The sequence below is a fragment of the Phyllobacterium sp. GQ127 genome, from assembly GCF_059758635.1.
The window spans coordinates 115,344-171,314 of the sequence record NZ_JCAXDZ010000006.1; the positions used below are offsets into that span (position 1 = coordinate 115,344).

Sequence of the window (55,971 nt, forward strand, 5' to 3'; positions counted from 1 at the left end):
AATATTCAATGTCAAAGGCTTCCTGTTCAGGCAGCCCCTGATATTCCGACACAGATGATGCGCCGCGCATCACATTGATCGCGTTAACATAAAACTCTCCCGCGATACGCGCGGTGGCCTTGTCTTTGGCAAATGAAAGCATGCCAACACCGGGAATGAGGAAAATGACCGGATTTGGATCACGCATCGCAGGTGAGTTGCCATGCTTGCAGTCATTATAGTATCGGGCATAGTCGGCTCGATATGCTTCCAGCGCACTATCCAGGGTGGCGACTATGGCATCCGCATCGGGTTGTGCCGGGTCAAAATCGAGCACAAGCGGCCGGATCTTTGTGCGCAGGAAATGATCGGGGCAACTTGTGCCTAGCGCGGCCAGTGGTTGCAGATCGTGCGAATTGACAAATTCCAGCACGGCAGGCTGATCGTCAAAATGCCCAAGCTTGCGTTCGGCAATACCGATTTTCCCGCGAATTTCAGGCATCAGCTTTGCTGCGATGGCACGGCGTTCTGATGCGCTCAGGCTTTTCGTTGCCGCACCTCCGAAGACATCCTTGCCAGATGTCTGTTGGTCGAACCAACTGATTGCCTTGTTGATGATTTCCAGCGTCAATTCATAGCAATCCTTGGCATCATCTGCCCAGGTGAAAAGCCCGTGACTTTCGAGCACGACACCCTTGGAGTTTGGATGGGCTGCAACATAGGCACCAAGGTCAAGGCCAAGTTGAAACCCGGGGCGGCGCCAAGGCAACCAGCCGATATCGTCACCGAAAATTTGACTTGTCAGTTCACGGGAGTTTTTCGACGCAGCGATGGCGATAATTGCATCGGGGTGCATGTGATCGACGTGCCTGAAAGGCACAAAGCCATGGAGGGGGGTGTCGATCGAGGCGGCACGGCTGTTCAGATTGAAGGTGCAATGGGGCAGGAATCCCACCATGCGATCTTCATCCTCAATCCCTTTATATATCGACTTCAAGGAGTTGAGCTTTTCCATGTAAAGAGTGGCAAAGCCATCAAGCTTTATGGTTCCGACATCGCCACCGGAACCCTTGACCCACAATACTTCCACAGGCTGGCCGGTGAGCGGGTCCGTCTGCGTTACCTTTGCGGAAGTATTGCCGCCACCATAATTGGTTATGCGCTTATCGGCACCAAGCAGGTTGGAACGATAGAGCAACTTGCCCGGCTCATCGAGACCAGCTGCTTTTTGATCATCCCAACGATTATCCAGAAGTTGGATGCTGCCTGCCATGATTGCCTCCCAAAAGTTATGCGGGGCCTATAAAACCCCCTCAGAATTTCGATTAGCTATGCGGCAGACGGCACTTTGATGTCAATCACAAACCATCAATTTCAGTCATAAACTTACATTGTGCAGTGCAATATGAAACTATTTGATTGAAGTTGATTGACACTGAGATTGAATTTGCGCAATAGATTAAAGCAGGAGGAGCCATCCATATGCACGAGCGTGAGCGTCACCGCATCATTCTGAGCGCTGTTCAGGAAAAACCGGTCATCACCATTCAGGACATTGCTGAGCTGACGGAAGCGTCAGAGGCAACGATCCGTCGTGACATTGCCGCGCTGCATGTGCAAGGTAAGCTGCGCAGGGTCCGCGGTGGTGCTGAAGCCGTTCATCCGGCACAATTGGCCCCGCTTGCCGGGCGGCATTTTCACGTTTCTGAATCCGAAAATGCCGACAAAAAACGTGCCATTGCCCGTGAGGCTGTTGCCCTGTGCGAAGAGGGTGATGCCATCATTATAAATGGTGGCACCACGACATTTCAGATGGTGCATTTCCTTGCGTCGCGCCGCTTGCAGGTGATGACCAATTCTTTTGCCATCGCCGAGCATCTTGTCAAGAATTCAAAGAGTTCGGTTACCGTTCCGGGCGGTGCGATTTATCGAGAGCAGAGCATTATTCTTTCGCCATTCGATAATGATGTGACCCGCAATTTTTACGGCAAGCGCATGTTCATGGGCTCCCAGGGTGTGGGGCCATTTGGCGTCATGGAATCCGACGCACTGATCATTCAAGGCGAACAGAAGCTCATCAATCAGGCCGACGAACTTGTTCTGCTGGTCGATTCGACAAAGTTTTCGCGCAGATCGAGCCTCATTCTGTGTCCGCTGGGTAGGGTAACGACGATTATCACTGATGATGGCATTTCCGATGCGGATCGGAGAATGGTTGAGGAGGCTGGCGTGCAGCTCATTGTTGCAAAGGTTCAGGACAAGCGACGGGATTCCGCTTCGGTCGCGTAAGCGCTGCAGCGGTCTTAAGGAATACAGTAATCAATCTCTGGGAGGACAGAAAATGAAATTACTAAAGAAAATCGCGTTGGGCTCGGCTCTGGCCGTTGCAATGTTCGCATCTCATGCTCAGGCAGCCGATACGATCAAAATCGGTCTTGTAGCGAAATCTCTCGGCAACGGCTTCTTTGAAGCGGCTAACAAGGGTGCGCAGGAAGCGGCCAAGGAACTGGGCGGTGTCGAAGTCATCTATACGGGGCCAACATCGACGACGGCGGAAGGGCAGATAGAGGTCATCAATTCGTTGATCGCCCAGAACGTCAACGCGATCGCCATCTCGGCCAATGATCCTGATGCGGTTGTTCCAGCCCTCAAAAAAGCAATGGCGCGTGGCATCAAGGTCATCTCGTGGGATTCAGCAGTGGGCAAGGATGGACGTATCGTTCACCTCAACCCATCGTCGAACGAGTTGATCGGCAAGATGTGCCTGCAGCTTGCTGCCGATCACCTCAAGGATGGCAAAGGCGATTTCGCAATTTTGTCCGCCACGACAACCTCGACCAATCAGAACACTTGGATTGAGGAAATGAAGAAGCAACTTCCGAATTTCCCGGGTCTCAATCTGGCAACAACGGTCTATGGTGATGATCTTGCCGACAAAAGCTACCGTGAAGCACAGGGCCTTTTGACCTCGCAGCCCAATGTAAAGGTTATCGTTGCGCCAACGACCGTCGGTGTTCTTGCGGCGTCTCAAGCCGTCGCAGATGCCAAGAAGATCGGTGAAGTCTATGTCACGGGCCTTGGTCTTCCGTCCGAAATGGCCGGCGCGATCAAGTCTGGCGCGACCAAGGAGTTTGCAATCTGGAACCCGATCGACCTTGGCTATTCCGCTACTCAAATCGCCTATCGCCTTGTGAAAGAGGAAACCGACGGTGCACCGGGCAGTGAAATCGAAGCTGGCCGCATGGGCAAGATCAAGATCGGTGACAATGGTGAAGCCGCCATGGCTGACCCGTTCGTCTATGACGCCAAGAATATAGACCAGTTTTCCAAAATATTCTGATCTCGATCAATATTCTCAAGCCCGGCAGGCAATCTGCCGGGCGTTCCTGTTCGGTAAAATCAATGAACCAGACTGCAGCGCTAATGCCAATTCCTGATATGCCGCTCCTGGAGATGCGCGGCATTTCCAAATCGTTTCCTGGCGTAAAGGCTTTGAACGACGTGAATATCGCCCTCTATGCCGGCAAGGTGACGGCATTGATTGGGGAAAATGGCGCCGGAAAGTCCACCCTCGTAAAAATCCTCACCGGTATCTATTCCTGCGACGAGGGAGAAATCCATGTCGACGGTGCGCCGGTCGCATTCGCCAATGCGCAAGATGCGATAGACGTCGGCGTAACAGCTATTCATCAAGAAACGGTCCTTTTCGATGAGCTGTCCGTTGCGGAGAATATCTTTATTGGCCATGCGCCGAAGTCCCGGCTCGGGCTGGTAAACTGGAAGGCGGTCAATGCGCGGGCGCTCGCCCTGCTGCATTCACTGGAAAGCAACATTGATCCGCGCATACGACTCAAGGATTTGTCCATTGCACAGCGTCATCTCGTTGCCATTGCCCGAGCCTTGTCGGTCGATGCGCGTATTGTCATCATGGATGAGCCCACAGCCGCATTGTCGCGCAAGGAGGTGGATGATCTTTTCCAAATTGTCAAAAGGCTGAAGGCGCAAGGCAAAGCCATTCTTTTCATCAGCCATAAATTTGATGAAGTGTATGAGATCGCTGATCACTATGCGGTGTTTCGTGATGGCAAGGCCGTGGGCAGCGGAGAGCTTGCCGGTGTCGAGCAAAATGAAATCGTAAAACTGATGGTGGGACGATCCGTCGAACATGCGTTTCCCAAGGTAGATATTGCCTTGGGAACAACCGTATTCGCCGTTGAGAACTATACGCATCCCACAGAATTTCGCGACATATCGTTCGAGCTGAGAAAAGGTGAGATATTTGGCATCTATGGTCTTGTCGGTGCAGGGCGTTCGGAAATCTGCCAGTCATTTTTCGGTATCACCCAGCCCTCCAGCGGCAAGCTGAAACTGGACGGGAAGGAAATTACCGTTCGTAGCCCCGGCGAAGCGATCAATGCCGGAATTGTATATGTCCCGGAAGAGCGGGGGCGGCATGGGGCGGTGCTGCAATTGCCAATCTATCAAAATGTCTCCCTCCCCTCGCTGGCACGCACATCGCGTTCCGGCTTCCTGAATGCGGCAGCAGAATTTGCTCTTGCGCGCAAATATGCAGAGCGTTTCGATCTGCGTGCTGCAGCGCTTTCCGTGCCGGTGGGAACATTGTCGGGCGGCAATCAGCAGAAGGTCGTCATTGGCAAATGGCTGGCAACGCAACCCAAAATCCTGATTCTTGATGAGCCGACGAAAGGCATTGATATCGGATCAAAAGCTGCAGTTCACGCCTTTATCAGTGAGCTTGCTGGCGAAGGCCTCAGCATCATCATGGTCTCGTCGGAACTGCCGGAAATAATGGGCATGTCAGACAGGGTGCTCGTTATGCGTGAAGGTCTTTCAGCAGGTATCTTTGAGCGTGACAGTTTGAGCCCCGAAACACTGGTTCGTGCGGCAACCGGCAATGCGAGTGTGTAATGATCAAACAAATCTTCAGATACCGCGAAATATTGCTGGTAATTATTATTGCCGTTCTGCTTGCGGTCTTTTCAACGCGCGCGCCGGGTTTTGCCAGACCCGGTAACTTATCCAACATATTCAACGACACGTCGATCCTTATCATTCTGGCCTTGGGGCAGATGACAGTAATCCTTACCAAGTCGATTGACCTGTCCGTGGCCGCCAATGTTGCCTTTACCGGCATGGCTGTGGGCATGTTAAATGCATCCTATCCGGATCTGCCCCTGCCCCTGATTGTTCTTGTGGCACTCTCAATCGGCGCGATACTCGGTGCGCTCAACGGGCTTTTTGTGTGGAAGCTCAATATCCCTTCGATTGTTGTTACTCTCGGCACTTTGACCATCTATCGGGGGATGGCTTTTGTGCTTTCCGGCGGCGCGTGGGTTAACGCCCATCAGATGAGCGAACCATTCCTTCAGACGCCGCGCCAATTGTTTCTTGGCCTGCCGGTTCTTGGTTGGATAGCCATTATCATTGTGGTTGTAATGTATCTCGTCATGTCACGCACATTCCTTGGCCGCGCAATCTACGCGTCGGGCGGGAATCCGACTGCCGCAGTTTACGCAGGCATCGACGTTGGGCGCACCCGCTTCTTTGCTTTCGTAATTTCCGGCACGCTCGCGGGTCTATGCGGCTATCTTTGGGTTTCGCGCTACGCGGTCGCGTATGTCGACATCGCTGCAGGCTTCGAGCTCGACAGTGTTGCGGCCTGCGTCATTGGCGGAATTTCAACCCTCGGCGGCATAGGTTCCGTCGCAGGCGCTGTTCTTGGTGCGCTGTTTCTTGGTGTTATCAAGAATGCGCTGCCAGTCATCAACATTTCGCCTTTCTCGCAAATGGCAATTTCAGGCGGGGTAATCATTGCTGCAGTTATCTTCAATGCGCGACAAGAGCGTCGACGCGGGCGGATCATCCTCCGAGATCGCGGTGCATCGGAACAAATCGAGGTAGCAGCATGAGCGCAGTCACGGAAAAACGGCATATTCCTGATCGGTTGGGTACATCTGCCTCGCGTCTTTTTGCAAGCTGGGAAGCGCTGCTTTTATGTGTGGCAGTGCTGATCTTCATTGCCAATAGCCTTGCCTCACCTTACTTCCTCAATGCTTGGAACTTGTCGGACGCCACATTCAATTTCACTGAAAAGGCATTGATAGCCTTTGCTATGGCGCTGTTGATTATAGCCGGCGAAATAGACCTATCCGTGGCTGCGATTATTGCGCTTGCTTCAACTGCCATGGGAACAGCGGCTCAAATGGGGGTGGGTACACCGGGTATCGTTTTGATCGGCATTGGTGTTGGTCTCGGATGCGGCGTAATCAATGGCGTACTCGTTGCCGGTCTGCGCCTGCCTTCAATCGTCGTCACTATCGGCACCATGAGCCTGTTTCGAGGCATCGCCTATATTGTGCTGGGCGACAAGGCTTATGGCGGCTATCCCCCATCCTTTGCGTACTTCGGCCAGGGCTATGTCTTTTGGGTCGTCTCATTCGAATTTGTCTTGTTTGCAGTTTTTGCCTGCCTTTTCGCGATTTTGCTGCATGCCACAAATTTTGGCCGCCGCATCTATGCCATTGGTAACAATGAATTCGCCGCGCGTTTTTCCGGCATCCGTGTCGAACGCGTCAAGTTTCTGTTGTTTCTGCTCACTGGCCTGATGTCCGGTATCGCAGCTGTCTGCCTGACGTCCCGCCTAGGTTCCACCCGTCCTTCGATTGCACAAGGGTGGGAACTGGAGGTCGTGACCATGGTTGTTCTTGGCGGAATTTCGATCCTCGGTGGTTCGGGCCGCATTGGCGGTGTCGTTATCGCTGCGTTTGTGATGGGATTGGTAACATTTGGTCTCGGTCTGCTGAATGTGCCGGGTATTGTTATGTCGATCTTCATCGGACTTTTGTTAATCGCAACAATCACGTTGCCGATCATCATCCGTCGATTGAGATATGGCAAAACAGCATGAATCTCACTGAGAAATATGCATTCACCATGACGCTGAATCCGGGCATGGAAGCAGAACATAAGCGCCGCCATACGGAAATATGGCCGGAACTGGTGGCTCTGTTGCACGATGCGGGTGTCAGGGATTATTCGATCCACCTTGATCCGGCTACCCATACGCTTTTTGGAGTTTTAACCCGGCCAGCAGATCATGGGATGCAAAAACTGGCAGAGCATCCTGTTATGAAAAAATGGTGGGCTTACATGGCCGACATCATGGCAACCAACGAGGATAATTCGCCTGTCCAAACTCCGCTCACGAACATGTTTCATCTCCCATGAGCGCAATTCGTCATATTGCAGTTCTGGATATCGGCAAGACGAATGCCAAGGTTGTCGTGGTTGACGCTGGTACCGGCTTGGAAATCGTCGCGAGAAGTACGCCCAATCGTGTTCTGAAGACCGGCCTGTACCCACACTATGATGTCGAGACTCTTTGGGAGTTTTGTCTCGGTGCGTTGTCGGAATTTGCTTCCGCTCCGGGGTTTGACGCAATCTCCGTAACGGCGCATGGCGCAGCCGCCGTCTTGCTTGATGGGCAAGGTCTGGCCATGCCGGCTATTGATTATGAATATAGCTATCCCGATGAGGTCTGCGCAGCCTATGCGGCTTTGCGCCCGGATTTTTCAGAAACCGGTTCCCCCTTGCAGTCTGGTGGCCTGAATGTTGGAGCGCAAATCCATTATCAGAAAACCCAATTTCCGGCCGAGTTTGCCACGGTCAGGACGATTGTCACCTACGCTCAGTACTGGGTGTGGCGGCTCACCGGGATTGCCAGAAACGAAGTGACATCTCTGGGCTGTCACACCGATTTATGGAATCCGCAAACATGCAGCTATTCCAGTCTTGTCGATAAGCTTGAGCTACGGCCGTTGCTTCCTCCTATAGCCCCGGCATTTGAGAGGATCGGCGGTATTCTGCCTGCAGTGGCTGCCGAAATCGGGAGCAAACAATCAATTCCGGTTTATTGCGGCATTCACGATTCCAACGCTTCATTGCTACCCCATCTGATGAGGCGCAAGTCTGGTTTTTCCGTCATTTCTACAGGTACCTGGGTGGTGTTGTTTGCGGTGGGAGGAACACTTGAACAACTTGACCCGGATCGTGACACGCTGGCCAATGTTGATGTTTACGGCAAAGCTGTACCTTCCGCCCGCTTTATGGGCGGAAGAGAATTCGATCAACTGACGCAAGGTCAAATCGCCGAACCTGACGTTGAAACGCTTGCCCGGATTATCGCCGACCGGACAATGATCCTTCCAAGTATTATACAAGGATCGGGACCCTTCCCCAATCATAAGGCTGTTTGGGTGAATGGTGAGCCGGACGGTGCCTCAGACAGAAATGCAGCAGCTTCTCTCTATGCAGCGCTGATGACGCAGACGAGCCTTCAATTGATCGGCGCGATAGGCCCGACAATTGTCGAGGGTCCATTCTCCCGCAACCAAATATACCTTTCCGCCTTGCGATCCCTCACATCCCGCGAAGTGATTGCCGCTCCGGGTTCAACGGGCACGAGTCTTGGTGCTGCGTTGCTGGCGGGTGCAAAGCTGCCCGTCGAATCTGTTGATGAAACAATCCTGCCGCTCGGTACTGATTTTGATTTCTACGCCAGACATTGGCGAGACAGTACGGTCGATGCCTGGCTCCTTTTGTAGGAATACCGGATAATCTGGACCGCTGACTGTTGAAAAACGGGCTCCGGCACTCCCATCAATTCGACTTCTTGCTATTTATATTACTATATTATAGTAACACATTGAGGTCTGGGAGGATCTTAACAGTTTGACCATTTAGGGAGGAGAAGTTATGGCTTTTACGAAGAGAATTCTGCTTGCCACTACGGTGGCGATTGCCTTTGCCGGGTATGCCAATGCGGCAGATTTGACAGTTGGCTTTTCGCAGATTGGCTCTGAATCCGGCTGGCGCGCCGCTGAAACGTCCGTATCTAAAATCGAGGCGGAAAAGCGCGGTATTAACCTGAAGATCGCCGACGCCCAGCAGAAGCAGGAAAATCAAATCAAGGCGATTCGTGGATTCGTCGCTCAAGGCGTCGATGCAATCTTCATTGCGCCGGTCGTTGCGACGGGCTGGGATACTGTTCTCACAGAAGCCAAGGAAGCCAAAATTCCGGTTATACTTTTGGACCGCACAATCGAAACAGCCAGTGATGATCTGTATTTGACAGCTGTGACGTCAGATACAGTGCACGAAGGCAAGGTTGCGGGCGAATGGCTGGTGAAAACAGTAGCTGGCAAGGATTGTAAAGTCGTCGAATTGCAGGGAACTGTGGGCTCGAGCCCGGCAATCAACCGCAAGAAGGGCTTTGAAGAAGGTATCGCATCTGCATCCAACATCAAGATTACCCGGAGCCAGACAGGCGACTTTACCCGGTCCAAGGGCAAGGAAGTCATGGAAGGCTTTCTGAAAGCCGAAAATGGCGGCAAAGACATTTGCGCACTGTACGCCCACAATGATGACATGGCTGTCGGTGCAATTCAGGCAATCAAAGAAGCAGGCTTGAAGCCAGGCAAGGATATTCTCGTCGTGTCGATTGACGCGGTTCCGGATATTTTCAAGGCCATGTCTGAGGGCGAAGCCAACGCAACGGTTGAACTGACCCCAAATATGGCCGGCCCGGCTTTTGATGCGCTCAAGGCGTTCAAGGATGACGGAAAGGCCCCGCCAAAGTGGATCCAGACGGAATCGAAGCTTTATACGCAGGCGGATGATCCAAAGAAGGTCTACGAGGAGAAAAAGGGTCTGGGATACTGATCAAACCGTCATTGCCAGCTGCCCTATCGGGCGGCTGGCTACTGATTGACAATACGCTCGCGAGAGGCGCAATGACGGAACATCCCAGTCTTCTGGCCGTAGAAGGCATCTGCAAATCATTCATCGGATTTAAAGCTCTCGACAGCGTCGATTTTGCCGTTCGCCCCGGAGAAATCCATGCACTTCTCGGCGAGAATGGTGCAGGAAAGTCGACGCTTATCAAAGTACTGACAGGCGTGCATCAGCCCGATTCCGGCGTGATAAAGATAGACGGGCAGCCTGTGAGCGTGCGCGACACGCAGCATGCGCAAAATCTGGGCATCGGCACCGTCTATCAGGAAGTAAATCTGCTGCCGGATATGTCTGTAGCCGATAATCTTTTCATTGGTCGCCAGCCAATGCGTTTTGGCTTCGTTAACCGCAAGCTGATGGAAAAAAGTGCAAGGGAGCTTCTGACCCAGTACGATCTCCATCTGGACGTCTCATCGGATTTGTCCCGCTATTCCGTCGCTGTCCAGCAGCTTGTGGCAATTGCCCGCGCTGTCGATATGTCAGGACGGGTTCTCATTCTTGACGAGCCGACAGCCAGTCTCGACCGCCATGAGACCGAAATCCTGTTCGCAATTCTTCGCAAGTTGCGAAGCCGTGGCCTGGGGATTGTCTTCATTACCCATTTTCTCGATCAGGTTTATGAAATCTGCGACCGGGTGACGGTCCTGCGTAATGGCAAACTGGCCGGAAGCGCATTAACAACAGAGCTTTCAAAAATTGAGCTTGTTTCGCTTATGCTCGGGCGAACATTGGCTGTTGCCACACATAATACGCGCCGTGACCGGCCCGCTCCCGAAATCAGACAATTTTCTTTCAAAGGGCTCGGACGCAGTCGCAGCATCGATCCATTTGATCTGGATATTGGCGAGGGCGAAGTTGTTGGCATGGCGGGACTATTGGGTTCTGGGCGCACGGAAACCGCTAAAGTTCTGTTTGGTATTGATGCCGCAGACACAGGGCAGATTCACATTGATGGTGATCCGGTGCTTATCCGGACTCCACAGGACGCAGTGGCCTGTGGCTTTGGCTTATGTCCGGAAGATCGCAAGTCCGACGGTATAATCGGTGATCTTTCCGTGCGGGAGAATATCTGTCTTGCGCTGCAAGCGCATAGGGGCTGGTTCCATCGCCTCTCAACTCAGGAGCAGACTGTACTAGCTGATAAATTCGTCAAGGCTTTCGATATTCGAACGACCGACATCGAAAAGCCGGTGAAATTTCTCTCTGGCGGTAATCAGCAGAAAGTCATTCTTGCGCGCTGGCTTGCCACCAATCCACGGCTTCTCATTTTGGACGAACCAACCCGCGGCATTGATGTGGGTGCTCATGCGGAGATTATTGCCTTGATTCATCAATTGTGTGACGACGGCATGGCCCTGCTTGTTATCTCATCGGAAATCGATGAGATCGTTGCCTATAGCAGCCGCGTTGTCGTTTTGCGTGACCGTGCCCATCGCGGTGAAATTTCCGGTGATGATATTGTTCCAGCTAATATCATGCAGATGATTGCTGCTGAACCCGAAAGGGCATCGGCATGAGCGGTCCGCGTGTCACAGCACTGACGAAGGCCATGCCGCAGCTGCTTACGCTCGTGCTGATATTATTTCTCAACTATCTGGCTTTCCCCGGATTTTTCGACATACGCCTTCAAGACGGGCGGTTGTTCGGTAGCCTGATCGACGTGCTCAACCGGGGTGCGCCGGTGATTATCCTTGCAGTTGGCATGACTGCTGTCATCGCGAGCCGCGGTGTTGACCTTTCCGTTGGTGCAGTGATGGCGGTGTCCGGTGCGATAGCGGCAACGATGACCGTTGCCGGATATCCCCTGCCGATCGTCATTCTTGCCACGCTTGGGGTAGGTTTGTTGTGCGGATTGTGGAACGGTATTCTTGTCGCCTATTTCGACCTGCAACCCATCGTGGCAACGTTGATTTTGATGGTTGCCGGGCGGGGTATCGCGCAGCTGATTACGGAAGGTTCCATCGTCACCTTCAATGAACCTGGCCTGATATTTTTCGGAACCGGATCATTTGCCGGGGTTCCGATGCCTATCCTGATTGCGTTGCTGCTTCTCATCGTGGCGATTGCGGTTGTCCGGCGCACAGCACTTGGGCTGCTGATCGAATCCATTGGTATCAATCGCAGCGCCAGCAATTATGCAGGCCTGAACAGCAAGCTGCTGCTGCTTGTAATCTACGCTTTCTGCGGGTTTTGCGCCGCATTGGCGGGGATCATTATTGCAGCCGATATACGTGGAGCGGACGCCAATAATGCTGGTCTTTGGCTGGAACTGGACGCTATCCTTGCCGTCGTTGTCGGTGGCACGTCGCTCTTCGGCGGTCGGTTCTCCATTCTCATGTCGGCGCTGGGAGCGGTCATCATTCAGGCAATGAACACAGGAATACTGCTGTCCGGTTTCCCGCCAGAATATAATCTCATTTTGAAAGCGCTGGTCATAATCGTGATCTTGCTTGCGCAGTCATTCTCATCGGCTGGCGGCTGGGCATTCGTTAAGGCAGAATTCGGTACCAAAGGGCGGAAGAGCCAGTGAACACACGTCTTTTACCTCTTTATGCAACATTGCTGATCTGTATCGTTGCTTATGCTGTCTGCGTCTTTCAGTTCCCCATGATGTTTTCAACGCGGGTCGCCGGAAATTTGCTGACTGACAACGCGTTTCTTGGAATTGCTGCCGTTGGTATGACCTTTGTCATTCTCTCAGGTGGCATCGACCTATCGGTCGGATCGGTGATTGCCTTCACCGGCGTATTGCTTGCGGTGCTGATCACGCATTACGGAATTCATCCCCTCATCGCTTTCGCCATTGCGCTCGTCATTACGACTGCTTTCGGGGCAAGCATGGGTGCCGTTATCCATTATCTGGAAGTCCCCGCCTTCATTGTTACGCTGGCAGGAATGTTTCTGGCGCGAGGCATGTGCTTTGTCATGACGACGGATTCAATACCGGTCAATCATCAATTCTATACATATCTGCAGGGATTATATTATCTGCTGCCGGGTGGCGGAAGACTGACTTTCATTAGCTGCCTGATGCTGCTGATCTTTGCATTTGGCATTGTAATGGCCCATTTCAGCAAGTTTGGCTCATATATTTATGCCGTCGGAGGAAATCGTACTTCTGCCGAGCTTATGGGAGTGCCCGTTGCCAAAACAACCATCGGCATCTATGCAATGTCGGGCTTTCTGTCAGGGCTCGCGGGTATCGTCTTCTCTCTTTATACTTCGGCCGGATATTCTCTTGCAGCAGTTGGTGTCGAACTTGATACAATTGCGGCCGTAGTTATTGGCGGAACCCTACTGACCGGTGGCGTTGGCTATGTTGCGGGCACTTTCATCGGCGTAATTATTCAGGGCATTATCCAGACATACATCGTTTTCGACGGAACTTTGTCGAGCTGGTGGACAAAGATCGTTGTGGGAATACTTCTCTTCTCATTCATTGCCTTGCAACGTCTGTTGGTGTTGCTGTCATCGAAAAGAACGGCGACCCTTACCAAACCATAACTGCCGAATAGGTTTTTCGGCCCTCTAGCGCCAGCGTTTCGCAGGCCAAGGTCATAACAAATCCTGGATTTTCGCTACAAAGCGGCATAGTCAGTTGCCAATCACGCGTTCTCGTCCTATTCCAGTTATAGAACATTGGAGGAATTATGAATACAAATGTTGCATTGACAGGCTTGGCGCGGGATATGCAGGCGCGCGCTGATACGGGACGCCCAATCCGCATTGGCCTGATCGGCTCCGGGGAGATGGGAACCGACATCGTTACACGCGTAGCGCACATGCCGGGTATCGAAATCGGCGCTATTTCAGAGCTCAATACGCCCAATGCGCTTAAGGCGGTGGATATCGCCTATCGCGAGGAGGGGCATTCGCGTGAAGTATCGAATGCTTCCGCTCTTACACAAGCCATGGAAGCCGGTAAGATTGCTGTCACCAATGATGCGAATCTCATTCTGGAAAACGGACTGATAGATGTCGTCATCGATGCAACAGGCGTGCCGGCGGTTGGAGCCGAGATCGGTCTGCGGGCCATGGAGCACGGCAAACATCTGGTCATGATGAATGTTGAAGCTGACGTCACTATTGGCGCCTATCTCAAAAGCGAGGCTGATCGGCTCGGCGTCACCTATTCCCTTGGTGCGGGCGATGAACCTTCGTCTTGCATGGAGTTGATCGAATTTGTTTCTGCCATGGGCCATCCGATTGTTGCCGCGGGCAAGGGCAAGAACAATCCTCTCAATATTGATGCCATTCCCGACGATTACGAGGAAGAAGCAGCGCGCCGGCACATGAATGTCCGCATGCTCGTCGAGTTTGTGGACGGTTCCAAGACCATGGTGGAAATGGCGGCAATTGCAAATGCCACAGGGCTTGTCCCGGACAAGCCAGGCATGCACGGTCCTGCCGCAACTCTTGATCAGCTTTCCAAGGTACTGGTACCGGAAAAAGATGGTGGTGTACTGTCGAGAGTTGGCGTCGTTGACTATTCCATTGGCAAGGGAGTGGCTCCCGGCGTGTTCGTTATTGCCGATATGTCGCATCCTCGCATATCAGAGCGGATGGAAGATCTGAAAATGGGCAAAGGTCCCTATTTCACATTTCATCGTCCCTATCATCTCACCTCTCTGGAAGTGCCGCTGACATGCGCGCGCGTCGTTCTGTATGGTAAGGCGGATATGGTTCCTTTGGCCACGCCGGTTGCAGAAGTGTGCGCTGTTGCCAAAAAAGATATGAAACCCGGCGACAAGCTCGATGCTATCGGGGAATATTGCTATCGGGCCTGGATCATGACTGCTCCTGAAGCGCGGTCAGCTGGCGCAATTCCTTGCGGACTTTTGCAAGGCGGCTCGGTTACGGCCCCGATAAAAAAAGGCGAGCTCATCACCCATGCCAACGCCGCCACAGCTCCGGGATCCAAAATTGTCGAACTTCGCGCACGGCAAGACAAGTTGGTCTACGGTTGATTGATCAAACTATATTTCGTTGTCGTAACGAACGAAAATTGTGAATATTTAACAGCAAGTTAGACAGAGGCTCACGCTTCTGCCTAACTTGCGTTCCGTGTGTATAAAGCTGGTTCTAGCCTTGCAAAAAGCCTGTCAAGTACCAATATTAATAATTGGTTAACGACTGAGTCTTTGATGCAGGAGTGCTCCGTGCCAGCCTATCAAATAAAGTTTGCCTATCTGACGAAGTATAAGCAGTCGCGCCATCTGTTTCACCAGCTGGTGATTGCAGACGATGAAGCAAGTGCGCTGGCGCAAGGACGGCAGCTCATGAGTAAACGTTCACCCCAGGCTCGAATTGTTCACGAATCCTGTACACTTCGCCCGGACAGCTCCGAGGTGGAGAGTGCAACAGCCCATGGTTGGACGCTTAACGACAATTGGTGGTCCCGCCCAATTAAACCGGATGATGATCTTGCAGCGATTGCAAAACATGGCTTTACCCACAGCAACCATATTCACGCCAAATCAGCGATGGACTGCGTTGCAATTGACAAATACGCCGCCTGATCACAGATCCGTCCGAACGGCCCAAAGCTCCGGGAACAAAACGACGTCGAGCATTTTTCTCAAGTAGTTGACACCTGAAGTGCCGCCTGTCCCGGTTTTAAAGCCGATAATGCGCTCGACAGTCGTGACGTGGTTAAACCGCCAGCGCCTGAAATAATCCTCAAAATCCACCAGCTTTTCGGCAAGCTCATAAAGCGACCAATGTGCTTCCGGATCGCTATAGACAACCAGCCAGGCGGCACGGACGCTTTCATTGGCCTCATAGGCCTGCGAGCAATCGCGTGTCAAAACAGACTGATCAATGGGAAACCCTTGCCGGGCCAGAAGACGGATTGACTGGTCATAAATGCTTGGTGCCTGCAAAATTCGTTCAAGCCATGCGTGAATATCGGCTTTATGCGCGTGCGGGCGCATCATTGCTGCGTTCTTATTGCCCGCCAAAAATTCAATTGCACGATACTGAAATGACTGAAAGCCGGAAGACATGCCGAGCGTTTTGCGAAATGTCGTATACTCGCTGGGCGTCATGGTTCTCAACACGTCCCATGCGGAATTCAACTGATCAAGAATGCGCGAAACCCGAGCAAGCATTTTGAACGAGGGTGCAAGATCATCTTTGGCAATGTGATCGCACACGGATGTCAATTCGTGAATGACCAGCCGCATCCAGATTTCGGAAGCTTGATGTTGCACGATGAATAGCATTTCGTCATGCGCATCAGAAAGCGGCGCTTGCGCAGTCAAAATTGTATCCAGCCGCAGATAATCCCCGTAGGACATCCGTCCGTCAAAGGACATCTGTGCGCCCTCGCCGGAGGGATCGTAAGGTGTGCGCGTCATGTGACCGCCCCCAGTACACGATATTCGTTTGCATCCCAACTGCGTGTTACCAGGACTTCCTTGAGTATAGAAACGGCGTTTTCGACATCAGCAAAACTCAGATAAAGAGGCGTAAATCCAAAGCGGATGATGTCGGGTGCCCGGAAATCACCAATCACGCCCCGGGCGATCAGCGCTTGCATGATGGCGTAGCCATTTTCGCACGAATAAGAAACCTGGCTCCCTCGCTTATCGGCATCTCTCGGCGTGACCAGCTTTAGGTGATATTCCGCTGCAAATTCTTCAACGCCTTCGATGAAGGTGTCGCACAGCGCCGTCGACTTGAGCCGCAGAGCTTCCATGTCGACATCATTCCAAACGGACAATGCTTCATCCAGAGCGATCATTCCCAGAACTTGCGGTGTTCCGCAAAGATATTGTTCGATGTTTCTGGACGGAGCATAGGCAGTTTCGAAGTTGAAAGGCGCACGATGGCCAAACCAACCCGATAGTGGCTGATTGAATTCTCCCTGATGCGCCGGATTGACATATAGAAAAGCCGGAGCGCCGGGGCCCCCATTCAAATATTTATAGCCACAACCTATAGCGAAATCGGCATTTGCGCTGGTCAGATCCACGGGCATTGCGCCCGCTGAGTGCGCCAGATCCCACACGACAAGGACACCCTTGTCGTGGGCGGCCTGCGTTATGGCCGCCATATCGTGACGGTAGCCGGTACGATAATTGACATGCGTAAGCATGAGAACGGCTACATCATCGTCAAGCGCGTCAGTAATGTCGGCCGGTCTGTCAACCAGCACAAGCCTGTGGCCCTTTCCTATCTGCTTTGCCACGCCTTCTGCTATGTAAAGATCTGTCGGAAAGTTTTCTCTTTCCGAAACAATCTTGCTGCGTCCGGCATTGAGCCCGAGAGCCGCTGACAGCACCTTGAAAAGGTTGATCGATGTGCTGTCGGCGGCAACGACGGTTCCTGCAGGCGCGCCGATCAAGCCGGCAATTTTATTTCCCACGCGTTGAGGCAGATGGACCCAGTCGGCAGTGTTCCAGCTTCGAATGAGTTGTTCGCCCCATTCTTCACTTATGGTTTTTGCAACCCGCTGCCTCACGGTTTTCGGCAGCGCGCCCAATGAATTACCATCAAGGTAAATTACATTATCGGGCAGCTCGAATCTGTCGCGAAAGGACCTTAGTGGATCAGATTGGTCGGCTAAAATGGCTTTGGTGCTCGGCATGGGTTTCATTGTTCCATCAGGCCGCTGTGTCGACAGAAGGTATGCCACCAGCGCGGGCCAGTTTCAAAAATGCCTCTTTGGCGAGGCGGACGTGATCAATCAGCAAGGCCTCGGCCTTCAATTTGTCTCGTGCGAGTGCTGCTTCGAGCAGGGCTGTATGCGCTTCGATGCCAAGCGCTTCACGGGATAAGACAGCATTCCCGGCTGCTCCTTCCGCAGCACGGTTCAGGTGATCTATGCGCAGGATTATATGTCGCCTATATCGCTGCAGCTGCGCCGTGGTCTGCTGGGCAAAGCTCATCAGCCATTTTGAAGATGTTCCCGCTATCAGCGCCAGATGGAATTCGGCATGAGCGGTATCCCATGCATCTATTGCCTCTGATTGTGAAAAAGAATTGGGTGTGATGCAAGTGGCAAGGCGGTAATGCGCGCTGACCAAATTAGCCTCCCAGTTGCGGTCACCTTCGTCGATGGAACGCGCAAGCAATTCAGTTTCAATCACGGACCGGGCAGTCTCAAGATCTTCAAGTTCTTCGAGCGTCATAGTGGCCACACGAAAACCTTTGTTGGCTTCGGTCGTGACGAAGTTTTCAGCATGAAGGCGATTGAGTGCTTCACGCATGGGAGTAGCGCTGGTACCAAGCTCGTGCGCCATTGTTCGCAACCGCAATGATTGTCCAGGCCGCAACTCTCCATTGAGGATGCGGGATCGAAGCACGGTATAGAGGCCATCAGATTTGACGCTATCGGCCATTTGGTCCCTTTGTCACGTTGGTGCTTAATTCCATATTGTATATCATTTCACGTTTGTTATACTATTTTCAAGCTTTACAGAGCGGAACATATAAAAAGGGAGAATCGGATGGTTTTGGCACACAAATTGGCCCGTCTAACAATAGGTACGGCGCTCGGACTTGCTTTGGGTTTGAGTGCCGCGGCCGCAGAAACCCGCATTGGCATTGCGCAGTTTGGCAAACATCCCCAATTGGATGAGACGGTTACTGCTTTCAAGGCGGAGATGACCAAGCTCGGTGTTAGTGATGCCGTCTATGATGAGCTCCAGGTTAACTTTGATGCCACGCTGATCCCGCAAATGGTAACCAAGCTGGCCTCCAACAGTCCGAAGCTTATTTTGGCTGTCACGACACCCGTTGCACAAGGCGCGCGGCAGATCGTCGGAAATACCAATACGCCAGTTGTTTTTGCTGCCGTTACGGATCCGGTTGCAGCCAAGCTGACACCATCCTGGGAGGCTGGTGATAAGGCGATGACCGGAGCCTCCGATCTGCAGGATGTTGCCTCCGTAATTACCTTCATCAAGAAGCTGCTGCCAGATGCAAAGCGCATCGCATATCTTTACAATCCCGGCGAAGACAATGACGTTGCTGTACTCAAATTGATGCAGGAAGTCACCAAGGCGCAGGGTCTGGAACTCGTTGAAGTCGGCCTCGACAATACGAACGACATTCCAATTCGTGTTGGTTCACTTGCAGGAAAAGCTGACGTGATTTACGTGCCGGGCTCCAATCTTGTACAACCAGCCGTTCCGGCTGTTGCGGCGGCGGCCCTGAGCATCAACATTCCCGTTGTCAATGCCTCTGCGCAAGCGGTACGCGATGGGCTTGTGGCAGCGGCTTTCGAAGTTTCCTACACCAAAGTTGGTCAGAACGCGGCAAAACTTGCCTCTGAAATTCTGGCCGGAAAATCGACGGAAAGCCTGGCGCCCATCAAACCGGCTTATGAAGACCATGCTGCAGCCATAAATGAAGCCGTTCTGGCAAAAACCGGACAAAAAGTGCCGGATAGCCTCAAAGATTGCGGTTGTTTCGTCAAATAAGCCTTCTCTTACAAGCCATAAGCATATAGTTCCCGCCTGTAGCGCGGGAACTATCATATTATAGCGGCTCAGCTTAAGGGGCTCACATGACCGACATGCTCTCCGTCAAGGGCGGCACCAAAATCTTCTATCGCGGCACGCAGGATGAACGACGTGCTCTCGATGGATTGGATGTAACACTTAAATCCGGTGATTTTTGCATCGTGATTGGTAGTAATGGTGCTGGAAAGTCGAGCTTTCTCAACGCTGTTTCCGGTAAACTGCCGCTGGATTCCGGCAAAATATTCATTGACGGTCAAGACGTCACAAAGCTAAGCGCCCATCGCCGAGCCCAGTTCATTGCCAGAGTCTTTCAAGATCCGATGATAGGCACTGCTCCGACCATGACAATCGGCGAAAACATGCTGCTTGCCGAACTGCGGGGAAAACAGCGCAGCTTTGCCTATGGGCTGACAACATCCCGCCGCGCTCGATATAGCGAGCAATTGGCTGAACTCAATCTTGGATTGGAAAACCGCCTCGATATGCAAGTCGGGCTGCTATCCGGTGGGCAGCGTCAGTCACTTTCGCTGGTCATGGCCGTTTCAACACATCCAAAACTGCTGCTCCTGGATGAACACACTGCTGCCCTTGATCCCCGCACTGCCAAACTTGTCATGGACACGACAGTGCGCGCCGTCGATGAGCTCAAGCTCACGACAATGATGGTCACGCATAATATGGAACATGCCATCAATTACGGTAACCGGATTATCATGATGGATGCTGGCAAGGTTCTTGTAGATATTGGGCCCGAAGAGAAGCGCGGCATCACAGTGATGGACCTTATTGACCGGTTCCATACAAAATCTGACGCGATCGCGTTGCAGGGGGCCTAAGATGCTGGATGTTTTTAACAGTTTCTACGGGCTCATCCCGGTCACAATTGCGCAAAGCCTCATTGTTTCCTTTGTTGTTCTTGGCGTTATGTTGCCATTCCGCATCCTGAATTTCCCGGATCTGACATCTGAAGGTGCGTTTCCGCTCGGCGGCTGTGTTTGCGGAACCCTGATAGCGGCCGGGGTAAATCCTTTTCTCGCCGTTTTTATTGCTCTGCTTTGCGGATTTGCGGCGGGTTGCACAACGGCGTTTATCCACCTCCGGTTCAAGATCAACACGCTCCTTGCCGGTATATTGGTGATGACGATGCTCTACAGCATCAATTTGCGTATTATGGGCCGCACAAATATTCCGCTTTTTACCTATGACACGACCTTTACTTTATTGGCCGGACCGGCTGCCAATTTCGCATGGCTGAAAATTGCGATCGTAGGGGTACTGGTCGCGCTTGTTGTTGCCGCGATGTTGTACTTCTTCATGTCGGAGAAAGGCACATCAATGCGTGCGGTCGGGGCGAGCCCGGATATGGCTGAAGCGCAAGGCATCAATGTCAGCACTGCGACGATCATTGGGGTTGGTGTCGCCAGTGCGCTTTCTGCCACAGGTGGAAGCATCATGGTTCAAACTCAAGGGTTTGCCGACGTCAATATGGGTTTTGGCATTCTTATCAATGGACTTGCTGCTCTTATTATCGGTGAAGCGATTACCGGTCGTCAGACGATCTTGCGGCAAATCCTTGCCCCCATTGTCGGGTCGTTGGTTTATTACCAGTTGATCTCATTCTGCTTGACGCTGGGACTTGCTCCAGCAGACCTTAAATTTGCCACTGGTGCCTTTGTGCTCCTGATGCTGGCTCTGCCGAATCTGCGCAAGTCCGGCGGAGGAAACCAGATTCGTGAGAAAATAAGGGAATAATCACAATCGGGAGATAATCATGACGAATGCTGTCGATTGGGATGATGCCTATTCCAACTTCGCCTATATTCCGGACGGAGCCAGTTATCCGCAAAAATGGCGTACAGAGGCAGCCCAGTTCCGGTCGGAAATGGATGATAAAGGTCTGCTGAAGGCAGATATCGCCTATGGCCCAGATACGCGAAACCGGCTCGACCTTTTCATGCCTTGGGGCGATCTAAAGGGCCTTATGATATTTGTCCATGGGGGCTATTGGAAAGAAGATTTCGACAAAAGCGTGTGGTCACATTTGGCAAGGGGTGCGCATGCTCATGGATTTGCTGTTGCCGTTCCATCATATGTGCTCTGCCCGCATGTTCGCATCAGCGATATTACGGTTCAAATCGGTCTTGCTATCACCAAAGCCGCAGGAGAAGTTGCAGGTCCGATTCATTTGACCGGGCATTCAGCAGGTGGCCATCTCGTGGCACGCATGGTTACAGTCACATCGCCATTGTCGCAAACGATCCGTCAGCGCATTCGCAAGACCGTTCCGATATCTGCTATCACGGATCTTCGGCCTTTAATGAAAACAAAAATGAACGAGACGCTTCATCTTGATGCCATAGAAGCGCGGTGGGAGAGCCCGGCTTTGCTCGAACCGCAAGAAGGGATCGACCTTACTGCATGGGTTGGTGCCGATGAGCGTCCGGAGTTTATCAGGCAGAATGCATTGCTTGCCAATATATGGGCTGGCTTTGATTGCAGTATTACGGCTGTTGAAGAGCCGACAAAGCACCACGCCAATATTATCGAAGGCCTGACGAAGGCGGATCATCCGCTGACGCGTACATTGCTGGGACTGTAGCAAAAAGGCTGCCAGGATTGGGATATCACCCTGGCAGCCTTTTTACCGATTTGTTGTTATCGAAGTGTCAGGCGCTAAGGCGCTTTGAATCCTCAATGATCATTGCATTGCTCGGCAAACCGAGTGCATGAGCAATACGTTCTAGCTTGCTCGGGTCCGAATTTTGACCGCTTTCAATAGTCTCGATTTCGAGAGATGTCAGACCGCATGACACGGCCAGATCTTCAATTGAATATCCGAATTGTTCGCGAAATGCCCTGACAATATTAATACCATTGGCTAAAGCTGTTGTAATCGATTCTGGCAATGAATAGTTATCGATGGTTTTGTTCATCGCTTTGCTCCTAACGTGAATGGTTTGGTTAACAAATCGGAAGGCAGAACTTATACGTCCGTCGGTTTGGATCAACCCTTTTATGCCTGTTCACATAAAACGTGATCGAAAACTATGTGGAGCGCTTGCCTTAAAGTAGCACCAAATCTCGGTAAAATGACAAATATGCCGATCGTTGACTTGACCAATTGCTGAAGAATATCAGTGGATTGTAACGCCGCTGTGTCACTTGCAGCTCGACATATATAGGTATGCCATCATGAAAAAGAAGGCTTCTGGCTGGATTTATTTCACGAGTCTCGTTTTGGGGTTTGTAACATTGGTTTGCCTGCCTTCAGGCTGTGCTCAGGTCTATTATGGAACGTTCCGCTATGAGGCTCAATGTCTGGAGCGCCCGCAACATGGTGAAACACTCTGCACAGTCGAGAAGATTAAATAGCCCGGTTTCCCGGGCCATTTAGTTCAAACGGCCACATCAAAAGCGGCTTGGGTTTTTGCTTTGATTTCTGCAACGGTCACACCGGGGGCGATTTCTATCAAGGTCATTTTGGCCTCACCACGTCTCTCGATAGTGAAAACGCCAAGATCAGTGATGACAAGGTCTGTCACCCGCTGGCCGGTTAGTGGCAACGTGCATTCTTCGAGCAGTTTGGCTTCCCCTTTTGCTTCATGCTCCATCACAACAACGACCTTCTTGACGCCTGCGACCAGATCCATTGCGCCACCCATGCCTTTGACCATTTTGCCGGGCACCATCCAGTTGGCAAGATCACCATTTTTTGCAACCTGCATGGCTCCCAGGATGGAAAGGTCGATATGGCCGCCTCGGATCATTCCAAAGCTATCGGCACCGTTGAAATAACTCGTTGTCGGCAACTGCGTGATTGTTTGCTTGCCGGCATTGATGAGATCAGCATCCTCTTCGCCTTCATATGGAAATGGCCCCATACCAAGCATTCCGTTTTCACTCTGGAGCTGTACACTCATGCCGGTTGGGATGTAGTTGGCGACGAGAGTGGGGATGCCAATTCCCAGATTGACGTAGAAACCATCTTCAAGTTCCTTTGCAGCCCGCTCGGCCATTTGATCACGTGTCCACGCCATATCAGTGCGCTCCGTTTTCAGCGACAAGTCTCGGTCGCGTTGTCCGTTGTTCAATATGTTTTGTCGGATTTGGAACGTGTACAATCCGCTTCACAAAAATACCGGGTGTATGAACATGGTCACCATCAATCATGCCTGCCTCGACCAGGTGTTCCACCTCCGCCACAGTGAACTTTGAGGCAGTCGCCATGATCGGATTGAAGTTGCGGGCCGTTTTACGATAAACGAGGTTACCCTCCGTATCACCCTTATAGGCATGGACTATGGACAGATCGGCGAAAAGCCCGCGTTCCATGACATAAGACTCGCCATCGAATTCCCGCACATCCTTGCCTTCTGCTATGATGGTGCCGACACCGGTCTTGGTGAAAAAGGCGGGAATTCCGGCTCCTCCTGCCCGAATGCGCTCGGCAAGCGTGCCTTGCGGATTGAACTCCAGTTCCAGTTCCCCCGATAGATATTGCTGCGCAAAAAGTTTGTTCTCGCCAACATAAGACGAGATCATTTTGCGGATTTGCTTGGTTTCGAGCAATACGCCAAGACCAATGCCGTCAACACCGGCATTGTTGGATATTACGGTCAGATCTCTAACACCGGAATCGCGGATTGCATAAATCAGCGCTTCGGGAATACCGCAAAGGCCAAATCCACCGGCCATGATCGTCATGCCGTCGAACAGAACACCTTCCAGTGCGTCAGCCACGCTTGATTGAACTTTTTTCAAGAATAGTCTCCCATTTCTTTCGTCCTCCTTATCAACGGTAAAGCTTGTGCCGGTGCCACAGATAGTCGTATTAATACTGCATGACAGTACCGGAGCTTTCAAGTTTAGACATTGTGAATTCTGCGAGCGAAAAACGCTTTCAGTTGACGGACCTGCCAGTGCCGATGGTCTATGCAACGCACCGTATCATAAGGGATTGCAATTCCGAATTTGCTGAAACCTTTGGCTATGAGCGGCTGGAGTTGATCAATCAGAGTTTCAGCCGGCTCTATCCCAAGATCAGAGATTTCGTTCGCACCGGCGAGATGTGGAGAAGCAATCTTGGAGGCGGTAAGGTCTATTACGATGAACGTTTGATGAGGCGCAGGGACGGAACCAGCTTCTGGTGCCGGGTGCGCGGTCGCAGCCGCAATAACCCCGATCCGTTTGCAGAGGCACTTTATTGTTTCGAGCCGACAAACCGGGCCGTGACAGGAAATATGAGCCTCATCTCCGATCGACAGAAACAAGTTCTGACCCTGGTGTCCCAAGGCAAGACCAATGCCCAGATTGCGGCGGAAATAGGCTTGTCGAAACGCACTGTCGAAGCGCACAGGGCACGCCTTATGCGGGCCCATTCTTTGCACAATAGCGCGGAACTTATTGCGTGGTTTTCAAGTCTGCGCTGATCAGAAGGAAGCAGCGCTCTTTGGCCTCCAGACAAGCAGACGGTTTTCAACAAGTGTCACCAGCCAGTCGACAAGAATAACGAAAAAAGTCAAAACAAACATTCCTGCAAAAACGCCGGTGACATCGAAGACGCTTTCAGCCTCGTGAATAAGATATCCCAGGCCCGCTGCTGAGCCCAGATATTCACCGACTACTGCTCCCACGACCGCAAAACCTACCGACGTATGCAAAGATGAGAACATCCAGGACAACGCGGACGGCATATAGACATGGCGCAGCAACTGTCTTCCGTTCATGCCAAGCATGCGCGCATTGGATAGCACAGCTGGGCTTACTTCCTTGACACCTTGATAGACGTTGAAGAACACAATGAAAAAAACCAGAGTAACGCCCAAGGCCACTTTCGACCAGATGCCAAGCCCGAGCCACAATGCAAATATTGGTGCAAGAACAACGCGCGGCAAAGCATTGGCTGCTTTCACATAAGGATCGAAAACGGCAGCAAGGAGTGGTTTGCGCGCAAACCAGAACCCGACAATCACGCCCCCGAGCGAACCGATGATGAAGGCAAGTGCGGCCTCAGTGAGTGTTATGCCGAGATGATACCAAATCGAACCATCGGCAAACCAGTCGATAATGCGGTTGCCAACGGCCAATGGCTCGGCGAAGAAAAAACTGATTGTTTTAGGATCACCGATAAGGGTTGTGGTGGAGGCAACGTGCCAGGCTACCAGAACGACGACAGCCACTAAAATTTGCAGGAGAAGTAAAAGTCCCCGGTTCATCATGCTTTTTCCGCCTGCCGATAACCTTTGAGCACTTCTTCCTTTAACGCATTCCAGATTTCCCGGTGCACTTCATGGAATTGCGGCTCGGATTTGATGTCAGCCATATTGCGTGGTCTGGTTAGTGGAATTGTGTAATCGCCAATAATGCGCGACGACGGTCCGGCAGACATAATGACCACCCGGTCAGCAAGTCCGATTGCCTCATCAAGATCGTGCGTAACAAACATGACTGCCTTGCGATCTGCTGTCCACAAATCAAGCAGCAGATCACCCATAATAAGGCGGGTCTGTGCATCCAACGGCCCAAAAGGCTCGTCCATTAATATGATCTTCGGGTCGCGGATAAGGACCTGTGCCAATCCCACACGTTTGCGCTGACCGCCGGAAAGCATGTGCGGATAACGGTCGCAGAAGGCGGAAAGTCCGACTTTCTCCAGCCATGTGCGAGCGCGCTCAAGCGCTTCACGACGCGGAGTTCCGGCTACTTCCAGCCCTATCGCAACATTATCAAGCGATGTCTTCCACGGCATGAGCGAATCTTGCTGAAAGAGATATCCGGCATGGCCATTGATCCCGGTATGTGTCTTGCCGAAGATTTTGATCTGGCCCCGTGCTGGTTTGAGCAAACCAGCGGTCGCATTTAAAAGGGTGGACTTTCCGCAGCCCGTTGGTCCAACAATTGCAACGAACTCACGATCACGAACACTCAGATTTGTTTCGCCAACGGCCTCATATGTCTTTTCATGGGCAACCGGAAAAGCGATGGTAATGCCTTGCAACTCGACGGCGTCTGCACGGGTGCCCGCCTCGGATAGGGGTACTGTCATTGATGCTGCCTATCCCTTGATGAACCGGTCATCAAACGTTGCAGCAAGATCGATATCGGCTTTTGCAAATTCTGGATCGAGGATTTTTAATGTATTGAGAACCGACTGCATGCCCTCCATTGTCAGGACGCCGTTAAGCGAATAGGTGGGCAATGAATTGGCTACTGCTTTCAAATAAAGCGATTTATCGCCCAATTGATATTCCGCTGGAACGCTGTCTGCAATTTCTTCTGGCGAAGCACCATGCAACCATTTCAACGATTTGACGAAGGCATTGACCAAGGCTTTTGAAGTGTTGGGATTTGCGTCGGCAAACTCTTTCTTGACATAGAGCACTGCCGCTGGATTTGATCCGCCAAATAGTGCCTTTGTTCCCTCTTCGGTACGGGTATCGATGATGACAGTGATGTCGCCATCTGCTTCAAGCTTGGCAATGACCGGGTCCAGATGTGAAATTACATCCACCTGTCCTTGTTTGATTGCAGCCACGGCGCTGGCGCCACCGCCAATACCAATCAAGGGCGCCGCATTGGCTTTGAGTCCGGCTTTGACCATCGCATATTGCGCAGTCAGCGCAGTTGACGATCCAGGTGCTGTCACGCCGATCTTCAATCCGGCAAAATCGGCGGGAGACTTGATTTTATCAGCGAGTTCCTTGCGGACAGCGATCACAATGGCCGGGAACCGGCCAAGCTCGCACAAGGCTCGCACATCCTGTCCTTTTGCCTGCATCCGGATCGTGTGCTCATACGCGCCGGTTACAACATCGACAGACCCGCCGATCAGGGCCTGCAAGGATTTTGCTCCGCCGCCAAAGTCATTGACGGTGACATCAAGACCCTCTTCCTTGAAAAACCCCCGGCGCTCGGCAATTGTCAGCGGCAGATAATAAAGAAGGGGTTTGCCGCCGACACCCAGTGTAACGCTGGTTTTTTCCAGGGCCCCTGCTGTTTGAGCCCCCGCCCTTGAGCTGGAAGTACCAAGCAAGGATAGTGCTGCCGCACCAGCAAGAAATTGACGGCGTTCCATATTGCTTCCTCCGCTATGGATTGCACAACTTGTTCCGATGGCTGGCGATACCAGCTGGCTGTGCATTTGTTTTCTGATTTTGAGAAAAGTTAGCATCAGGATTCTGGCAAGACAAGCAGTTCCGCGGAAATACACAAAGAGGGAGATCTCCATAACCAAGGCTGCATCAAGCGAACGTGATGGCACTCATCAAGACGTCGCAGTCACCCATTATCGATCCACGCGCACAAACAGGCCCACGGCTACAAAAGCGAACGCAGATTATTGTCCAGGACGGTGCTCGTGGTGCGGAATCGGTTGGCAGGGCGTCGAAAATGCACCCGAACCCTTCATCCATACGACATGGGAATGATCCACGCTTCAACCGGGCCGGCATTTGCTACCAGGTCGGTAATCGGCATCAAGGTGTCTTTCTGCCCTCCGCCATTTCAAGGGCAGGCTCGAAATCGCCGAGCCCTTCAATTGTTGCGGCTATTATCATTTGGTTTCACCACACTGTAACGCTGCGCCGTCTTGTATCGCGTATTCCTCACCTCGATAATGCCGCCCTCCAGTACGATGTATACGACCTCCCCATTTTGGGAAGTCGCCATGTCTCCGACTTTACCCTCACCTCGTATGATTTGATTGACGGTGATACGCGTCACCTGATCATCTTCTGCAGCTGCGGCCAGGCCGGGATATGAGCAGGCGAAAATCGTAAAAGCCGAAAACAGCGCTATTTTTTTGTTTGCCACTTCACAGTCTCCCATTCACATGAATGTCGATTCCAACCATTCTCGATAAATGGCCGCGACTCAATGTTTGAATGATATCGAGCCCGCCATCGTTACGCCAATGTTCAGACAGTCAGGAAAAGCTTGTGGGAATTATTACGACGGGCATTGCCCTGACGGCACGCTACTCTTCAGCAAGCCGCACGATCGAATATCCCTTCACCTCTCCGGTATTTGTATTCGGCGTGGCGCGAACCACCGCCGGCAATGCCGCCATTACGGCATTGAAGAAGGCCTGCGATCGACACCGCGATCCCACACCGGAACGCGGATACTGGGCCAAACCCGAACACGGCAAGCGTGTCAAAAAAGAACCACTGGAAACTCAGGCAGGCATGGTGAGCCAAATCGAAAGGCGATCTCGGCACGCCATGCATTGCCAGATAGTCTTGCGATGCACAGAGAATGCGCCGGTCCGAGGCAAGTTTTCCCCGCAATGAGCCTACTATCCGCAAGGAGTCGATCCGCACAGCACGTCGAACGATTCCGCGATCAGTCCCCTTATGAAAGGCGGCGGCTCTGTCATTGGGAAGTGCAAACGTGCGTGGAAGACAGAAATCGGGGAGAAGACAGTTTCTCGTGAGCACCTTTACGAACAGGTTTGGTCCAAGGGCGCGATCTCGGTAAGCGCGATAGAAAAGTAGAAGCCATGGCTTTAATGACGTCAGCGCCTACCGAACGCGACCCGCAACTCGTTGGCAATCTCCCGCTCTTCGTCGGTGTGCATTACAAGGACTGTCACCTTCGATCCGAATGCGCTGATGGTCTCTTCACCTCGCGAATTCCGGTCGCGATCAATTTCGGCACCCAACCAACCCGCGCCCTCGCCGATCTTCGCGCGTATCACGGATGAGTGTTCGCCAATTCCTCCGCAAAACACCAACATGTCCAAGCCTGACATGGATGCCGCCAAAGAACCTATTTGCTGTGTTACTCGGTAAACAAACAGGTCGATTGCTTCCTTCGCGGAAGGTTGCTCTGAAGCGATCAAAGCCTCCATGTCGCCTGAAATTCCCGACACACCGAGGAGCCCAGATTCGCTTTGAAGCAAATGGGCAACTCGTTCTACGTCCATTCCACGATGTTGCAGGAGGTGAAGAACGGCCCCAGGATCAATTGACCCGCAACGCGTGCTCATAACCAATCCGTCAAGCGGTGAAAATCCCATTGTCGTCGCTACACCGGCTCCGTTCACCATTGCACACAGGCTGGCACCACTGCCCAGATGGGCGACGATAACCCGGCCTCCCGCTTCCGGCCCAAATTTAACCTTCAGGCATGAGGCAATGTAGGAATAGGAAATCCCATGAAATCCATATGCGATCATCCCTGAGTTGATTAATTCACGCGGCAGGCCATATAGCTTCGCGAGCCGGGGACGGCTTTGATGGAAGGCTGTATCAAAGCAGCCAAACTGTTTCGCAGTAGGTAATGAAGCTTGAATTGCCTCAATGATTGCTATGTTGCGAGGCTGGTGCATTGGTGCCATTGCGACCAAGGCGCGCACCTGCTTCATCGTCGGCTCATCAAGCACAACAGGACCTTTGAACTCTTGGCCACCATGAACAATGCGGTGCCCGACGCCAGTCACCTTATGGAGGATATCCCGGTTTGCGAGATCTTTGACGGCGTTAACCACGGCTTGCTTAACATCGATGGAGCTTCTACCCAAATCGATATCGACGGCTCGCTTCCCATCGCCTTCATAAACGGTCATCTGCGGTTTGTCGTCGAGCGACGAAATGCTGCCGCGTAAGAGCGGTCGCATTTCTTCCGATTGTTCGAATACTGCATACTTCAGACTTGAAGACCCTGCGTTCAAGACGAGCATCGCGTCGGTCATGGAATTACCTTTCGTCGTGATGCTATTGGGAATGCGAGCCCCATTCCCAATTCAAAATTTCCGGCATGTCCAGCCCATGCTCGCGAATATAGTCATGGTGGTTCAACAGTTTTACGTTCATCAATTGTCTCAGTTCCGTGGCCGCCGGACTGGACGCAGCAACGTGATCGATCACGCTCAAAACCAAGCTGAACCTGTCGAGGCCGTTCATGACAGTCATGTCGAAGGGTGTCGTTGTCGTGCCCTCTTCATTGTAGCCACGCACATGGAAGTTGCCGTGATTGGTCCTGCGATAAGTAAGACGATGAATTGTCCAAGGATAGCCGTGATAGGAGAAGATGACGGGCATGTCTTTTGTGAAAATCGCATCGAAATCAGCGTCCGCAAGACCATGAGGATGACGTTCCTTCGGCTGCAACGCCATGAGGTCCACGACATTGACCACCCGGATACGAAGCTCAGGCATGAATTCTCGCAAAATGCTGACCGCAGCCAGCGTCTCCAGCGTTGGCACATCCCCGGCGCACGCCATAACGACGTCCGGCTCAAGTCCATCTTCGCTGGATGCCCAATGCCATATTCCTAGACCAGCCTGGCAATGAACCCGGGCGTCTTCTAGCGATAGCCATTGCCACATGGGCGGCTTTCCCGCGACAATTACATTGATCCTATCCCACGTGGACAACACATGATCGGTGATGCAAAGCAGCGTGTTGGCGTCCGGCGGAAGATAAACTCGCACAGTATCGGCTTTCTTGTTTAGCGCAACGTCGATAAAGCCCGGATCCTGATGGCTGAAACCATTGTGCTCCTGATGCCAAACGTGGCTGGTGAGCAGATAGTTCAGTGATGAAATCGGTTGCCGCCAAGGGATGTCCCGGCTCGCATCCAACCATTTCGCATGCTGATTGAACATGGAGTCGACGATGTGGACAAAGGCCTCGTAACAGGAGAAAAATCCGTGCCTGCCTGTAAGCAGATATCCCTCAAGCCAACCCTGACAAGTATGTTCGGACAGGATTTCCATGACCCTTCCGTTAGGGCCAAGATTGGTATCTTCTGGCAAGGTCGCAGCCATCCAGGTACGATCTGTGACTTCGAAAACCTCTTGAAGACGGTTTGAAGCCGTTTCGTCAGGTCCGACGATGCGAAAATTCCGGTGAACGACATTTGCATGCATCACATCACGTAAGAAACCTCCCATCACTTTGGTGCCCTCGGCCTTCACACCGCCAGGCGCTTCAACAATGACCGCATGATCTTCCAATGGGGGTTTATCAAGAGCTACTCGCAGGGTTCCTCCGTTTGCATGAGGGTTGCTGCCCATACGGCGGCGGCCGCGCGGAAGGGTTTCAAGGATTTCGGGCACCGGCGCGCCCTTGGCGTCAAACAGCTCCTCCGGTCTGTAGCTGAGCAGCCATTCTTCCAACAGTTTCAGGTGATCCGAATTGCTTGCGAAACCTGACAATGGCACCTGGTGGGACCTCCAGAAACCTTCCGTCTTCAATCCATCGACTTGTTTGGGCCCCGTCCAGCCCTTCGGACTGCGCAAGATGATCATCGGCCATCGCGGGCGCAACGCATGAGCGTTGTAGTTTGCACGGGCATCTTGCTGGATGGCGCGAATACCGTTCATTGCCTGGTCAAGAGCCGCCGCCATCAACTGGTGCATGATGGCGGGATCATCCCCCTCGACAAAGATCGGCTCGTATCCATAGCCGATAAACAACGAGTGCAATTCCTCGTGCGGGATTCGGGCAAGAAGCGTCGGATTTGCGATTTTATAGCCATTGAGGTGCAGTATGGGTAGCACCGCGCCGTCCCGTTGCGGGTTCAGAAACTTATTTGAATGCCAGGCAGCAGCCAGTGGTCCGGTTTCCGCCTCTCCGTCGCCAACTACACAGGCGACAATTAGGTCGGGATTATCAAATGCGGCCCCGAACGCATGAGAAAGAGAATAGCCGAGTTCGCCGCCTTCATTGATTGATCCGGGAACATCTGGTGCCGCATGACTTGGAATACCGCCAGGAAACGAGAATTGACGGAAGAGCTTGCCCATTCCCCGTTCATCTCGCGTAACATCGAGGTAGTGGGAGGTATAACTGCCCTCAAGATAGGTGTTCGCCACCATCGCCGGGCCACCGTGCCCGGGCCCGCACACATAAATCATGTCAGCATCGAAATTCCGGATAACCCGGTTAAGGTGAGCGTAAATGAAATTCAGTCCGGGCGATGTTCCCCAATGCCCCAACAGGCGCGCCTTCACATGCTCGACCTTCAATGGTTTGCGTAGCAACGGATTGTCGAGGAGATAAATTTGTCCCACCGTCAGATAATTGGCTGCTCGCCAATATAGATCTATCAGGCGTGCATCATCGATGGAAAGTTGTTCTGGAGCGACGTTATTATCTAACACTGCAGCCTCCTGTGGGACTATAGCCCAGCTTGTGGTGTGGATGTCAAATGGGCCTCAATATTCCCGAGCTTTGAAGCAATGACAGGCAATGGGCCCCCGATCGACCAAGTTTCACGGTGTGATGGTTCTGGCGGAGGCGTCTTCAAAAACCTTGTCGACTTCATCGTTCGCACGTTCCGCAGCCTCAGACATAATTCCAGAACCAATAGACATCAGCTTGCGTGTTTCGTCTGTGTATTGCGAAGCAGCATTTCGGTAGAACTCACCGCACACGCCAAAAGTGTTTTGATATTTCTGGGAATCGATCAAGTCATCGATCAGTTTCAAATCGCGCTCGCAACGACGTTGCGCGAAAGCCAGGGCCTCGATCTGCACATGAAACATGGCCTTCAAGGCCTGAGCTTGCATGCGCATTGTAGCACTCGCCAATGCCCGACTGGTACTGGCAAATGGCATCGAATTGAAAACAGATGCGAATGCAGTGGGTTGATCTTGATATGACATGTCTGATCCTTTGGTCACAGCCTGGAAGCAATATTGCATCAGCTGTCTCAACCGTCGCTTATCCTCAGCGGGACGTCCTTGACACAGGTCAAACTGATATGCCTCGACGTAGAGCTGGGGGTTTAACGGACAGCCTTGTGGCCGGTCATTTCCTTGATCTGGATACGGAAATAAACCGGCTGCACGTCCCGTACATGATCCCTGATCACCGTTTTTACATAGGCAGGCTCCCACCATTCGGCTCTCTTGCTCAGAAGGGCGTGTGCCTCGTTGCGTGCGTCTAAATGGTCAGGATCATCGGTAATCTCTTCGTACCGGCCAAGGACGACAACTGTTTGCCAATCGTTTGTGGCAGTGATCTCATCAAACTCAATACAGACTTTGGGATTTGCACGCATCCATTCAATTTTGCGGCCATAGGTCGTGAACGAATAGAAGTAGCCCAGCCGACACACGAAGTTCATCGGAATGACGTAGGGCTGGCTCTCGTTCACGCATGCAAGTCGCCCTACCTTGGCGTGCTCGAAGAGATGCATAATTCGAATTGGTTCATTGCGTTGATTTGCATTGTAATGCGCTCCAAATCTTGTATTGGCGCTGTTCAATGAGCCATTAGAATGGGGAAAGCGGGATCCTCAATCATTGATCGTGTAACACCGCCAAAAATCCGTTCCCGTAAACGTGTATGCCCATAGCCACCCATCACGATAAGCTCCGCCGAAATATCAACCGCATGCTGCTTGATGACATTGGCTATCGCGCAATTCGTACTAGGCAGCCGGTCGACAGTGATTTTGACTCCATGATGCGCAAGATATGCTCCAATATCAGCGCCCGGTTCAGCGCCGTTTCCTTCCGAACTTGCATCCGGATCAATCATGGTGACGTGGACTTCATCGGCACATGCCATGATTTCCAGAGCCTCACGTGCAGCCCTTGTGCATTCGACACCAGAGTTCCAGGCAAGCAACACCTGCTTTGGCCGCAAGGTTGGCTTGGCTCCATGCGGGAGCAGCAAGATCGGCCTGCCGGACTCAAACAGGGCCCCTTCAATCACCCGGCCTCTCAACTCCTCGTTCGCCAAGAGATCGGGGCCGATTATCGTGGCATCGCTATAGCGAGCATGCCTGCCAATAATATGCCCTATCCTGGCAAGCTCCGGATACTCGTCCATTACACTCGCCGGGATTTCGGCATGGCTGACAAGCGTTTCCACCTCTTCGGTTCTTTTATCTATTGCAGCAAGTGTCTGCTGTCTTTCCTTCAACCACACTTCCGCCCTGCCGAGAGCATAGTCACCGATTGGCGGTGAGCTCGCAACTCCAAGTACCGTGACGCACAATTGCGCATTGATTTCAGAACACAGATCGATTGCCACCTTCAAATCGTGATCAGTTTGTTCAACCTCGATCACACTCAGCAGACTTCTGAAAACCATTTGCTCTCTCCGTGGGGAATGACGTTTTATGTGACCATTCATAGAGCCGAAGGTTCAGGCGGGCATTGCGCTGGATCAAATATCCTGGATGTCCGTGATTGATGCGTATCAATGCACCTGCTTCAGTTTTCGCCGAAGCTGCGATCTTCCATCAGGTAAATCCAGACAATGCAGGAGAAAAAACCATGAAGTTTTTGGTGCTTTATTCGACCATAGAGGGACAAACCCGAAAAATTGCCGAAGCAATCGCAAGCCGCATCGAGAGCACGGGGCATTTTGTCGAGCTGACCGATGCAAATCAGGTGGGATCTGCGGATCCAGGCAACGGTGATGGGGCAATCTTGTGCGCGCCGGTTCACACCGGTCATTATCCAACCCCCTTCGTCAATTACGTTCAGAACTGGCACTCCGTCCTGAATGACATCCCCACTGCCTTCGTGTCGGTATCCTTGTCCATTGCCAGTACGGATGAAGCTGAGAAGGCGGAAGCGCGAAATTACCCGGTCACGCTCAGTGAACAAACAGGTTGGAAGCCGAATTCCGTTCTAAACTGTGCAGGCGCTCTGAAATATTCCGAGTATGATTTCTTCAAGCGATGGATGCTGAAGCGCATTGCAGCGGCCGAAGGCGGGCCTATCGACGCGCGCAAAGATTACGAGCTTACCAACTGGACCGACGTGAAGCGATTTGTCGACGATTTTCTTAATGAACTAAACGGCGACATGGGGTAGGGCAATGTTGGGCTGGCTCGTTCGTTTGTTGTTTATCATTGCCGGCACGATCACTGGATGGTTCGTAGCGACCAATGCAACGAATTTCATTGTCCTGCAGATGTTTGTGATGCTTGGCATAACCACCATTTTCATCGGAGCTTTTACGTTTTTTCCCAAAATCAGGACTTGGTTCAGACGTCAAAGGTAAGCTGCTGACAAAATTTTCTAACCCACAATCCTTCGCACAACCGGGATAAATTTCAGTAGATCAAACAGAAATACTGCAATTATCCCGGCAGCCGCAGCAAGCGCGGCCTGTCCGGCCGCCGGCCGGGTAAACCCGAACAATGACGCCAGATGTGGCTGAAAAATACAGACCGATACAATCACCACAGCTATCGCCGACGCGATCCAAAACGTCATTCGCCCACGCTCAAACAGGTGCAGAACAACCACCTCACGACGGCTATTCGACAGGGCAAGCGACAAATTCCCGGCCGTAACAGCAACGAATGTTGCCGTTCGTGCCGCTTCGACACTCGTGCCTTGGTATAAAAAGAGTTGATAGACTCCGAGGCACACCAACAAAAGAACACTGCCTTGGACAATGCCGAGAGCCACTTGCGCAATGCCGATGAGTGGATCACCCACAGGGCGGGGCGGCCGTTTCATGATATCGCTTTCGGGGGGCGTGCGTTCAAAAACAATCGAACACATTGGGTCAATAATCATCTCGATCAACACCACGTGCGCCGGAAAGAAAAGCGGCGGCATACCGGCAATCAGAGGCAGCAAAGCCAAACCCGCGATCGGAACATGGACTGCCGAGATGTAAATCATGACTTTTCGAAGATTATCGAAGATGCGTCGTCCCATCTTGATGGCGCTTATGATCCTGCCGAAATCTTCATCGAGCAGCACGATACCCGCCGCCTCTCTGGCGACATCTGTGCCACGTTTTCCCATCGCGATGCCAATATGCGCAGCTTTTAGTGCCGGCGCGTCATTAACCCCGTCGCCTGTCATGGCAACGACCTCACCCCGACGTTTGAGCGCTTCAACAATCCGCAATTTCTGGTCGGGCATGACACGGGCAAACACGTTTGCAGTTGACACAAGGCGGTCCAGCTCCTGGGCGTTCGCCTGCGCCAGCTGGTCACCAGTGACAGCGCCCTCTTCGGTGTCAATGCCAGCGGCTGCAGCGATCGCCAGTGCAGTGGCTGGATAGTCGCCTGTGATCATTTTGACTGACACGCCCGCACGAAACGCTTCGTGCATTGCCGCAGGCACCGTCTCCCGCAAAGGGTCTTCGAAGCCAACCAGACCGGCAAAGGTAAAGTCAAAGTCATGCTGTGAATCCGGCAGCACATCCCGCATACTCGTTCCGATGCCGACACCCAGGACACGCAGGCCCTTCCCGGCCATTGCCTGAACATGCTCCACGACATTTGCCGCTTGGACATCGTCAAGATGGCACAAATCAATGACCGCTTCCGGTGCGCCCTTGCAGGCAACTGCAAAATGACCGTTATCGTTTTGCCATACAACGGACATTGCCAAGAGTTCCGGCTTGAGCCCGTATTCGCGAACCATCGGCCAATCCGCCGTCTCATGCTTCCCGGCACGGGATGCTAGTCCTGCGACAGCACGGTCCATCGGATCAATAGATGCATGACGTGTGGCGAGCCAGGCAGCATCGACGAGCGAACGGAAACTTTGCGGCACGTCGCGTAAATCCTGCGCAACCTCCAGTTCGTCATCCAGATTGTCGAGCGCCCGGACCCGCATGCGATTTTCAGTAAGCGTACCGGTCTTGTCCACGCAAAGAACCGTGGCGGCTCCGAGCGTTTCAATGACAGCTGGCCGCCGGGTCAGAACCTTGATCCGCGCAAGCCGCCAGGCCCCGATAGCCAGAAAGATTGTCAGGACCACTGGAAATTCTTCCGGCAACATCCCCATCGCAAGTGCGATGCCCGAGAGAACGCCCTGTAGCCAATCCTCCCGATAGATTCCGTAAAAGACAACCAGAGCGCCGCACACAATCGCGGCCAGCGCTCCGAAAAGTCGAACGATCCGGTTTATCGATATTTGCAGGCGGGTTCGCTCCACGACAATTGAGGCCAGCGAAACGCCGATCAGTCCGGCACGGGTACGAGCCCCGGTGTCCGACACCCTTGCTGTTCCATGCCCCTTGACGACGAGCGTGCCGGAGTAAACAAAAGCCTGGTCATCGCCACCCGGCTCTGCCGAGGCAGCATCCCCATCACCTGCCCGCTTGCGCACGGCAACGCTTTCTCCCGTCAGCAGGGATTCGTCGACCACCAAGCCCGAATTGCTGACCAACACTCCGTCGGCTGGTATTCGCTCTCCTTCATCAAGCAGCATCAGGTCTCTCGCCACAACTTCCTGCGCCGCGATGGTGCATTCCTTGCCATCGCGCAGAACGCGCGCAGTAGGTGCGCCCAGCTTTCGAAGGGCAGCAAGAGCATTTTCACTCCTCTGTTGCTGATAAAAAATGAGCCCGATCGTGAGGCCAGCAAAGCCGGCCAACAAAAGACCTTCCGCCAGATCGCCGATGACCAGATAAAGAGTTGCCGCTCCGACGAGGAGCAACAGCATAGGCTCGGTCAAAATTTCCCTTGCGATAGCAAGAAGCGACCGGCTGGCATCCTCCGGTATTGTATTTGGACCGTATTTTTCCAGTTGACGGCGGGCCTCCGAACTTGTCAGGCCATCATGCCCCGATCGGGTAAGACCCTCCAAATCCGTATTCTGCGGCATGTTCATTTGTAGCCTTACTCTAGCGCATCATGAAAATAGGGATCGGTGGGGCCTCAAGGATCGACTTGGTCACACCACCAAAAAGCCGCTCACGCAGGCGCGAGTGCCCATAGGCTCCCATGACAATCATGTCGGCATTCGCTTCAGTCGCATATTGCAGCAATGCATCTGCGACACCTAAGCCGGAAGTCGTCATCCTCACAACCGTCACCTTGATGCCGTGCCGCGAAAAGTATGCTGCCATTCTGGCATCTGTATCGCTATCCCCATTCTCTGTCGGATTTTCATCAACAATGGCGATGGTAATATCAACAGCAGCTATCATGACATCGATGGCTTCCCGAGCGGCACGAACAGCCTCAATCCGGCCATCCCAGGCGAGGATGACCCGTCCCGGATGTAGCGTAGCGCGCGTTCCTGTCGGTACGATCAATGTTGGTCTTCCTGAATGGAACAAAGCTCCGCTCAACGCAGGAGTTTTTAATCCCGGTTGATGCAGAAGATCCGGCCCGATGAGCGTTAAGTCCGAAAACCGGGCGCGCTGCCCAATAATTTCGTCTGCCCAGTCCTTTTCACAATAGTAGCTGTCAACTTCACCCTTGAGACCGGCACTTTGGACCAGCGTCGCGATCTGCTTTTCGCGCTTCTTCATAGCGGAGATATCGGACTCGCGCTCCAGCAACCAGCTTGTGGAAACGACGGTGCCATAACCGCCTATTGGCGCGGGTGTCAGCGATACGACAAGGACGCTCAAATACGCATCCAACTCCTTGCAAAGATGGATCGCATTTATGATGTCGCGGTCGCATTGATCTATTCCGATAACGCAAAAGACGCTCTTGAAATGCATCAATCTGTCCTTTTTCACTGATCCAACTATCCAGATTCAAGCCATACGCGCTAGCATGGCAGAACTCATTGCGCTGGATCAAAGCGCGCCGGAAATCTTTTGTTAGATTAGGGGCCGGCAAGGAGATTAACGAATGGTCAAACTGACAGAATTGGATTCCAGATTCCGACACGTCCGGCTCGTACTGGCACGCGACAAGGAACACCCCGACGGCGACCCTCACGAAGGGTATGACCTTTTGGTGCCTCTCGACGACAACGGACATCTTGATACATTTGAATGGAAAGACAAGCAGGACCTGTGCCGGGTCCGGCGCTTCCGAGCCAAGGGCGAGGATTTAATTGGGGTGTTGCGGCGAAAGCCAGGAGGGAAATGGTACTTTGACTACGCTCAAGGCAAGTCCGATGACGAAATTGTCTTCAAACTCAGTGATGAACGCTTTGTTCAGGGTGAATATCTGTCCGTACGGAACGGCGGAGTAATGCACCCATACAGGATCACTCTCGTGGAAAAACCGTAGTCGGCTGGCCTCTGCTGCCAACTCCGCTTTCACTAAGGAATAACACCATGTCCTACAGGACAATACTTGCTAACCTTAATATCGATGGCCCGACCGCCCCACTCATTGATTTCTCAATCAGTTTAGCCACGCGGTTTAACGCACATCTGATTGGAGTCTGTGCGGCTGATATTACCCTTCCAATGACGGCACCCGAAGGCGTTATAACGAATGGCGAAACGATGCGCCGCTTGCGGGAGGAAATCGAACAGCGCCAGAAGAGAATGCGGCGAGAATTTGAGAGTCGGGCTGGCACCAATGTATCTCACGAATGGCGCGATGCGATCGCCAATCCCACCCGATTTCTGCTCGACAATGTGCGAGCCGTCGACCTGATCGTGACCGGGTGCGAAAACGATATGACGCTTGGACATCCTGATAGTTACATCAATCTGGGCAATGTGGTTTTGCAGGCCGGCCGGCCCGTTCTCGTCACGGCAAAAGGGGCCAAAACAATCTTCACCAACATGGCTGTCATCGCATGGAAAGACACACGCGAAGCGCGGCGTGCTGTTGTTGATGCTCTTCCATTATTGTGCCAAGCCAACGAAGTCATCGTCGTGACTGCAGACCGAAACGCAGATATTCTGGTAAAGGAGCGCCTGGATGACGTCTGCGCGTTCCTACGTCGGCACGGGATTGCGGCGCGCAGTGAGATCATCACGGACAAATACGAAAGCGAAAGCCTTCTTAGTTTTGTCAGACAATCGGGGGCAGAGCTTGTCGTCTCTGGCGCATATGGGCATAGCAGGCTGAGAGAATTGATTTTTGGCGGTGTCACCCGCTCTTTATTGGCGGAGGAAGATTTCAGTCGCTTTCTTTCGAGCTAGATCAATTCTGCTTGCCTCGACAGGCCTCAATGTGCGTATGACAGATCGAGTACTGCCCGCATGACGTTCAGATCCGAGGCGTCGCGCGATATTGAAACCAGACTCCCGGAACATTTTCAGCATGATTTCCTTCTCGCTCAGGATCAGCCCTTCCATCTGTCGTATCCCCTCAGCTTTCGCAAAATTGATCAGTTGAAGAAGCAACTGCCAACCAAGCCCCCGGCCCTGCAGATCCGTTCTGACAAGCACGGCGTACTCCGCGACCTGCCGATCCGGGTCGTAAGAAAGCCGTGCTGTCTGGTTCGGTTTCGTGACATTGCCGCTGCCCATGATGGCCGGCTCCTTGCATCATCATAATGTATCTCGTTGCTTGTGAAGCCACGAAATGCGGGGCTTCTTCGAAAGGCATCGTCTCGTGAAAAAAATGCCAAAAACGCGTCGTTTAATGGCAGGCTCCAAAGGGCGCCGCCGCCATCGCTCCTAAACTCCACATCAAAAAACTGCTTCGATCTGCCTTGCTTTGACTTGGATCAAAGTAGAACAACGTTACCGCGCTAGGGTCCGGCAAAACCGGAGTTCAAATATGACCGACGCGCAATCCCAAACTGGTCGTTTCCACCCCAATCATCATCGCTTTCGTAATTGCGCTCGAACCGTCAGCGATCTTGCAACGGCCAACGCAGCCTCTTTTAGAATGAATCTATACACGAACAATATTCTTGAAGGTTCACATGGTGCGGAACCGCAGTTCATCCTGCTCTCGAATGACAATAGCAGCGAACTCTCATTCTTCTGGGGGCAGGCAGAATGATCGCACAACTGACGGGCCCGGAACGCATCCTCGCCGGCTTCACTTTTCTTGTCCTGTTATGTTTGGGCGTGGCGATGGCCGCGGCCGGTCGCGATGACCTCATCGGTACGCACGGCTGGATCGTCGCCGGGAGCGCAATGATCGGCGTCATCGCTTTATTGCGCGCCTACGACGCGCCAGAGCCCTTGCCTGCCAGACTGTCGGAATATTATGATGACCCCAGCAAGGTCGGCATCATCTTGACCCTGCTATGGGGGGTCATCGGCATGCTCGTAGGAGTATGGGTCGCAGCTCTCCTCGCCTGGCCGGAACTGACGTTCGATGCTGAATGGGCGAGCCTCGGCCGCTTGCGCCCGGTCCACACCAGCGGTGTGATCTTCGGGTTCGGTGGCAACGCCCTGATCGCCACTTCGTTTCACGTGCTGCAAAGAACAACCCGCGCCCGTCTGCCGGATCAATTCAGCCCTTGGTTCGTCCTTTTTGGCTACAACCTCTTCTGTGTCCTGGCGGCCAGCGGTTACCTCATCGGTATCAGTCAATCAAAGGAGTATGCCGAGCCAGAATGGTATGCCGATATCTGGCTGGTCATCGTCTGGATCGTCTATTTCTCCATCTATCTGCGAACGCTGATGCGTCGCAAGGAACCGCACATCTATGTAGCCAACTGGTACTATATGGCCTTTATCCTGGTCGTCGCCCTGCTTCATATTGTGAACAATCTTGCAGTCCCGGTATCCCTTGGTCATGCCAAGAGCTATTCGCTCTTTTCCGGCGTTCAGGACGCAATGACGCAATGGTGGTACGGCCACAACGCAGTGGCATTTTTCCTGACGGCCGGCTTTCTCGGCATGATGTATTATTACCTGCCGAAGCGCGCTGGCCGCCCCATCTATTCCTATAGAACCTCTATTATCAGCTTCTGGGGCATTACCTTCATGTATATGTGGGCGGGCTCGCACCACCTTCACTACACGGCCTTGCCACACTGGGTACAGACGCTCGGCATGGCATTCTCCGTCGTCCTGCTCGTTCCATCCTGGGCCTCGGCCGGAAATGCCTTACTGACGCTTAACGGGGCCTGGCACAAGGTCCGTGACGATGCAGTCCTGCGATTCATGATGATGGCTGCGATCTTTTATGGGCTTGCCACCTTCGAGGGCTCCTTCATGGCAATCCGCGCCGTCAACTCACTTTCACATTATACCGATTGGACCGTCGGCCATGTCCATGCCGGCGCACTCGGCTGGGTCGCCATGATTACCTACGGCTCACTCTACGCATTGACGCCGTGGCTGTGGAAACGACCGGCGTTGTATTCCGCCAGGCTTGTCGAATGGCACTTCTGGCTCGCCCTGTCCGGAACGGTGATCTACGTCTTCGCCATGTGGAACTCAGGTGTCATTCAGGGCTTGATGTGGCGGACATACAATGACAGCGGAACCTTGAGCTATTCCTTTGTCGACTCGCTCGTTGCGATGCACCCCTATTACATCGCCCGTGCATTCGGAGGGCTGCTGTTCCTCACCGGTGCTATCATCGCCCTTTATAATATCTGGATGACGATCCGCATACCGGTGCCCGTTGCCTCCGAATCCGCCGCGGACATCCCGCTGGGCTTAGCCGCACCGCTCATCACTCAAGCCGGGGAATAAAAAATGTTCAATTTTCACTACCGGCTTGAGCGCAGTGCCATCGGCTTTGTCCTGGCAATTATCGCGGTTGCAAGCATTGGAGGTCTCATCGAAATCGCCCCATTGTTCACGATCGACGAAACCGTGGAAAAAGCGCCGGACATGCGTGTCTACACGCCGCTTGAGGTCGCCGGACGCAACATCTACATGCGCGAAGGCTGCTATGCCTGCCACTCCCAGATGATCCGCACGCTGCGGGACGAGGTAGAACGCTATGGCCCGTATTCTTTGGCGGTGGAATCCAAATACGACCATCCCATGCTGTGGGGCTCAAAGAGGACGGGCCCGGATCTTGCCCGGGTCGGAGCAAAATATTCCAATGACTGGCATGTCGCGCACCTGACCAACCCGCGCGATGTCGTTGCCGAATCCAATATGCCGGCTTATCGGTTTTTGTCACGCAAGCAGCTGAAGACCGGCGATCTCGGCGAACACCTGGCCGCCCTTCGAGCGGTGGGTGTGCCCTATACCGATGAGATGATTGCGAACGCATCCAACGACGCCATTGGTCAGGCAAATCCCGATACTGATTTGGCCACGGGCGTCGCCACCCGGTACGGTGACAAGACAAATGTCAGCCTTTTTGACACCAATCCCGCCGCCGTCACCGAAATGGACGCGCTGGTAGCCTACCTTCAAATTCTCGGCCATCTGACCGACGCCGCGCACCAATCCCCCCAAACCGAGGTGGAGTGATATTATGATCGATCATGAAGTACTGACAGGTTTCTCCAAGTCTTTCGGCCTGTTCTACCTGATTGCGATGTCTATCGGCGTTCTGGTCTACACATTTTGGCCCTCGAACAGGAAACCCTTTGAACGAGCCGCCAACGCGGTGGTGTCCGATGAAGAGGACCGGCCATGTCAATAGGCGAACGCGACCCTTTTACCGGGCACCAGACGACTGGTCACGAATGGAATGGTATCAAGGAACTCAATACGCCGGTTCCAAAGCCCGTGTGGTTCTTTCTCATAACCACGGCGATCTTTGCCTTGGTTTGGACCTTACTCATGCCAAGCTGGCCATACGGGACCGGATATTTCAAAGGCCTGCTCGGCATCGATCAAAAAGCCGTTGTCTCGCGATCGTTAGTCCAGGGTTCGGCGGAACGTGCGCAATGGACGGCACGCGTCGAAAAGGGCGATTGGGCGCAAATCCAGGCTGATGACGATTTAATGCGCAAGATTCGCGAAGATGGACGTACCCTGTTCGGCGATAATTGCGCCGCATGCCATGGGACTGGCGCAAAGGGCAACAAAGGCTTTCCCAACATCGCACAGTCGCCCATGCTTTGGGGAGACGTACCCCAGATCGTCGAACAGACGGTAAGGGCCGGCATCAATGGCACAGACCCCGACACCCGCGTGTCACAGATGCTTGCATTTGGCCGCGACGGGACGGTGACGCGCGAGCAGGTTTCATTGCTGGCAGACTATGTGCAATCCCTTTCCGATACAGCATTGATTACCGAGCACACCAAAGACAGCATCGCATCGGGTAAGGAATTGTTTGTAACCAATTGCGTGGCGTGTCACGGAGATAATGCAAAGGGCTCGGTTGACACGGGTGCACCGGATCTGACCGATCCATATTGGATTTATGGCGGCGACCGTGCGGATATCTATGAAAGCATCTATTCCGGCCGCCAGGGGCACATGCCCAGCTGGAGTCAACGCCTCACACCCGTCGATATCAAGATCATCACGCTCTATGTCCTCGACCTGAGAAGGAAATCCATGGAAGCAGGAGCTGGAGGATGAGCGCTGTTATGTCCCGCCGGCCAAGTTTGCTTGTCTGGTTCATGGTGGCAGCCGCCGTCGCGGTGGTGGTCCTGGCCAACGCCCATCTGGTCTACTGGGCATTCGTTTCCCAGCCCGATTGTATCGAACATTTGAAAGATGCAGGCCGGCAACCCGGCATTTACCGCGCGGCGAAGTCAGCATGTTGAACGACACGCATAACGGATGGTCCGCATCCACTTGGAAAGGCACCAGATGAAAATTCCAGCTACCGTTGCGCCTCTTCCCAAGGCAATTGACCGGAACAGGCATCTGTCACCGGACCGCGCATTTGACTGGTTTGCTCAAGGTTGGCACGATCTGTGGACGCTCCCGGTTCCCAGCCTTTTTTATGGCGCTGGCGTGGCAATCATCTCCCTCGCAATCGCCGCTGGAATCCTCTTCTACAAGCTGGATTTTGCGTTCTTTCCGGCGCTTTCCGGATTCCTGGTGGTCGGGCCGGCGCTGGCGACAGGCCTTTACGTCAAGAGCCTGCGCCTGTCGAAGGGTCTGCCGGTCACTTTGGCGTCAATGCTCGTTCCCGAGCGCGGCACCAGCCAGCATGTCTTGTTCGTCGGTGCCGTGCTCTTGGGTCTGATGCTGCTATGGATGCGGGCAGCAGTGCTTCTCTATGCATTGTTCTTTGGCTGGAAGCCCTTCCCCGGAATGGATCACATCATTCCCATGCTCTTTGCCACGCCGATCGGTGTGGCCATGCTGGTGATCGGTATGGGTATCGGCGGGATTTTCGCCGCCTTTGCCTTTGCCATCAGTGTCTTCTCCATCCCAATGGTGCTGGACAAGAAGTTTGATGCGTTTACCGCCATGGGAACCAGCATGTCCATTGTCTGGAACAATCTGCCGGTAATGCTCCTATGGGGCTTGATTGTGCTTAGCCTCACCGTAATCGGATTGCTAACCGGGATGATTGGATTTGTCGTTATTTTCCCGCTGCTCGGCCATGCCACCTGGCATGCGTACGTTACAATGCGCGATCCGGATTAGCGAGATGACCTGCTGCACACCCGCCACGACGATCGTTTCCGCCGATGCCTTCCTGCCCTCAATTCCATCCGTGGATGAATTCAGACTGGCCAGCAGAAGCATTGGCGATGGCATTTTCCAGACGGACATTTCCATACCCTCAATCCATTGCGGCGGCTGTGTTAACACGATCGAGCGCGGTATGGCAAAGCTTGAAGGGGTCCGGAACGTACGGGTCAATTTGTCGACAAAGCGACTAACGCTTCGCTGGTCGGATCGCGGCGTTCCTCCCGACGTGATCGGTGCCTTGAAAAAACTCGGCTTCGATGGGCATCTCTTCGATCCAGTCACGGATGCAAAGTCTGACGGTGAACTATCCAGGTTGCTCAGGGCGTTGGCGGTTGCCGCTTTTGCCTCAATGAACATCATGTCATTGTCGGTCTCGGTTTGGTCGGGCGCAGAGGGGTCAACACGGAACATTCTTCATTGGATCTGCGCGGCCATCGCCCTTCCAGCCCTTCTTTATTCGGGACGCGTGTTCTATCAGTCCGCATGGCGTGCTCTCAGGCACGGACAAACGAACATGGACGTGCCCATTTCGATTGGCATCGCCGCGGCGTTTGCGCTCAGCGTTTACGACACCTATCACGGCTACGATCACACCTACTTCGATGCTGCAACGTCTCTGGTATTCTTCCTGTTGATCGGGCGCACACTGGACTACGTTATGCGGGAACGGACAAGGACTGCTGTGAAGGGTCTTGCACAATTATCGCCTCGGGGGGCGATGAGCATCGGAACTGATGGCGCGTACGAATACATTCCATTGAAAGAAATCAGGACGGGTACACGCCTGTTGATTACCGCCGGAGAACGTGTGCCTGTCGACTGCAACGTTGAAAGTGGGGTTTCAGACGTGGATTTCTCGCTCGTGACAGGCGAAAGCACGCCACGCCTAGTTAGGTACGGCGCAGCCCTGCAGGCCGGAACATTGAATATTACAGGATCTTTGACGGTGGTTGCCACGGCGGTTGCAGATGACTCTTTCCTTGCCGAAATGATACGGCTGATGGAAGCTGCAGAATCCGGCAAGTCCGCCTATCGGCGGATCGCTGACCGAGCGTCCAGACTCTACGCACCGGCGGTTCACTTGATGTCCTTCCTCAGCTTTGTCGGCTGGATGATTTGGCACGGAGATGTCCACCAGTCCGCGACGGTCGCTATTGCTGTTTTGATTATCACCTGTCCTTGCGCACTAGGGCTTGCTGTCCCGATGGTGCAGGTCGTCGCCGCGCGCCGTTTGTTCGAAAGCCAAATCATGGTCAAGGATGGCTCGGCCATGGAACGCCTCAACGAGATCGACACCATCATCTTCGACAAGACGGGGACGCTTACTCTGGGGCAATTGCAGGTCACAAACCTCGACGAAATTGGCCAGAACGAATTGTCGTGGGCAGCAGAATTGGCTTCGCACTCACGTCATCCAAACGCGCAGGCAATTGCCGCCGCAGCCAGAGGAGGCAACGCTACCCGGCTTCATTTTGATGAGGTCAAAGAGTATCCGGGTCTCGGACTGGAAGGCCTTTCGCAAGGATCAATCTATCGGCTCGGAAGAGCCTGCTTCGCTTGTGCACACGCAGGGAAAACGGACGACGCAACGATTTTGTCCATAGACGGACGGCAAATCTCTGCCTTTGCTTTCTCCGACAGGCTCAGACCGGGCGCGCAGGCACTGGTCGAAAGGCTAGGAAACGCTGACATCGCCGTGGAAATTATCTCAGGAGACAACGAGGCCGCTGTTCGAGCGGTCGCCGCGGAACTCAACATCTCGAAGTTCACGGCCAATACCCTGCCTGGAGGAAAACTTGAACGCGTGAGATCGCTCACCGAGCAAGGACACAAGGTCTTGATGGTGGGGGATGGTTTGAACGACGGCCCTGCTCTCATTGCTGCGCATGTCTCCATGGCTCCGGCGACGGCAGCCGATGTCGGCCGTAACAGTGCCGACTTCGTCTTTCTTCAGAATAGCCTCGACACGGTGTTTCTCGCTTACCGCATTTCACGCGAAGCTGATAAGTTGATCCGCCAGAACTTCGTCATTGCGATCGGATATAATGTCGTGGCCCTGCCAGTTGCAATTTTTGGCTATGCAACACCGTTTGTGGCCGCAATTGCCATGTCACTCTCCTCGATCCTTGTCGTTGCCAATGCGCTTCGACTGAAAGGAAACCACCGGCCGTTCAAAAGAAAATACGGAAAGCCATTTCGGGCAGTCGTTGATCAGGCGATGACATGAGCGAGTTTTTCTACCTCATACCCATTTCGATCGCTCTTGGTTTATCGGGTCTGGGGCTTTTTCTTTGGTCCCTCAATAATGGCCAATATGACGATCTGGACGGGGCATCCGAGCGCATACTATATGACGACGACAATCCGTGCGAGGCCCCGCTGGAAGAAAGAGAAGTTCGGACATCAGGGCACCGACTGTTTGACGACACGCAGTCATACGGGCAGGCTCCTCGTGGTTGTCAGACACAGAAAGAGGATTGCACAGCCATATCATATGGACCTCACGGTGTTTAGTGTTGAAAAAAGCGCATTTATGTTGCTCTGTGATATCGGACAATATGACTTCCCATTTAGATCCGGACCCCGACAGCGCAATGCCAGTACGAAACATACCCGGTTTTCGGGGACGGTTCCTTAAAGCGGCACTCTCTTCGCATTTCGAAGGTGCCAAGGGTTATGTGCTCGCAGGGATCGGAGTACTGATTGCCTTGTTGCTCCGGCTTGCGATGCAGGACCTGCTTCAGGATCGTGCGACTTTTATTCTCTTCATTCCCTCGATTCTCGTGGCTTCAATAGCAGGCGGAATTGGCCCGGGATTGGCAGCGTTATTTCTTTCCCTGACTTCCTCGCTTTATCTGGGCGGAATGCAGTTCGATCGATCGCAAGCCATCCTGGAGTTTGGTATTTTGATAGTCATTGGGCTGGTGATCGCGTGGATGGGTGGGCTGCTTCATCGTGCGCGGAGAATGGCCGACAAAACGGTGAGTGACCTCGACGCCCGCGAAGCACATCTCAGGTCTATCCTCGATACCGTCCTCGATGCGACAGTTGTTATCGAAAAAGACGGGACGATTACATCGTTCAACGCGGCAGCCGTCCGCCAATTCGGCTACACAGAGGCAGAAGTCGTTGGCAAGAATGTCCGCATATTGATGCCGGACCCTTATCAGAAGGAGCATGACAATTATATAAGCAGGTATCTTGAGACCGGCGAAAAACGCATCATCGGCGTGGATCGGGTTGTGGTCGGCAAACGCAAGGATGGCTCGACCTTTCCGATGAAGCTAGCAGTCGTCGAGATAAAAACCGGGAATAAAATCTTCTTCACGGGTTTCATCCGCGATCTTACCGAGCGTCAGGAGTCTGCGGCTCGACTCGAAGAAATACAAGGCGAGCTGGCACGGCTCGCAAGACTTAACGAAATGGGGGAAATGGCATCGACCTTGGCCCACGAGTTGAACCAGCCACTGTCGGCCATCGCAAATTATGCCCAAGGATGTACGCGCCTGCTGCGCGACATGGATGATGCACTTGCCTCCAGAATGAGGGACGCTCTTGAGGAAACGTCGCGGCAGGCACTCCGCGCCGGCCAGATCATTAGACATTTAAGGGAGTTTGTGACCCGGGGCGAAACCGATAAGGCGCGAGAAGACATCCGCAAACTGGTCGAGGAAGCTGGCGCACTTGCTCTTGTAGGCTCACGGGAGCGAGGGATCAGATCAGTATTCGAATTCGGATCCGATGCGAAATTGGTAATGGTCGATGGCGTGCAAATTCAGCAAGTCTTGATCAACCTGATACGCAACGCCATGGAAGCCATGCGCGACAGCGAGAAACGTGAACTGCTTGTGCAAACCAGTTTGGACCCGAACGGTTGGGTGATTGTCGAGGTTGCAGACACCGGCACCGGCATTCCAGACGAGATCGTTGCACAACTATTTAAGCCCTTCATGACAACCAAACCCGGGGGCATGGGGATTGGACTTTCGATCTCCAAACGCATTGTCGAATCCCATGGCGGGGAGATAATTGCAAAAAAGAATAGAAGTGGAGGTACAACATTCCGTTTCACACTTCCGGCAATCGAGGATCACCACGACAATGTCGATTGATGACTACACTGTTCACGTGGTGGACGATGAAGAGGCCGTCAGAAAATCTTTGGCTTTTTTGCTGACGATGTCCGGCTTTACCGTCCGCATACATGAGTCCGCGACTGGATTTCTTGCTGTGGCACCGACAATTCGCAACAGTTGCCTGATTACAGATTTGCGCATGCCCGACATGAGTGGCGTGGAACTTCTACGCCGTCTGAAGTCTGCCGACCTTCATATTCCGTCGATTGTCATAACGGGCCACGGTGACGTCCCAATGGCAGTAGAGGCGATGAAGGCGGGAGCATTGGATTTCATTGAGAAGCCATTTGAAGACGAACAGTTGATTGAAGCTGTAAAACGCGCGGCTGCCCAATTGACCGAAACGCCAGATGACTTGGCCGATACCTTGGGTATACAATCGAGATTGAATGACCTAAGCGATCGCGAACGACAAGTCCTTTCAGGTGTGGTGGCGGGTCTTGCTAATAAATCGATCGCCTATGATCTAAATATTAGTCCACGTACGGTTGAAGTTCATCGCGCCAATGTAATGGCGAAAATGAAGGCAAAAAGTCTTCCTGAGCTGGTACGAATGGCGCTGAGCATCAAGCTCGATCTGGATTGATTATTTACTGAACCTGATTCCGATTGACTTAGCGCAATGCAGGCATCCAAAGCATGAGTAGTATTTGAACGGTCTCTCAGTGACCGTTTGTATGCTAATTTTGCAAGGGAACACACCAATTGTCTGATCCATGCCAAGTGCTTGTCGTTGCCCCCGATCACGGGTTGCGACGGTCATTGGAGTTTGCGTTAGAAGTTGAAGGCTTTGCCGTCGTTGCATTCGAGAGCCTGGCGGCTGCACTTGCATCAACTCGTGTGGCTGAAGGCAGATGCATTATTATGGACGAAGAGGCCATTTCGAACGATCCTTCTGCGCCTGCCATGCTCCGAATTATCAGAAAACCCATTTTGCTTCTAGTTGACGGCCCCGGGCCCGTCTCGACGACGCCCGGCGTTCGTGTTCTCAGGAAACCAATCTTGGGCAACGCGCTGATTATGGCCGTCAGATCGGCCGGAAAAACTATGTCTAAGTAGTAATACGTAGGTACATAAACGAATTTCTGTTTCCAATGGATTCGGCGAATGTGGTCCCATCAGATCGAATGGGAGATTGTCATGCTGTCCTATACAATAATCCAAAAGTCATTGCAGCCAAGATGGGAAGGCGATGGTTCCGTTGTTCAACCGAATTACGGCTTTACTCACCCGCATCAGATCTCGTTTTATGCGCCGGGCTCGGAGATCTACGCCCAAGGCGAAAAGGCAGGAACCATATACCAGGTCGAGTTTGGTGCTGTGCGCGTATATCGATTGCTCGCAGACGGGCGGAGGCAGATCAGTGCATTTTATCTAGCGGGCGAAATCTTCGGTCTCGAAGCAGATGAAAACCACCATTTTTATGCAGAAGCCATAACAGGTACGAACCTGCGTCTTTTTCCTCGCTGGAAACTGAACGATATTTCTCAGGAAATGTTTTCACTGACATTGCGCAGTCTCACACGCGCCCAGGAACATCTGCTCGTTCTTGGCCGTCAGACGGCGGCCGAGCGGGTGGCAGCATTCTTACTCGATCTGGCCGAGCGCCAAGGCGGTCTGGAACTGGTGGATATGCCGATGTCGCGGATGGACATCGGCGATTATCTGGGTCTGACCATCGAAACCGTCTCACGTGTATTTTCAAGATTGAAAGACAAGGGAATAATCGCACTGCCAACTCTAAGAAGTGCTGAAATAAAAAAATGGAATGCGCTTCGCTCCATGAGTGAGTGAGCAAAGGAATAACCGGCGGAAGACTATGAAATCCTATTTACGACGGCTGACAGGACAGGCAAGAAACGAAGCCGCTGACCGGCACTTGGCATACATTCTTACATTCGTCGCTGGCGCTGCGAATGCCGGCGGCTTCCTGGCAGTCAAGCAATACACCTCGCACATGTCAGGCATTGTTTCTTCTGTCGCCGATAGCGTTGCTCTGGGCGACGTTAAATTTGCACTTGCCGGCTTGGGCGCTTTTTCGTCTTTTGTCGCTGGCGCGATCGTGTCGGCCATACTTGTCAACTGGGGAAAGCGACATTCTCGTCAGAGCATATATGCTTTTCCAATTGCGGTAGAAGCTATCCTGTTGCTTTGCTTTGGCGTCATGGGCAGCAATCTTTCCCGACACGAATGGCTCTTTGTTCCTGCGACCGTGGCAATCCTTTGCTTTATTATGGGCCTGCAAAACGCTGTCATTACCAAGCTCTCCAACGCTCGCATCCGGACGACGCACGTAACGGGAATGACCACGGATATGGGAATTGAACTGGGCAAGCTCTTCTATTGGAACATTGTGCGCAATGACATTGCCAAGCAATTGGTACGCGCTGACCGGGCAAAGCTTAAAGTTCATTCACTCTTGGTGTTCTTGTTCTTTGCAGGAGGTGTACTCGGCGCATTCGGCTTCAGCTTGGCTGGCTTTGGTGCGACGATAATTCTTGCCATTGTCCTTTTCGCGACAACGGCTGTGCCACTACTGGACGATGTGAAACAATCGTTTGCCAAAACTCCCACCAGATGAACATCGGCTTGCCTCTGATTGATCGAGATCAATGCACACAAGCAAATCGGAATCGACACTTGAAGATCAAATAGACAATATTCACCCCAACAGAGACGTGATCAATGCAAAATCCCCGACTGCATTTCCATGGAGCGGCGCACGGTGTCACCGGGTCATGTTTCGAAATTCAACTGCAGGATGTCCGCATCCTTATTGATTGCGGAATGTTTCAGGGTTCGAAATCCGAGCGAGCATTGAATTATGAACCGTTTCCCTTTGAGCCTTCGGCAGTCAACGCCGTCGTACTCACTCACGCACACATCGATCACAGCGGCCTCCTGCCCAAACTCGTCAAACATGGCTTCAACGGTCCCGTATTTGCCACGTTGGCGACGGTAGATCTATGTTCGGTTATGTTGCCGGACTCGGCTCATATTCAGGAAACGGAAGTCGAACAATTGAACCGGCGCAACGTCCGCAGGGGCAAGCAGACTGTTTTACCGATTTATACACAGGACGATGCGGCTACCTGCATGCCTCTTTTTCGTCCCCACGAATACCTTCATTGGTTCACGGTTGTGGATGGCGTCAGGGCCCGTTTCTGGAATGCTGGTCATCTTTTGGGATCGGCTTCGGCAGAGCTCGAAATAACGACGGACGGTGGCCAGATATTGCGTTTGCTTTTCTCTGGCGACATCGGGCCTGACCACAAGCTTTTGCAGTTCAAACCAGAGGGTCCAACCGCGTTGGATTATCTTGTCTGCGAATCTACCTATGGTGATCGTGACCGCGGCGATGTCACTCCGGACCAGCGGCGCGCAATGTTGCGAGATGAAGTGCTGGGGGCATCAAAAGCCGGGGGACCGCTTGTGATCCCCTCTTTCGCCGTGGAACGCACCCAGGAATTGCTCGTAGACTTGTTTCTGCTCATGAAAGCCGGGGACATTCCAACAATGCCAGTCTTTGTCGACTCACCTTTGGCAACACGTGCATCCGAAATTTTCGAGCGACATGCACGGGAGATTGAGAATGGAGCCGCTCTGCTGCAAGCCCTTGCCGCTTCAAACGTTCGTTTCACTGAAACCGTGGAGCAGAGCAAGGCGATCAATAAGATAAATGGCAATTTCATTGTCATAGCGGCGAGTGGCATGTGCGATGCGGGACGCATCCGGCATCACCTCAAAGCCCACCTGTGGCGGCGGGAAGCCACTTTGCTGCTTGTCGGATTTCAAGCCCAGGGCTCGTTGGGCCGGATACTGCTTGACGGAGCAACTCGGGTCAGAATTCAAGGCGACGAAATAGAGGTTAAGGCAAGGGTTCGCCAACTTGACCTCTATTCTGGCCACGCTGATGCGTCGGAACTTCAACGCTGGGTGCAAGAGCGGTTTCCGATCAAGCATCAGATTTTCCTCACACACGGTGAAGAAAGCGGTCTTAAAGCACTAGAGGAGCGCCTCAAATCCCTGTTTCCCATGACAACGATTGCCGCACCTATGTTGGACGAAACATATGAACTGACACATGACGGAGCGCACCGTGTCAATACGTCTCGTGCCCCTCGCCTGCATCCGGCCGACATCGCTCATCTCGACTGGCACAACGATCTTTCGCGCCTGCTGTTGGATATCAGCCGGGTAGTGAGCGAAGAGGCGGACGAGCGAGGAAGGGCAGCGACAATTCGCCGTCTCAGGCGTGCCATGGAAGCTGCCGCTGAGGGCGAAAAATAGCTGTTCTGTACGCCTGCTCAGCCCACGGTCAGCAGATCTTCAACCGCTCTAACGCCAGGAGCAGACCACGCTGCCCGTGTAGCTAGATTGCGATCCGTCCAAGCCTCCACGTGTCCTTCAATTCTGAGAAGACCCGCTGCTTGCCGCCTTGTACCGCCGTTTCTACTACCCCTTACGCCCATTCTATTGTTTAGCTGGCGACAACCGCGTCCAGCTCGGCCTTAACTACATTGATGTGCGCGTTGAGTGCATCGGCCTAAGATTCCAACACTGCGAGTGTCAGTCGCTGACAATCTTACGCTTCTCTTCCACACTAATGAGTGTAAGCTGATCGGTCGAAGCTGACCTCATCGCCTTCGTCGAGCGTGGCGGCCAGCGCATTGAAAATAACCTGCTTTCCACCTGTTCCGACTGTAATCTGGTTCAACTCATAGGTTAGTACGTTCTCACGGGCGAACTTATTGATGATCGCCTGCTTAAGTGCGGGCGTGCCGTCCACATCGGTATATTTTGTCTGACCCTTGGTGATTGCCTCGACGGCAGCAGCCTTCAAGTGGTCAGGCGTATCAAAGTCCGGCTCGCCCTGCGAAAGACCGATGATGCATTTGCCAGCGCGGCGCAACTCGTTAGCCAGCCTTGTGATTGCGATTGTGGGAGAGGACCGAACGGCAGAAAGGCTTTGTGACAGCCATCCCGCTCCGGTCTCGGTGTTGAATGTGTGAGCGTTTGACATAGTGATCTCCGAATGCTGAAACTAAGGTACAATGTTCAGAAAATCTGTCTTTCAGCTCACGTCAATTACGACTTACGTTACCTGAAATGCTGGCGCACCGTCTCGATGGCGATATCCAGATTGTGAACCTCAAGTGCATTCGGGCTTCCTCTGAATTTTCAGCCCCGCCAATCTTGTCACAAATGGCGATCCCGCCCGCTGCGTTTGGAAAACTTCCTACCAAAAGAATTATCGACGTTTTTGGCAGGCTTGAAAGCAGCAACAATTCCGTGTAGAAATCTAGAAATAACGCTATTTTTCTAGATGGAATGCACCACAGATGAGCCTCAGCATCAAAGATCCGGAAGCCCACCGCCTGGCGCAGGCGATTTCTCACGCCACGGGGGAAAGCATGACCCGCGTCGTCACCGAGGCGCTACGCGAGCGGTTCGCCAAGATCGAACGGCAAAAGGGCCGGGCCAGCGTCGAGGAGCTCCTAGCGATCGCCGATCGTGCCGCAGCGCACGTCAAGCGCCCCTATGTCGATCATGCCGAATTCCTTTATGACAAGAACGGCCTGCCGAAATGATCGTCGATACCTCGGCTCTGGTCGCAATCCTCTATCTTGAGCCCGAGGCGGCGAGCTTCGTTAAGATCATCCATGACACTGAGGTCACCCGGATCAGCGTCGCCAATTACGTCGAGTTGGCTATGGTGGTGGAGGGCCAACTCGGGGCCGATGGCATGCGTCAGGCCGAAGCCTTCTTCCGGCGCGCCGGCATCATCGTGGAGCCTGTGACACTGGAGCATGGCGAACTGGCCCGACAGGCTTTCCTTGATTTCGGCAAGGGCCGTCACAAGGCCGGCCTCAACTTCGGCGACTGCTTCGCCTATGCTCTGGCGAAAGCCTCGGGCGAACCGCTGCTGTTCAAAGGCAACGACTTCTCGCAAACCGACGTTCACGCGGCCTGACGGCCGACGATTCACAACCAACCGACTACAATTCGCTAACCCCTTCTGCTCTAAGTGCGCCTCCTCCCCTGCCGACCCATTTGCAGAATCTGACCGAGCGTGCCCGTGATTATGTCGAGGCGCGAGCTCCGCCAATACTCGCAAGGTTTATGCGTCCGACTGGAAACACTTCTCGGCTTGTGCCGGCGTTCGAACCTGCGTCCCCTCCTCGCTGATCCCCAAGTCGTTGGGCTCTACATTACGGCATGCGCGACCGGCACTGCATGAAACCGTAGTCGGTGTCGAACCATCGAGCGGCGCGTCTCTCTTAGCGGCCATCGAACGTCAATACCGTGCCGGTGATATAGACGGTGCGTCGGCCGGAAAGAGAACGGCATTGGCGATCTCGCTGGGCTCGCCCAGCCTCCCATTGGCGTCATGCGCATGCAGGTTCCGAACCATTCCTCCTTGCTGCGCCCCTTGAGCGTCAGTTCGGTGCCGA

General features: G+C 53.1%; 59 protein-coding genes and 3 pseudogenes (2 of these 62 running past the window's edge). 40 read left to right on the plus strand and 22 right to left on the minus strand.

From position 1 onward, the window contains the following. Positions 1 to 1,252 carry the 5' portion of a bifunctional rhamnulose-1-phosphate aldolase/short-chain dehydrogenase gene (locus AC6CHM_RS19875; protein WP_498174306.1) on the minus strand. The gene continues 845 nt to the left of window position 1, outside the view, so 1,252 of the gene's 2,097 nt are visible here — the first part of the coding sequence; its start codon is at positions 1,250 to 1,252; the stop codon falls past the left edge of the window. Between the two features lie 209 nt (positions 1,253 to 1,461). Here AC6CHM_RS19875 and AC6CHM_RS19880 point away from each other — a divergent pair, with 209 nt between their 5' ends. The 13 genes from AC6CHM_RS19880 to AC6CHM_RS19940 all read left to right on the plus strand — a co-directional run bounded on the left by AC6CHM_RS19880 (position 1,462) and on the right by AC6CHM_RS19940 (position 15,311). Next, complete coding sequence (locus AC6CHM_RS19880) at positions 1,462 to 2,268, plus strand: DeoR/GlpR family DNA-binding transcription regulator (RefSeq protein WP_307277807.1); 807 nt, start codon at positions 1,462 to 1,464, stop codon at positions 2,266 to 2,268. 52 nt (positions 2,269 to 2,320) lie between these two features. Continuing rightward, positions 2,321 to 3,319: a rhamnose ABC transporter substrate-binding protein gene (gene rhaS / locus AC6CHM_RS19885; RefSeq protein WP_115054011.1), complete on the plus strand. Its 999-nt coding sequence runs from the start codon at positions 2,321 to 2,323 to the stop codon at positions 3,317 to 3,319. Positions 3,320 to 3,381: 62 nt separating this feature from the next. Beyond that, positions 3,382 to 4,908, plus strand: a complete 1,527-nt coding sequence (locus tag AC6CHM_RS19890; protein WP_307277810.1) for a sugar ABC transporter ATP-binding protein — start codon at positions 3,382 to 3,384, stop codon at positions 4,906 to 4,908. Beyond that, entirely contained in the window at positions 4,908 to 5,909 is a 1,002-nt protein-coding gene (locus AC6CHM_RS19895; protein ID WP_498174310.1) for an ABC transporter permease, read from the plus strand. The genes AC6CHM_RS19890 and AC6CHM_RS19895 overlap by 1 nt, the downstream gene beginning before the upstream one ends. Beyond that, the gene (locus tag AC6CHM_RS19900; protein ID WP_307277813.1) at positions 5,906 to 6,907 is read left to right on the plus strand and encodes an ABC transporter permease; all 1,002 of its coding nucleotides are present in this window, start codon (positions 5,906 to 5,908) and stop codon (positions 6,905 to 6,907) included. Before AC6CHM_RS19895 ends, AC6CHM_RS19900 begins: the two co-directional genes overlap by 4 nt. Then, positions 6,904 to 7,227 (plus strand): L-rhamnose mutarotase, encoded by a 324-nt coding sequence (gene rhaM / locus AC6CHM_RS19905; protein WP_498174312.1) that lies wholly within the window; start codon positions 6,904 to 6,906, stop codon positions 7,225 to 7,227. Before AC6CHM_RS19900 ends, rhaM begins: the two co-directional genes overlap by 4 nt. Next, positions 7,224 to 8,603, plus strand: a complete 1,380-nt coding sequence (locus tag AC6CHM_RS19910) for an FGGY-family carbohydrate kinase (RefSeq protein WP_498174314.1) — start codon at positions 7,224 to 7,226, stop codon at positions 8,601 to 8,603. Before rhaM ends, AC6CHM_RS19910 begins: the two co-directional genes overlap by 4 nt. A 151-nt stretch (positions 8,604 to 8,754) precedes the next feature. Then, on the plus strand, positions 8,755 to 9,720 hold the full coding sequence (gene ytfQ / locus AC6CHM_RS19915) for a galactofuranose ABC transporter, galactofuranose-binding protein YtfQ (protein ID WP_115054006.1): 966 nt from the start codon (positions 8,755 to 8,757) through the stop codon (positions 9,718 to 9,720). 71 nt (positions 9,721 to 9,791) lie between these two features. Then, positions 9,792 to 11,309 carry a sugar ABC transporter ATP-binding protein gene (locus AC6CHM_RS19920; RefSeq protein WP_307277826.1) on the plus strand — a complete coding sequence of 506 codons (1,518 nt, stop codon included), beginning with the start codon at positions 9,792 to 9,794 and terminating at the stop codon, positions 11,307 to 11,309. Continuing rightward, positions 11,306 to 12,322, plus strand: coding sequence for an ABC transporter permease subunit (locus AC6CHM_RS19925; RefSeq protein ID WP_115054004.1), 1,017 nt, complete (start codon positions 11,306 to 11,308; stop codon positions 12,320 to 12,322). Before AC6CHM_RS19920 ends, AC6CHM_RS19925 begins: the two co-directional genes overlap by 4 nt. Then, positions 12,319 to 13,296, plus strand: a complete 978-nt coding sequence (gene yjfF, locus AC6CHM_RS19930; RefSeq protein WP_498174317.1) for a galactofuranose ABC transporter, permease protein YjfF — start codon at positions 12,319 to 12,321, stop codon at positions 13,294 to 13,296. The genes AC6CHM_RS19925 and yjfF overlap by 4 nt, the downstream gene beginning before the upstream one ends. A 146-nt stretch (positions 13,297 to 13,442) precedes the next feature. Continuing rightward, a complete protein-coding gene (locus tag AC6CHM_RS19935; RefSeq protein ID WP_498174319.1) occupies positions 13,443 to 14,759 on the plus strand; it encodes an NAD(P)H-dependent oxidoreductase in 1,317 nt (438 codons plus the stop codon). Between the two features lie 192 nt (positions 14,760 to 14,951). Beyond that, complete coding sequence (locus AC6CHM_RS19940; protein ID WP_498174321.1) at positions 14,952 to 15,311, plus strand: hypothetical protein; 360 nt, start codon at positions 14,952 to 14,954, stop codon at positions 15,309 to 15,311. On the opposite strand, the gene kynA is transcribed toward AC6CHM_RS19940, so the two are convergent. From kynA to AC6CHM_RS19955, 3 genes are read right to left on the minus strand one after another with little or no spacing between them, the layout of a single operon-like run. Beyond that, complete coding sequence (gene kynA, locus AC6CHM_RS19945) at positions 15,312 to 16,151, minus strand: tryptophan 2,3-dioxygenase (protein WP_498174323.1); 840 nt, start codon at positions 16,149 to 16,151, stop codon at positions 15,312 to 15,314. Continuing rightward, entirely contained in the window at positions 16,148 to 17,383 is a 1,236-nt protein-coding gene (gene kynU / locus AC6CHM_RS19950; RefSeq protein WP_498174325.1) for a kynureninase, read from the minus strand. Before kynU ends, kynA begins: the two co-directional genes overlap by 4 nt. 16 nt (positions 17,384 to 17,399) lie before the next feature. Further along, a complete protein-coding gene (locus AC6CHM_RS19955; protein ID WP_498174327.1) occupies positions 17,400 to 18,137 on the minus strand; it encodes a GntR family transcriptional regulator in 738 nt (245 codons plus the stop codon). Positions 18,138 to 18,245: 108 nt separating this feature from the next. On the opposite strand from AC6CHM_RS19955, the gene AC6CHM_RS19960 reads away from it, so the two are divergent. From AC6CHM_RS19960 to AC6CHM_RS19975, 4 genes are all read left to right on the plus strand, one after another. Continuing rightward, positions 18,246 to 19,220, plus strand: a complete 975-nt coding sequence (locus tag AC6CHM_RS19960) for an ABC transporter substrate-binding protein (protein WP_498174329.1) — start codon at positions 18,246 to 18,248, stop codon at positions 19,218 to 19,220. 95 nt (positions 19,221 to 19,315) lie between these two features. Then, positions 19,316 to 20,098, plus strand: coding sequence for an ABC transporter ATP-binding protein (locus AC6CHM_RS19965; RefSeq protein WP_307278977.1), 783 nt, complete (start codon positions 19,316 to 19,318; stop codon positions 20,096 to 20,098). Position 20,099: 1 nt separating this feature from the next. Continuing rightward, complete coding sequence (locus AC6CHM_RS19970; RefSeq protein WP_498174331.1) at positions 20,100 to 21,014, plus strand: ABC transporter permease; 915 nt, start codon at positions 20,100 to 20,102, stop codon at positions 21,012 to 21,014. A gap of 19 nt (positions 21,015 to 21,033) precedes the next feature. Further along, positions 21,034 to 21,861 carry a hormone-sensitive lipase gene (locus AC6CHM_RS19975; protein WP_498174333.1) on the plus strand — a complete coding sequence of 276 codons (828 nt, stop codon included), beginning with the start codon at positions 21,034 to 21,036 and terminating at the stop codon, positions 21,859 to 21,861. Positions 21,862 to 21,928: 67 nt separating this feature from the next. On the opposite strand, the gene AC6CHM_RS19980 is transcribed toward AC6CHM_RS19975, so the two are convergent. Continuing rightward, complete coding sequence (locus AC6CHM_RS19980) at positions 21,929 to 22,195, minus strand: helix-turn-helix domain-containing protein (RefSeq protein WP_115053994.1); 267 nt, start codon at positions 22,193 to 22,195, stop codon at positions 21,929 to 21,931. A 259-nt stretch (positions 22,196 to 22,454) separates the two neighbouring features. Here AC6CHM_RS19980 and AC6CHM_RS19985 point away from each other — a divergent pair, with 259 nt between their 5' ends. Next, complete coding sequence (locus tag AC6CHM_RS19985; protein WP_162802564.1) at positions 22,455 to 22,634, plus strand: hypothetical protein; 180 nt, start codon at positions 22,455 to 22,457, stop codon at positions 22,632 to 22,634. 23 nt (positions 22,635 to 22,657) lie between these two features. On the opposite strand, the gene AC6CHM_RS19990 is transcribed toward AC6CHM_RS19985, so the two are convergent. After that, entirely contained in the window at positions 22,658 to 23,299 is a 642-nt protein-coding gene (locus AC6CHM_RS19990) for a 3-oxoacid CoA-transferase subunit B (RefSeq protein ID WP_115053993.1), read from the minus strand. 1 nt (position 23,300) lies between these two features. Beyond that, entirely contained in the window at positions 23,301 to 23,966 is a 666-nt protein-coding gene (locus AC6CHM_RS19995) for a CoA transferase subunit A (RefSeq protein ID WP_307278980.1), read from the minus strand. Positions 23,967 to 24,136: 170 nt separating this feature from the next. On the opposite strand from AC6CHM_RS19995, the gene AC6CHM_RS20000 reads away from it, so the two are divergent. Continuing rightward, a complete protein-coding gene (locus AC6CHM_RS20000) occupies positions 24,137 to 24,691 on the plus strand; it encodes a LuxR C-terminal-related transcriptional regulator (protein WP_498174337.1) in 555 nt (184 codons plus the stop codon). Here AC6CHM_RS20000 and AC6CHM_RS20005 read toward each other — a convergent pair whose 3' ends face one another. From AC6CHM_RS20005 to AC6CHM_RS20020, 4 genes are all read right to left on the minus strand, one after another. Further along, complete coding sequence (locus AC6CHM_RS20005; protein ID WP_115053990.1) at positions 24,692 to 25,477, minus strand: ABC transporter permease; 786 nt, start codon at positions 25,475 to 25,477, stop codon at positions 24,692 to 24,694. Next, positions 25,477 to 26,307: an ABC transporter ATP-binding protein gene (locus AC6CHM_RS20010; protein WP_498174339.1), complete on the minus strand. Its 831-nt coding sequence runs from the start codon at positions 26,305 to 26,307 to the stop codon at positions 25,477 to 25,479. The genes AC6CHM_RS20005 and AC6CHM_RS20010 overlap by 1 nt, the downstream gene beginning before the upstream one ends. 9 nt (positions 26,308 to 26,316) lie before the next feature. Next, on the minus strand, positions 26,317 to 27,336 hold the full coding sequence (locus AC6CHM_RS20015) for an ABC transporter substrate-binding protein (protein WP_307277862.1): 1,020 nt from the start codon (positions 27,334 to 27,336) through the stop codon (positions 26,317 to 26,319). Between the two features lie 458 nt (positions 27,337 to 27,794). Beyond that, positions 27,795 to 28,073, minus strand: coding sequence for a hypothetical protein (locus AC6CHM_RS20020; RefSeq protein ID WP_498174342.1), 279 nt, complete (start codon positions 28,071 to 28,073; stop codon positions 27,795 to 27,797). A 125-nt stretch (positions 28,074 to 28,198) separates the two neighbouring features. Here AC6CHM_RS20020 and AC6CHM_RS20025 point away from each other — a divergent pair, with 125 nt between their 5' ends. Beyond that, positions 28,199 to 28,552, plus strand: coding sequence for a hypothetical protein (locus AC6CHM_RS20025; protein WP_498174344.1), 354 nt, complete (start codon positions 28,199 to 28,201; stop codon positions 28,550 to 28,552). Positions 28,553 to 28,776: 224 nt separating this feature from the next. Here the strand turns inward: AC6CHM_RS20025 and AC6CHM_RS20030 are convergent, their stop codons facing one another. From AC6CHM_RS20030 to AC6CHM_RS20050, 5 genes are all read right to left on the minus strand, one after another. Continuing rightward, positions 28,777 to 29,955 carry an acetate/propionate family kinase gene (locus AC6CHM_RS20030; protein WP_498174346.1) on the minus strand — a complete coding sequence of 393 codons (1,179 nt, stop codon included), beginning with the start codon at positions 29,953 to 29,955 and terminating at the stop codon, positions 28,777 to 28,779. Positions 29,956 to 29,977: 22 nt separating this feature from the next. Further along, entirely contained in the window at positions 29,978 to 32,371 is a 2,394-nt protein-coding gene (locus tag AC6CHM_RS20035; RefSeq protein ID WP_498174348.1) for a phosphoketolase family protein, read from the minus strand. Positions 32,372 to 32,482: 111 nt separating this feature from the next. Then, positions 32,483 to 32,875 (minus strand): phasin family protein, encoded by a 393-nt coding sequence (locus AC6CHM_RS20040; RefSeq protein ID WP_498174350.1) that lies wholly within the window; start codon positions 32,873 to 32,875, stop codon positions 32,483 to 32,485. A 122-nt stretch (positions 32,876 to 32,997) separates the two neighbouring features. Then, positions 32,998 to 33,411, minus strand: coding sequence for a pyridoxamine 5'-phosphate oxidase family protein (locus tag AC6CHM_RS20045; RefSeq protein WP_498174352.1), 414 nt, complete (start codon positions 33,409 to 33,411; stop codon positions 32,998 to 33,000). A gap of 65 nt (positions 33,412 to 33,476) precedes the next feature. Further along, positions 33,477 to 34,313: a universal stress protein gene (locus AC6CHM_RS20050; RefSeq protein ID WP_498174354.1), complete on the minus strand. Its 837-nt coding sequence runs from the start codon at positions 34,311 to 34,313 to the stop codon at positions 33,477 to 33,479. A 101-nt stretch (positions 34,314 to 34,414) separates the two neighbouring features. Between AC6CHM_RS20050 and AC6CHM_RS20055 the strand changes: the two genes are divergently transcribed. Then, complete coding sequence (locus tag AC6CHM_RS20055; protein WP_498174356.1) at positions 34,415 to 35,044, plus strand: flavodoxin domain-containing protein; 630 nt, start codon at positions 34,415 to 34,417, stop codon at positions 35,042 to 35,044. A 207-nt stretch (positions 35,045 to 35,251) separates the two neighbouring features. Here AC6CHM_RS20055 and AC6CHM_RS20060 read toward each other — a convergent pair whose 3' ends face one another. Together AC6CHM_RS20060 and AC6CHM_RS20065 are read right to left on the minus strand one after the other, a co-directional pair. Beyond that, positions 35,252 to 37,813 carry a cation-translocating P-type ATPase gene (locus AC6CHM_RS20060; protein WP_498174358.1) on the minus strand — a complete coding sequence of 854 codons (2,562 nt, stop codon included), beginning with the start codon at positions 37,811 to 37,813 and terminating at the stop codon, positions 35,252 to 35,254. A 13-nt stretch (positions 37,814 to 37,826) separates the two neighbouring features. Continuing rightward, entirely contained in the window at positions 37,827 to 38,657 is an 831-nt protein-coding gene (locus tag AC6CHM_RS20065; protein WP_498174360.1) for a universal stress protein, read from the minus strand. A 133-nt stretch (positions 38,658 to 38,790) separates the two neighbouring features. On the opposite strand from AC6CHM_RS20065, the gene AC6CHM_RS20070 reads away from it, so the two are divergent. Together AC6CHM_RS20070 and AC6CHM_RS20075 are read left to right on the plus strand one after the other, a co-directional pair. Next, positions 38,791 to 39,177: a hypothetical protein gene (locus AC6CHM_RS20070; protein WP_498174362.1), complete on the plus strand. Its 387-nt coding sequence runs from the start codon at positions 38,791 to 38,793 to the stop codon at positions 39,175 to 39,177. Positions 39,178 to 39,224: 47 nt separating this feature from the next. After that, positions 39,225 to 40,046: a universal stress protein gene (locus AC6CHM_RS20075; protein ID WP_498174364.1), complete on the plus strand. Its 822-nt coding sequence runs from the start codon at positions 39,225 to 39,227 to the stop codon at positions 40,044 to 40,046. On the opposite strand, the gene AC6CHM_RS20080 is transcribed toward AC6CHM_RS20075, so the two are convergent. After that, a complete protein-coding gene (locus AC6CHM_RS20080) occupies positions 40,005 to 40,376 on the minus strand; it encodes a GNAT family N-acetyltransferase (protein ID WP_498174366.1) in 372 nt (123 codons plus the stop codon). The two genes, AC6CHM_RS20075 and AC6CHM_RS20080, sit on opposite strands and share 42 nt — an antisense overlap. A gap of 253 nt (positions 40,377 to 40,629) precedes the next feature. On the opposite strand from AC6CHM_RS20080, the gene AC6CHM_RS20085 reads away from it, so the two are divergent. From AC6CHM_RS20085 to AC6CHM_RS20150, 14 genes and pseudogenes are all read left to right on the plus strand, one after another. Continuing rightward, the gene (locus AC6CHM_RS20085) at positions 40,630 to 40,857 is read left to right on the plus strand and encodes a hypothetical protein (RefSeq protein ID WP_498174368.1); all 228 of its coding nucleotides are present in this window, start codon (positions 40,630 to 40,632) and stop codon (positions 40,855 to 40,857) included. Further along, positions 40,854 to 42,509 carry a cytochrome-c oxidase, cbb3-type subunit I gene (gene ccoN, locus AC6CHM_RS20090; RefSeq protein ID WP_498174370.1) on the plus strand — a complete coding sequence of 552 codons (1,656 nt, stop codon included), beginning with the start codon at positions 40,854 to 40,856 and terminating at the stop codon, positions 42,507 to 42,509. Before AC6CHM_RS20085 ends, ccoN begins: the two co-directional genes overlap by 4 nt. Before the next feature lie 3 nt (positions 42,510 to 42,512). After that, the gene (gene ccoO, locus AC6CHM_RS20095; RefSeq protein WP_498174373.1) at positions 42,513 to 43,244 is read left to right on the plus strand and encodes a cytochrome-c oxidase, cbb3-type subunit II; all 732 of its coding nucleotides are present in this window, start codon (positions 42,513 to 42,515) and stop codon (positions 43,242 to 43,244) included. Positions 43,245 to 43,248: 4 nt separating this feature from the next. Further along, positions 43,249 to 43,419 carry a cbb3-type cytochrome c oxidase subunit 3 gene (locus AC6CHM_RS20100; protein WP_435530229.1) on the plus strand — a complete coding sequence of 57 codons (171 nt, stop codon included), beginning with the start codon at positions 43,249 to 43,251 and terminating at the stop codon, positions 43,417 to 43,419. Beyond that, the gene (gene ccoP, locus AC6CHM_RS20105) at positions 43,410 to 44,309 is read left to right on the plus strand and encodes a cytochrome-c oxidase, cbb3-type subunit III (RefSeq protein WP_498174376.1); all 900 of its coding nucleotides are present in this window, start codon (positions 43,410 to 43,412) and stop codon (positions 44,307 to 44,309) included. The genes AC6CHM_RS20100 and ccoP overlap by 10 nt, the downstream gene beginning before the upstream one ends. Next, positions 44,306 to 44,497 (plus strand): hypothetical protein, encoded by a 192-nt coding sequence (locus tag AC6CHM_RS20110; protein ID WP_498174378.1) that lies wholly within the window; start codon positions 44,306 to 44,308, stop codon positions 44,495 to 44,497. The genes ccoP and AC6CHM_RS20110 overlap by 4 nt, the downstream gene beginning before the upstream one ends. A gap of 46 nt (positions 44,498 to 44,543) precedes the next feature. After that, positions 44,544 to 45,332, plus strand: coding sequence for a DUF2189 domain-containing protein (locus AC6CHM_RS20115; RefSeq protein WP_498174380.1), 789 nt, complete (start codon positions 44,544 to 44,546; stop codon positions 45,330 to 45,332). A gap of 4 nt (positions 45,333 to 45,336) precedes the next feature. Further along, on the plus strand, positions 45,337 to 47,607 hold the full coding sequence (locus AC6CHM_RS20120) for a heavy metal translocating P-type ATPase (RefSeq protein ID WP_498174382.1): 2,271 nt from the start codon (positions 45,337 to 45,339) through the stop codon (positions 47,605 to 47,607). Then, positions 47,604 to 47,894: a cbb3-type cytochrome oxidase assembly protein CcoS gene (gene ccoS / locus AC6CHM_RS20125; protein ID WP_498174384.1), complete on the plus strand. Its 291-nt coding sequence runs from the start codon at positions 47,604 to 47,606 to the stop codon at positions 47,892 to 47,894. The genes AC6CHM_RS20120 and ccoS overlap by 4 nt, the downstream gene beginning before the upstream one ends. A gap of 44 nt (positions 47,895 to 47,938) precedes the next feature. Continuing rightward, positions 47,939 to 49,492, plus strand: coding sequence for a PAS domain S-box protein (locus AC6CHM_RS20130; protein ID WP_498174386.1), 1,554 nt, complete (start codon positions 47,939 to 47,941; stop codon positions 49,490 to 49,492). Further along, positions 49,488 to 50,102: a response regulator FixJ gene (gene fixJ / locus AC6CHM_RS20135; RefSeq protein WP_498174470.1), complete on the plus strand. Its 615-nt coding sequence runs from the start codon at positions 49,488 to 49,490 to the stop codon at positions 50,100 to 50,102. Before AC6CHM_RS20130 ends, fixJ begins: the two co-directional genes overlap by 5 nt. A gap of 521 nt (positions 50,103 to 50,623) precedes the next feature. Next, positions 50,624 to 51,310 carry a helix-turn-helix domain-containing protein gene (locus AC6CHM_RS20140; protein WP_498174388.1) on the plus strand — a complete coding sequence of 229 codons (687 nt, stop codon included), beginning with the start codon at positions 50,624 to 50,626 and terminating at the stop codon, positions 51,308 to 51,310. A gap of 25 nt (positions 51,311 to 51,335) precedes the next feature. Further along, a pseudogene (locus AC6CHM_RS20145) lies at positions 51,336 to 52,067 on the plus strand (YoaK family protein); the annotation flags it as partial. A 134-nt stretch (positions 52,068 to 52,201) separates the two neighbouring features. Beyond that, positions 52,202 to 53,806, plus strand: a complete 1,605-nt coding sequence (locus tag AC6CHM_RS20150; RefSeq protein ID WP_498174390.1) for an MBL fold metallo-hydrolase RNA specificity domain-containing protein — start codon at positions 52,202 to 52,204, stop codon at positions 53,804 to 53,806. A 17-nt stretch (positions 53,807 to 53,823) separates the two neighbouring features. On the opposite strand, the pseudogene AC6CHM_RS20155 reads toward AC6CHM_RS20150, so the two are convergent. Both AC6CHM_RS20155 and AC6CHM_RS20160 read right to left on the minus strand, forming a co-directional pair. Further along, positions 53,824 to 53,928, minus strand: a pseudogene (locus AC6CHM_RS20155) (BON domain-containing protein); the annotation flags it as partial. Between the two features lie 191 nt (positions 53,929 to 54,119). Further along, entirely contained in the window at positions 54,120 to 54,539 is a 420-nt protein-coding gene (locus tag AC6CHM_RS20160; protein WP_498174392.1) for an aminotransferase class I/II-fold pyridoxal phosphate-dependent enzyme, read from the minus strand. 319 nt (positions 54,540 to 54,858) lie between these two features. Here AC6CHM_RS20160 and AC6CHM_RS20165 point away from each other — a divergent pair, with 319 nt between their 5' ends. The 3 genes and pseudogenes from AC6CHM_RS20165 to AC6CHM_RS20175 form a co-directional block, all read left to right on the plus strand. Then, the gene (locus tag AC6CHM_RS20165) at positions 54,859 to 55,107 is read left to right on the plus strand and encodes a type II toxin-antitoxin system VapB family antitoxin (protein WP_307277867.1); all 249 of its coding nucleotides are present in this window, start codon (positions 54,859 to 54,861) and stop codon (positions 55,105 to 55,107) included. Then, positions 55,104 to 55,490 carry a type II toxin-antitoxin system VapC family toxin gene (locus AC6CHM_RS20170; protein WP_498174395.1) on the plus strand — a complete coding sequence of 129 codons (387 nt, stop codon included), beginning with the start codon at positions 55,104 to 55,106 and terminating at the stop codon, positions 55,488 to 55,490. Before AC6CHM_RS20165 ends, AC6CHM_RS20170 begins: the two co-directional genes overlap by 4 nt. A gap of 68 nt (positions 55,491 to 55,558) precedes the next feature. Continuing rightward, positions 55,559 to 55,754 (plus strand): annotated as a pseudogene (locus AC6CHM_RS20175) (integrase); the annotation flags it as partial. On the opposite strand, the gene AC6CHM_RS20180 reads toward AC6CHM_RS20175, so the two are convergent. Next, a protein-coding gene (locus AC6CHM_RS20180) for a hypothetical protein (protein WP_498174397.1) crosses the window boundary here: on the minus strand, positions 55,724 to 55,971 show its 3' portion. Its footprint extends 70 nt past the window's final position; only the last 248 of its 318 coding nucleotides appear in the window; its start codon lies off the right edge, out of view; it ends in the stop codon at positions 55,724 to 55,726. The pseudogene AC6CHM_RS20175 and the gene AC6CHM_RS20180 overlap by 31 nt on opposite strands.

Bases quoted from the DNA above. Each gene is read 5' to 3' on its own strand.
- AC6CHM_RS19880 (WP_307277807.1), top strand. From the start codon at position 1,462: ATGCACGAGCGTGAGCGTCACCGCATCATTCTGAGCGCTGTTCAGGAA.
- rhaS (WP_115054011.1), top strand. From the start codon at position 2,321: ATGAAATTACTAAAGAAAATCGCGTTGGGCTCGGCTCTGGCCGTTGCA.
- AC6CHM_RS19890 (WP_307277810.1), top strand. From the start codon at position 3,382: ATGAACCAGACTGCAGCGCTAATGCCAATTCCTGATATGCCGCTCCTG.
- AC6CHM_RS19895 (WP_498174310.1), top strand. From the start codon at position 4,908: ATGATCAAACAAATCTTCAGATACCGCGAAATATTGCTGGTAATTATT.
- AC6CHM_RS19900 (WP_307277813.1), top strand. From the start codon at position 5,906: ATGAGCGCAGTCACGGAAAAACGGCATATTCCTGATCGGTTGGGTACA.
- rhaM (WP_498174312.1), top strand. From the start codon at position 6,904: ATGAATCTCACTGAGAAATATGCATTCACCATGACGCTGAATCCGGGC.
- AC6CHM_RS19910 (WP_498174314.1), top strand. From the start codon at position 7,224: ATGAGCGCAATTCGTCATATTGCAGTTCTGGATATCGGCAAGACGAAT.
- ytfQ (WP_115054006.1), top strand. From the start codon at position 8,755: ATGGCTTTTACGAAGAGAATTCTGCTTGCCACTACGGTGGCGATTGCC.
- AC6CHM_RS19920 (WP_307277826.1), top strand. From the start codon at position 9,792: ATGACGGAACATCCCAGTCTTCTGGCCGTAGAAGGCATCTGCAAATCA.
- AC6CHM_RS19925 (WP_115054004.1), top strand. From the start codon at position 11,306: ATGAGCGGTCCGCGTGTCACAGCACTGACGAAGGCCATGCCGCAGCTG.
- AC6CHM_RS19935 (WP_498174319.1), top strand. From the start codon at position 13,443: ATGAATACAAATGTTGCATTGACAGGCTTGGCGCGGGATATGCAGGCG.
- kynA (WP_498174323.1), bottom strand. From the start codon at position 16,151: ATGACGCGCACACCTTACGATCCCTCCGGCGAGGGCGCACAGATGTCC.
- kynU (WP_498174325.1), bottom strand. From the start codon at position 17,383: ATGCCGAGCACCAAAGCCATTTTAGCCGACCAATCTGATCCACTAAGG.
- AC6CHM_RS19955 (WP_498174327.1), bottom strand. From the start codon at position 18,137: ATGGCCGATAGCGTCAAATCTGATGGCCTCTATACCGTGCTTCGATCC.
- AC6CHM_RS19960 (WP_498174329.1), top strand. From the start codon at position 18,246: ATGGTTTTGGCACACAAATTGGCCCGTCTAACAATAGGTACGGCGCTC.
- AC6CHM_RS19965 (WP_307278977.1), top strand. From the start codon at position 19,316: ATGCTCTCCGTCAAGGGCGGCACCAAAATCTTCTATCGCGGCACGCAG.
- AC6CHM_RS19970 (WP_498174331.1), top strand. From the start codon at position 20,100: ATGCTGGATGTTTTTAACAGTTTCTACGGGCTCATCCCGGTCACAATT.
- AC6CHM_RS19975 (WP_498174333.1), top strand. From the start codon at position 21,034: ATGACGAATGCTGTCGATTGGGATGATGCCTATTCCAACTTCGCCTAT.
- AC6CHM_RS19980 (WP_115053994.1), bottom strand. From the start codon at position 22,195: ATGAACAAAACCATCGATAACTATTCATTGCCAGAATCGATTACAACA.
- AC6CHM_RS19985 (WP_162802564.1), top strand. From the start codon at position 22,455: ATGAAAAAGAAGGCTTCTGGCTGGATTTATTTCACGAGTCTCGTTTTG.
- AC6CHM_RS19990 (WP_115053993.1), bottom strand. From the start codon at position 23,299: ATGGCGTGGACACGTGATCAAATGGCCGAGCGGGCTGCAAAGGAACTT.
- AC6CHM_RS19995 (WP_307278980.1), bottom strand. From the start codon at position 23,966: ATGACGATCATGGCCGGTGGATTTGGCCTTTGCGGTATTCCCGAAGCG.
- AC6CHM_RS20005 (WP_115053990.1), bottom strand. From the start codon at position 25,477: ATGAACCGGGGACTTTTACTTCTCCTGCAAATTTTAGTGGCTGTCGTC.
- AC6CHM_RS20010 (WP_498174339.1), bottom strand. From the start codon at position 26,307: ATGACAGTACCCCTATCCGAGGCGGGCACCCGTGCAGACGCCGTCGAG.
- AC6CHM_RS20015 (WP_307277862.1), bottom strand. From the start codon at position 27,336: ATGGAACGCCGTCAATTTCTTGCTGGTGCGGCAGCACTATCCTTGCTT.
- AC6CHM_RS20030 (WP_498174346.1), bottom strand. From the start codon at position 29,955: ATGACCGACGCGATGCTCGTCTTGAACGCAGGGTCTTCAAGTCTGAAG.
- AC6CHM_RS20040 (WP_498174350.1), bottom strand. From the start codon at position 32,875: ATGTCATATCAAGATCAACCCACTGCATTCGCATCTGTTTTCAATTCG.
- AC6CHM_RS20045 (WP_498174352.1), bottom strand. From the start codon at position 33,411: ATGCATCTCTTCGAGCACGCCAAGGTAGGGCGACTTGCATGCGTGAAC.
- AC6CHM_RS20050 (WP_498174354.1), bottom strand. From the start codon at position 34,313: ATGGTTTTCAGAAGTCTGCTGAGTGTGATCGAGGTTGAACAAACTGAT.
- AC6CHM_RS20055 (WP_498174356.1), top strand. From the start codon at position 34,415: ATGCGTATCAATGCACCTGCTTCAGTTTTCGCCGAAGCTGCGATCTTC.
- AC6CHM_RS20060 (WP_498174358.1), bottom strand. From the start codon at position 37,813: ATGAACATGCCGCAGAATACGGATTTGGAGGGTCTTACCCGATCGGGG.
- AC6CHM_RS20065 (WP_498174360.1), bottom strand. From the start codon at position 38,657: ATGCATTTCAAGAGCGTCTTTTGCGTTATCGGAATAGATCAATGCGAC.
- AC6CHM_RS20070 (WP_498174362.1), top strand. From the start codon at position 38,791: ATGGTCAAACTGACAGAATTGGATTCCAGATTCCGACACGTCCGGCTC.
- AC6CHM_RS20075 (WP_498174364.1), top strand. From the start codon at position 39,225: ATGTCCTACAGGACAATACTTGCTAACCTTAATATCGATGGCCCGACC.
- AC6CHM_RS20080 (WP_498174366.1), bottom strand. From the start codon at position 40,376: ATGGGCAGCGGCAATGTCACGAAACCGAACCAGACAGCACGGCTTTCT.
- AC6CHM_RS20085 (WP_498174368.1), top strand. From the start codon at position 40,630: ATGACCGACGCGCAATCCCAAACTGGTCGTTTCCACCCCAATCATCAT.
- ccoN (WP_498174370.1), top strand. From the start codon at position 40,854: ATGATCGCACAACTGACGGGCCCGGAACGCATCCTCGCCGGCTTCACT.
- ccoO (WP_498174373.1), top strand. From the start codon at position 42,513: ATGTTCAATTTTCACTACCGGCTTGAGCGCAGTGCCATCGGCTTTGTC.
- AC6CHM_RS20100 (WP_435530229.1), top strand. From the start codon at position 43,249: ATGATCGATCATGAAGTACTGACAGGTTTCTCCAAGTCTTTCGGCCTG.
- ccoP (WP_498174376.1), top strand. From the start codon at position 43,410: ATGTCAATAGGCGAACGCGACCCTTTTACCGGGCACCAGACGACTGGT.
- AC6CHM_RS20110 (WP_498174378.1), top strand. From the start codon at position 44,306: ATGAGCGCTGTTATGTCCCGCCGGCCAAGTTTGCTTGTCTGGTTCATG.
- AC6CHM_RS20115 (WP_498174380.1), top strand. From the start codon at position 44,544: ATGAAAATTCCAGCTACCGTTGCGCCTCTTCCCAAGGCAATTGACCGG.
- AC6CHM_RS20120 (WP_498174382.1), top strand. From the start codon at position 45,337: ATGACCTGCTGCACACCCGCCACGACGATCGTTTCCGCCGATGCCTTC.
- ccoS (WP_498174384.1), top strand. From the start codon at position 47,604: ATGAGCGAGTTTTTCTACCTCATACCCATTTCGATCGCTCTTGGTTTA.
- AC6CHM_RS20130 (WP_498174386.1), top strand. From the start codon at position 47,939: ATGACTTCCCATTTAGATCCGGACCCCGACAGCGCAATGCCAGTACGA.
- AC6CHM_RS20140 (WP_498174388.1), top strand. From the start codon at position 50,624: ATGTGGTCCCATCAGATCGAATGGGAGATTGTCATGCTGTCCTATACA.
- AC6CHM_RS20150 (WP_498174390.1), top strand. From the start codon at position 52,202: ATGCAAAATCCCCGACTGCATTTCCATGGAGCGGCGCACGGTGTCACC.
- AC6CHM_RS20160 (WP_498174392.1), bottom strand. From the start codon at position 54,539: ATGTCAAACGCTCACACATTCAACACCGAGACCGGAGCGGGATGGCTG.
- AC6CHM_RS20165 (WP_307277867.1), top strand. From the start codon at position 54,859: ATGAGCCTCAGCATCAAAGATCCGGAAGCCCACCGCCTGGCGCAGGCG.
- AC6CHM_RS20170 (WP_498174395.1), top strand. From the start codon at position 55,104: ATGATCGTCGATACCTCGGCTCTGGTCGCAATCCTCTATCTTGAGCCC.